At 49.7% G+C, this 57,671-nt stretch carries 53 protein-coding genes, 1 tRNA gene and 2 pseudogenes (1 of these 56 running past the window's edge); 28 read left to right on the forward strand and 28 right to left on the reverse strand.

From position 1 onward, the window contains the following. Positions 1–503: 503 nt before the first annotated feature. From ACM9J1_RS11950 to ACM9J1_RS11960, 3 genes and pseudogenes are all read right to left on the reverse strand, one after another. Positions 504–1,424: a PorP/SprF family type IX secretion system membrane protein gene (locus tag ACM9J1_RS11950; RefSeq protein ID WP_415582285.1), complete on the reverse strand. Its 921-nt coding sequence runs from the start codon at positions 1,422–1,424 to the stop codon at positions 504–506. 63 nt (positions 1,425–1,487) lie between these two features. Next, a partial coding sequence (locus tag ACM9J1_RS11955) for a gliding motility-associated C-terminal domain-containing protein (RefSeq protein ID WP_415582286.1) occupies positions 1,488–2,087 on the reverse strand: 600 nt, incomplete at its 5' end. A gap of 202 nt (positions 2,088–2,289) precedes the next feature. Then, positions 2,290–8,975 (reverse strand): annotated as a pseudogene (locus ACM9J1_RS11960) (fibronectin type III domain-containing protein); the annotation flags it as partial. 182 nt (positions 8,976–9,157) lie between these two features. Here ACM9J1_RS11960 and ACM9J1_RS11965 point away from each other — a divergent pair. Next, the gene (locus ACM9J1_RS11965; RefSeq protein ID WP_415582287.1) at positions 9,158–9,916 is read left to right on the forward strand and encodes a UDP-2,3-diacylglucosamine diphosphatase; all 759 of its coding nucleotides are present in this window, start codon (positions 9,158–9,160) and stop codon (positions 9,914–9,916) included. A 115-nt stretch (positions 9,917–10,031) separates the two neighbouring features. On the opposite strand, the gene recJ is transcribed toward ACM9J1_RS11965, so the two are convergent. Further along, on the reverse strand, positions 10,032–11,729 hold the full coding sequence (gene recJ / locus ACM9J1_RS11970; protein WP_415582288.1) for a single-stranded-DNA-specific exonuclease RecJ: 1,698 nt from the start codon (positions 11,727–11,729) through the stop codon (positions 10,032–10,034). Between the two features lie 100 nt (positions 11,730–11,829). Here recJ and ade point away from each other — a divergent pair, with 100 nt between their 5' ends. Continuing rightward, complete coding sequence (gene ade / locus ACM9J1_RS11975) at positions 11,830–13,449, forward strand: adenine deaminase (RefSeq protein ID WP_415582289.1); 1,620 nt, start codon at positions 11,830–11,832, stop codon at positions 13,447–13,449. Here ade and ACM9J1_RS11980 read toward each other — a convergent pair. The 4 genes from ACM9J1_RS11980 to ACM9J1_RS11995 are packed head-to-tail and all read right to left on the reverse strand — an operon-like array spanning position 13,446 to position 16,069. After that, positions 13,446–13,877, reverse strand: coding sequence for a nuclear transport factor 2 family protein (locus ACM9J1_RS11980; protein ID WP_415582290.1), 432 nt, complete (start codon positions 13,875–13,877; stop codon positions 13,446–13,448). The two genes, ade and ACM9J1_RS11980, sit on opposite strands and share 4 nt — an antisense overlap. 7 nt (positions 13,878–13,884) lie before the next feature. Then, positions 13,885–14,559 carry a 16S rRNA (cytidine(1402)-2'-O)-methyltransferase gene (gene rsmI / locus ACM9J1_RS11985; RefSeq protein WP_415582291.1) on the reverse strand — a complete coding sequence of 225 codons (675 nt, stop codon included), beginning with the start codon at positions 14,557–14,559 and terminating at the stop codon, positions 13,885–13,887. Then, positions 14,559–15,005, reverse strand: a complete 447-nt coding sequence (locus tag ACM9J1_RS11990) for a hypothetical protein (RefSeq protein ID WP_415582292.1) — start codon at positions 15,003–15,005, stop codon at positions 14,559–14,561. Before ACM9J1_RS11990 ends, rsmI begins: the two co-directional genes overlap by 1 nt. Next, the gene (locus ACM9J1_RS11995; RefSeq protein ID WP_415582293.1) at positions 15,005–16,069 is read right to left on the reverse strand and encodes a hypothetical protein; all 1,065 of its coding nucleotides are present in this window, start codon (positions 16,067–16,069) and stop codon (positions 15,005–15,007) included. Before ACM9J1_RS11995 ends, ACM9J1_RS11990 begins: the two co-directional genes overlap by 1 nt. A gap of 140 nt (positions 16,070–16,209) precedes the next feature. On the opposite strand from ACM9J1_RS11995, the gene ACM9J1_RS12000 reads away from it, so the two are divergent. From ACM9J1_RS12000 to ACM9J1_RS12015, 4 genes are all read left to right on the forward strand, one after another. Beyond that, positions 16,210–16,848 carry a thymidine kinase gene (locus ACM9J1_RS12000; RefSeq protein WP_415582294.1) on the forward strand — a complete coding sequence of 213 codons (639 nt, stop codon included), beginning with the start codon at positions 16,210–16,212 and terminating at the stop codon, positions 16,846–16,848. Further along, positions 16,805–19,288 carry a bifunctional UDP-N-acetylmuramoyl-tripeptide:D-alanyl-D-alanine ligase/alanine racemase gene (locus tag ACM9J1_RS12005; RefSeq protein WP_415582295.1) on the forward strand — a complete coding sequence of 828 codons (2,484 nt, stop codon included), beginning with the start codon at positions 16,805–16,807 and terminating at the stop codon, positions 19,286–19,288. The genes ACM9J1_RS12000 and ACM9J1_RS12005 overlap by 44 nt, the downstream gene beginning before the upstream one ends. A 72-nt stretch (positions 19,289–19,360) precedes the next feature. After that, a complete protein-coding gene (mscL, locus tag ACM9J1_RS12010) occupies positions 19,361–19,744 on the forward strand; it encodes a large-conductance mechanosensitive channel protein MscL (protein ID WP_415582296.1) in 384 nt (127 codons plus the stop codon). A gap of 122 nt (positions 19,745–19,866) precedes the next feature. Then, entirely contained in the window at positions 19,867–20,856 is a 990-nt protein-coding gene (locus ACM9J1_RS12015) for an aspartate-semialdehyde dehydrogenase (protein ID WP_415582297.1), read from the forward strand. 27 nt (positions 20,857–20,883) lie between these two features. Here ACM9J1_RS12015 and ACM9J1_RS12020 read toward each other — a convergent pair whose 3' ends face one another. Next, entirely contained in the window at positions 20,884–21,501 is a 618-nt protein-coding gene (locus ACM9J1_RS12020; protein ID WP_415582299.1) for a hypothetical protein, read from the reverse strand. 87 nt (positions 21,502–21,588) lie between these two features. Between ACM9J1_RS12020 and ACM9J1_RS12025 the strand changes: the two genes are divergently transcribed. From ACM9J1_RS12025 to ACM9J1_RS12035, 3 genes are read left to right on the forward strand one after another with little or no spacing between them, the layout of a single operon-like run. Next, positions 21,589–21,945, forward strand: a complete 357-nt coding sequence (locus ACM9J1_RS12025) for a hypothetical protein (protein WP_415582300.1) — start codon at positions 21,589–21,591, stop codon at positions 21,943–21,945. Positions 21,946–21,987: 42 nt separating this feature from the next. Then, a complete protein-coding gene (locus ACM9J1_RS12030) occupies positions 21,988–24,372 on the forward strand; it encodes a TonB-dependent receptor (RefSeq protein ID WP_415582301.1) in 2,385 nt (794 codons plus the stop codon). 29 nt (positions 24,373–24,401) lie between these two features. After that, positions 24,402–24,950, forward strand: a complete 549-nt coding sequence (locus ACM9J1_RS12035; protein WP_415582302.1) for a type 1 periplasmic binding fold superfamily protein — start codon at positions 24,402–24,404, stop codon at positions 24,948–24,950. A gap of 69 nt (positions 24,951–25,019) precedes the next feature. On the opposite strand, the gene ACM9J1_RS12040 is transcribed toward ACM9J1_RS12035, so the two are convergent. From ACM9J1_RS12040 to ACM9J1_RS12055, 4 genes are all read right to left on the reverse strand, one after another. Continuing rightward, complete coding sequence (locus ACM9J1_RS12040) at positions 25,020–25,448, reverse strand: lipocalin family protein (RefSeq protein WP_415582303.1); 429 nt, start codon at positions 25,446–25,448, stop codon at positions 25,020–25,022. A gap of 67 nt (positions 25,449–25,515) precedes the next feature. Next, positions 25,516–26,316 carry a TIGR00266 family protein gene (locus ACM9J1_RS12045; protein WP_415582304.1) on the reverse strand — a complete coding sequence of 267 codons (801 nt, stop codon included), beginning with the start codon at positions 26,314–26,316 and terminating at the stop codon, positions 25,516–25,518. Positions 26,317–26,370: 54 nt separating this feature from the next. After that, positions 26,371–27,057 (reverse strand): monofunctional biosynthetic peptidoglycan transglycosylase, encoded by a 687-nt coding sequence (gene mtgA / locus ACM9J1_RS12050; RefSeq protein WP_415582305.1) that lies wholly within the window; start codon positions 27,055–27,057, stop codon positions 26,371–26,373. A gap of 1 nt (position 27,058) precedes the next feature. Next, a complete protein-coding gene (locus ACM9J1_RS12055) occupies positions 27,059–28,171 on the reverse strand; it encodes an NAD(P)/FAD-dependent oxidoreductase (RefSeq protein ID WP_415582306.1) in 1,113 nt (370 codons plus the stop codon). 215 nt (positions 28,172–28,386) lie between these two features. On the opposite strand from ACM9J1_RS12055, the gene ACM9J1_RS12060 reads away from it, so the two are divergent. The 4 genes and pseudogenes from ACM9J1_RS12060 (at position 28,387) to ACM9J1_RS12075 (ending at position 34,276) form a co-directional block, all read left to right on the forward strand. Further along, a complete protein-coding gene (locus ACM9J1_RS12060) occupies positions 28,387–31,572 on the forward strand; it encodes a reprolysin-like metallopeptidase (RefSeq protein WP_415582307.1) in 3,186 nt (1,061 codons plus the stop codon). A 100-nt stretch (positions 31,573–31,672) separates the two neighbouring features. Continuing rightward, positions 31,673–33,576 (forward strand): annotated as a pseudogene (locus ACM9J1_RS12065) (alpha/beta hydrolase family protein). Beyond that, positions 33,555–33,884: a hypothetical protein gene (locus ACM9J1_RS12070; RefSeq protein WP_415582308.1), complete on the forward strand. Its 330-nt coding sequence runs from the start codon at positions 33,555–33,557 to the stop codon at positions 33,882–33,884. Before ACM9J1_RS12065 ends, ACM9J1_RS12070 begins: the two are co-directional and overlap by 22 nt. Beyond that, positions 33,881–34,276: a DUF1801 domain-containing protein gene (locus tag ACM9J1_RS12075; RefSeq protein WP_415582309.1), complete on the forward strand. Its 396-nt coding sequence runs from the start codon at positions 33,881–33,883 to the stop codon at positions 34,274–34,276. The genes ACM9J1_RS12070 and ACM9J1_RS12075 overlap by 4 nt, the downstream gene beginning before the upstream one ends. Positions 34,277–34,309: 33 nt before the next feature. On the opposite strand, the gene accC is transcribed toward ACM9J1_RS12075, so the two are convergent. The 6 genes from accC to pdxA all read right to left on the reverse strand — a co-directional run bounded on the left by accC (position 34,310) and on the right by pdxA (position 39,280). Then, positions 34,310–35,659: an acetyl-CoA carboxylase biotin carboxylase subunit gene (gene accC / locus ACM9J1_RS12080; protein WP_415582310.1), complete on the reverse strand. Its 1,350-nt coding sequence runs from the start codon at positions 35,657–35,659 to the stop codon at positions 34,310–34,312. Positions 35,660–35,733: 74 nt separating this feature from the next. Next, positions 35,734–36,219 (reverse strand): acetyl-CoA carboxylase biotin carboxyl carrier protein, encoded by a 486-nt coding sequence (gene accB, locus ACM9J1_RS12085; protein WP_415582311.1) that lies wholly within the window; start codon positions 36,217–36,219, stop codon positions 35,734–35,736. Between the two features lie 27 nt (positions 36,220–36,246). Beyond that, positions 36,247–37,245: a beta-ketoacyl-ACP synthase III gene (locus tag ACM9J1_RS12090; RefSeq protein WP_415582312.1), complete on the reverse strand. Its 999-nt coding sequence runs from the start codon at positions 37,243–37,245 to the stop codon at positions 36,247–36,249. Between the two features lie 168 nt (positions 37,246–37,413). Continuing rightward, complete coding sequence (gene rpmF, locus ACM9J1_RS12095; protein WP_415582313.1) at positions 37,414–37,608, reverse strand: 50S ribosomal protein L32; 195 nt, start codon at positions 37,606–37,608, stop codon at positions 37,414–37,416. Positions 37,609–37,617: 9 nt separating this feature from the next. Continuing rightward, positions 37,618–38,160 carry a YceD family protein gene (locus ACM9J1_RS12100; RefSeq protein ID WP_415582314.1) on the reverse strand — a complete coding sequence of 181 codons (543 nt, stop codon included), beginning with the start codon at positions 38,158–38,160 and terminating at the stop codon, positions 37,618–37,620. 61 nt (positions 38,161–38,221) lie between these two features. After that, complete coding sequence (gene pdxA, locus ACM9J1_RS12105) at positions 38,222–39,280, reverse strand: 4-hydroxythreonine-4-phosphate dehydrogenase PdxA (protein ID WP_415582315.1); 1,059 nt, start codon at positions 39,278–39,280, stop codon at positions 38,222–38,224. A gap of 49 nt (positions 39,281–39,329) precedes the next feature. On the opposite strand from pdxA, the gene ACM9J1_RS12110 reads away from it, so the two are divergent. Continuing rightward, a complete protein-coding gene (locus ACM9J1_RS12110) occupies positions 39,330–39,926 on the forward strand; it encodes a riboflavin synthase (RefSeq protein ID WP_415582316.1) in 597 nt (198 codons plus the stop codon). A 16-nt stretch (positions 39,927–39,942) separates the two neighbouring features. On the opposite strand, the gene ACM9J1_RS12115 is transcribed toward ACM9J1_RS12110, so the two are convergent. Then, positions 39,943–40,038 (reverse strand): PID-CTERM protein-sorting domain-containing protein, encoded by a 96-nt coding sequence (locus ACM9J1_RS12115; protein ID WP_415582444.1) that lies wholly within the window; start codon positions 40,036–40,038, stop codon positions 39,943–39,945. Positions 40,039–40,476: 438 nt separating this feature from the next. On the opposite strand from ACM9J1_RS12115, the gene ACM9J1_RS12120 reads away from it, so the two are divergent. The 4 genes from ACM9J1_RS12120 to ACM9J1_RS12135 all read left to right on the forward strand — a co-directional run bounded on the left by ACM9J1_RS12120 (position 40,477) and on the right by ACM9J1_RS12135 (position 43,772). Continuing rightward, positions 40,477–41,733, forward strand: a complete 1,257-nt coding sequence (locus tag ACM9J1_RS12120; protein WP_415582317.1) for a putative DNA modification/repair radical SAM protein — start codon at positions 40,477–40,479, stop codon at positions 41,731–41,733. 133 nt (positions 41,734–41,866) lie between these two features. Further along, entirely contained in the window at positions 41,867–43,180 is a 1,314-nt protein-coding gene (locus tag ACM9J1_RS12125) for a TIGR03915 family putative DNA repair protein (protein ID WP_415582318.1), read from the forward strand. A 51-nt stretch (positions 43,181–43,231) separates the two neighbouring features. After that, a complete protein-coding gene (locus ACM9J1_RS12130) occupies positions 43,232–43,603 on the forward strand; it encodes a hypothetical protein (RefSeq protein WP_415582319.1) in 372 nt (123 codons plus the stop codon). A 1-nt stretch (position 43,604) separates the two neighbouring features. Next, positions 43,605–43,772, forward strand: a complete 168-nt coding sequence (locus tag ACM9J1_RS12135) for a hypothetical protein (protein WP_415582320.1) — start codon at positions 43,605–43,607, stop codon at positions 43,770–43,772. A 27-nt stretch (positions 43,773–43,799) separates the two neighbouring features. Here ACM9J1_RS12135 and ACM9J1_RS12140 read toward each other — a convergent pair. Beyond that, positions 43,800–43,873, reverse strand: a tRNA-Ile gene (locus tag ACM9J1_RS12140). Positions 43,874–43,945: 72 nt separating this feature from the next. Next, on the reverse strand, positions 43,946–44,347 hold the full coding sequence (mce, locus tag ACM9J1_RS12145; RefSeq protein WP_415582321.1) for a methylmalonyl-CoA epimerase: 402 nt from the start codon (positions 44,345–44,347) through the stop codon (positions 43,946–43,948). A 184-nt stretch (positions 44,348–44,531) separates the two neighbouring features. On the opposite strand from mce, the gene rbfA reads away from it, so the two are divergent. Together rbfA and ACM9J1_RS12155 are read left to right on the forward strand one after the other, a co-directional pair. Next, complete coding sequence (gene rbfA / locus ACM9J1_RS12150) at positions 44,532–44,924, forward strand: 30S ribosome-binding factor RbfA (protein ID WP_415582322.1); 393 nt, start codon at positions 44,532–44,534, stop codon at positions 44,922–44,924. A gap of 1 nt (position 44,925) precedes the next feature. Beyond that, positions 44,926–46,122, forward strand: coding sequence for an ABC transporter permease (locus ACM9J1_RS12155; protein WP_415582323.1), 1,197 nt, complete (start codon positions 44,926–44,928; stop codon positions 46,120–46,122). Here ACM9J1_RS12155 and ACM9J1_RS12160 read toward each other — a convergent pair. Together ACM9J1_RS12160 and dusB are read right to left on the reverse strand one after the other, a co-directional pair. Then, positions 46,119–46,511, reverse strand: coding sequence for a DUF1398 domain-containing protein (locus ACM9J1_RS12160; RefSeq protein ID WP_415582324.1), 393 nt, complete (start codon positions 46,509–46,511; stop codon positions 46,119–46,121). The genes ACM9J1_RS12155 and ACM9J1_RS12160 overlap by 4 nt on opposite strands. Before the next feature lie 32 nt (positions 46,512–46,543). Then, positions 46,544–47,536: a tRNA dihydrouridine synthase DusB gene (dusB, locus tag ACM9J1_RS12165; protein ID WP_415582325.1), complete on the reverse strand. Its 993-nt coding sequence runs from the start codon at positions 47,534–47,536 to the stop codon at positions 46,544–46,546. Positions 47,537–47,626: 90 nt separating this feature from the next. On the opposite strand from dusB, the gene ACM9J1_RS12170 reads away from it, so the two are divergent. The 7 genes from ACM9J1_RS12170 to ACM9J1_RS12200 all read left to right on the forward strand — a co-directional run bounded on the left by ACM9J1_RS12170 (position 47,627) and on the right by ACM9J1_RS12200 (position 53,821). After that, positions 47,627–48,826 (forward strand): helix-turn-helix domain-containing protein, encoded by a 1,200-nt coding sequence (locus tag ACM9J1_RS12170; RefSeq protein ID WP_415582326.1) that lies wholly within the window; start codon positions 47,627–47,629, stop codon positions 48,824–48,826. 83 nt (positions 48,827–48,909) lie between these two features. Continuing rightward, positions 48,910–49,263, forward strand: coding sequence for a hypothetical protein (locus ACM9J1_RS12175; RefSeq protein WP_415582327.1), 354 nt, complete (start codon positions 48,910–48,912; stop codon positions 49,261–49,263). A 63-nt stretch (positions 49,264–49,326) separates the two neighbouring features. Further along, a complete protein-coding gene (locus ACM9J1_RS12180; RefSeq protein WP_415582328.1) occupies positions 49,327–49,986 on the forward strand; it encodes a GIN domain-containing protein in 660 nt (219 codons plus the stop codon). A gap of 8 nt (positions 49,987–49,994) precedes the next feature. After that, on the forward strand, positions 49,995–50,474 hold the full coding sequence (locus tag ACM9J1_RS12185) for a DoxX family protein (RefSeq protein WP_415582329.1): 480 nt from the start codon (positions 49,995–49,997) through the stop codon (positions 50,472–50,474). Between the two features lie 4 nt (positions 50,475–50,478). Then, positions 50,479–50,838, forward strand: coding sequence for a hypothetical protein (locus ACM9J1_RS12190; protein WP_415582330.1), 360 nt, complete (start codon positions 50,479–50,481; stop codon positions 50,836–50,838). Between the two features lie 157 nt (positions 50,839–50,995). Then, positions 50,996–52,792 carry a translation elongation factor 4 gene (gene lepA / locus ACM9J1_RS12195; protein ID WP_415582331.1) on the forward strand — a complete coding sequence of 599 codons (1,797 nt, stop codon included), beginning with the start codon at positions 50,996–50,998 and terminating at the stop codon, positions 52,790–52,792. Between the two features lie 66 nt (positions 52,793–52,858). Then, on the forward strand, positions 52,859–53,821 hold the full coding sequence (locus tag ACM9J1_RS12200) for a helix-turn-helix transcriptional regulator (RefSeq protein WP_415582332.1): 963 nt from the start codon (positions 52,859–52,861) through the stop codon (positions 53,819–53,821). A 23-nt stretch (positions 53,822–53,844) separates the two neighbouring features. On the opposite strand, the gene ACM9J1_RS12205 is transcribed toward ACM9J1_RS12200, so the two are convergent. Further along, positions 53,845–54,330 (reverse strand): DinB family protein, encoded by a 486-nt coding sequence (locus tag ACM9J1_RS12205; protein ID WP_415582333.1) that lies wholly within the window; start codon positions 54,328–54,330, stop codon positions 53,845–53,847. 141 nt (positions 54,331–54,471) lie between these two features. Between ACM9J1_RS12205 and thiL the strand changes: the two genes are divergently transcribed. Further along, positions 54,472–55,524, forward strand: coding sequence for a thiamine-phosphate kinase (gene thiL / locus ACM9J1_RS12210; RefSeq protein ID WP_415582334.1), 1,053 nt, complete (start codon positions 54,472–54,474; stop codon positions 55,522–55,524). 229 nt (positions 55,525–55,753) lie between these two features. Here the strand turns inward: thiL and ACM9J1_RS12215 are convergent, their stop codons facing one another. From ACM9J1_RS12215 to ACM9J1_RS12225, 3 genes are all read right to left on the reverse strand, one after another. Then, positions 55,754–56,422: a response regulator gene (locus ACM9J1_RS12215; RefSeq protein ID WP_415582335.1), complete on the reverse strand. Its 669-nt coding sequence runs from the start codon at positions 56,420–56,422 to the stop codon at positions 55,754–55,756. Positions 56,423–56,535: 113 nt separating this feature from the next. Beyond that, on the reverse strand, positions 56,536–57,300 hold the full coding sequence (locus tag ACM9J1_RS12220; RefSeq protein ID WP_415582336.1) for a hypothetical protein: 765 nt from the start codon (positions 57,298–57,300) through the stop codon (positions 56,536–56,538). A gap of 217 nt (positions 57,301–57,517) precedes the next feature. Then, on the reverse strand, positions 57,518–57,671 hold the final stretch of the coding sequence (locus ACM9J1_RS12225; protein ID WP_415582337.1) for a tetratricopeptide repeat-containing sensor histidine kinase. The gene runs 1,883 nt beyond the window's last position; the window shows 154 of its 2,037 coding nt (coding positions 1,884–2,037); its start codon lies off the right edge, out of view; the stop codon is at positions 57,518–57,520.

Raw genomic sequence — 57,671 nt, forward strand, 5'->3', positions numbered from 1 at the left:
GAGAGCACCGCCCCGAAGTCCGCCTTGTCGCTGTTGAGCTCCATCGGCTTGGCGTCGAAGAGCTTGGCCTGGGAACGCAGGCGCGGAAGGTAATCCGGGTCCTTGAGGAAGATCGCCGCCCGCTCGTCNCCCGGGGCCTTGGCCGCGAACTTGCGCATCTGCACATTGGCAGCCTCGTACTGCCCCTCGGCCTTGAGCATCTGGGCATAGCGGTAATACGTCTCGGCATCCTGATCGGTCTCGGTCGCCTTGGCGTACCAGCGCACGGCCTCCTTGGAGTTGAACACGTTGTAGTGGCTCTCGGCCAGCTGGCGGTAGACGTACGGGTCCTGCTTGCCGTCCTCCACCAATCTCTGGTACTCGGCCGCCGCATCGAGGTACTCGAAGCGGTTGAAGAGCTTGTCGGCCCTCTCGGTATCCTTGTTCTGGGCCGTCAGGGCAAAGCTGCCAAGGGCCAGGGAGAATATGATATATAGTCTTTTCATCCTTGCGTTTGTTTTATGTTAGAAATACCTTGGTGAGCGCGACACCTTCTTGGAGAGGTTCACATCGAAGAGCAGCATCACCTCGTGCGAGGCCGGGGTAACCACGTCAAGGTCCGAGATGATGTGGTCGTAGGCATAGCCGATGCGAAGCTGGGGGGTGATGGCGAAGGTCGCCATCGCACCGAAGGAATCCTCACGGCGCCAGGTCGCACCCAGCTCGAAGCGGTCGTTGTACATCGCGTTGAGCGAAAGGTCCACGGAGGCAGGAGCCCCGAAGGAGGTCTTGACCATGGCGAAGGGCTTGAGCTTCCATACCGGGGAGAGGTCGAAGACATAACCACCCGTGAGGAAATAATGCAGCTCCTCACCGCCGTAGCTCACCCCGTTGTAGTCCAGGTACTTCGCCTTGAGCATGTTCGGGACCGAGAAGGCCACGTAGTATTTATCCGTATAATAGAACATCCCCGCGCCAAGGTTCATGAACGTCTCGCTCGGGTTGGATCCGCCGAAGACGCCGTCACCCACATCGGGGAGCGTCGGGTAGATCGTCGCGAAGTCCACCTTGTGCATCGTCGCACCGCCCTTCATGCCGAAGGCCAGGCGGTGCTCCCCGCCCAACTGCAGCGTGTAGGAGAAGTCGGCGTAGATGTTGGTCTCCTCAACAGGGCCGATCCTGTCGTTGATCAGCGAGAGCCCAAGCCCAACGTTGCGCCCAACGGGGCTGTGCAAAAAGAACGTGCCGGTGGTCGGGGCGTCCTCGATCTCGACCCACTGCTTGCGGTAGAGAAGACCCCCCGAGATGCTTTCCTTCGAACCCGCATAGGCCGGGTTCATAACGCTCATGTTGTACATGTACTGCGTATAGTGCGGGTCCTGCTGCGCATGGCCTCCCGTAAGGGCGAACAGCGCAAGGACGGCCGTGATGTATAATCTCTTCATGTGTATGTGTTTTATGTAAGGCCCCGGGAGGCGGTCGGCTTCCCGGGGACCCCTTTTGCTAGTTTAGTTTCTCTCGCGGTTAATGTATATCCAGCCCGTCCTGGACTCGCCCTGGGCACGGTCGATCACGTAGTAATACGTACCGTCCGGAAGCTCGTCGCCCGAATCGTCCTGGCCCTGCCACTGGTTGGTGTAGTTCCCCTTGCTGTAGACCACCATGCCGTAGCGGTTGAAGATCTGAAGCCTGGTCACGTTCTGGCCCTCAAGGTCGAAGTAGTCGTTCTGCCCGTCGCCGTTAGGGGAAATACCCTTCTGGATCAGACAGCCCGTGCCGTCGACAACCACAGGGAAGGTGGCATCGCACTCACCCACCTTCACGTTCACGCTGTAGGTGTCCGCGCCGGATACCGAAACGCTCTGGCCCGAACCGGTGATCACACCGCCCGCGGCCGAGGACCATGTGTACTGCGCCGCGGCAGGGTCGAAGCCGTTGGCCGGCACCACCGTAAGCACGTACTGGGAGCCCTGGCAGCCCGCATCCACCGTGAAGGAAGGCGTCGTGCCCACCGTCACATCGAAGCTGCTCTCATCAGAGCAGAGACCGTTGCTCGCCCAGATGTAGACCGTCTGGCTCGAGGTGATCGGACCCGTGATCGGGCCCACNCCGCCCGGCTGGCTGTAGTAGGAGCCCACCGTAAGGGCAGGCAGGGTGTAGCTGTCGCACGCATCGGTCACGTCCGCAAGGACATCCACAACCGGGCTCGCGTTGATCGTCACGGCAAAACTCGCCTCGGCGAAGCAGTTCGGGGTGGTGCCCGTCTGGGCATACACATACACCGTCTGGCTCGAAGTGATCGGACCCGTNATCGGGTCAACACCGCCCGGCTGGCCGTAATATGAACCCACCGTAAGGGCCGGAAGGCTGTAGCTGTCGCATGCCGTCACCGCCTGGAACGTGCCCAGGACAGGGGTCTGGTTGACCGTCACCACGAAGTCGCTCTGGTCACTGCACGCGCCAAGGCTCGCCCAGATATAGATCGTCTGGCTCGAAGTGACCGAACCACCAGGGAACAACTGCGTACCCGTACCGTTCGATCCCGTCCAATAAGCGTTGCCCGCAGACAACGCAGGCAATACGTACGAATCGCATACCGTAACGTCGTTCAAAATGTCGGCGGTAGGTTGTGGTGTAACCGTAACGATAACACTCTCTGTGGCTGAGCATCCGAAACGACTCACCGTCACTTCATAAACACCACTGGTAGATACTGTAATACTGCTTGATGTGTCCGGCAGCGGATTGGTATCTTGCGTCCAGCTGTATGTTGCATCGGCCAAATCAAAATTAATCGGCGTTACTGATATCGTCTGTGAATTACCCTGGCACAAACTAAACGAGGCCGGGAGGGTAAAATTAGGCGTGAGATCTTCCAGCCTCAAATCGAAATTCACTACGCCGAAACATCCCGACAGGTTATTTTCAACCCTGACATAAATAGTCTGAGGATTTGAAATATTCACATACGCGGATGGTGTTGCTATTGCATTGGTATTGTTTTCAGCATCGGCTTGCGTCAGGAAATAAGTGACGGTCCAGCCTGTACCCAAAGTCGCGAGTACCACAGGCGTATTTTGAGTCAAATCAAAAGTTCCCGTTTGCGCAGAAGAACAAATAAACAAGTCGTTTGGTTCGGCTGGCGTCACAGGATTGTAGAATTCCACGATTATCTCATCGGTTCCTTCGCACGTCGTTCCTGTAAAATTAACATGCAACGTATATGTTCCCTCGACAGAGACCGTCAAAGTTGGGTCTGTCGCGCCGACAATCGGACCAGAAGCATCAAACCACTGGAAATCATACAACTCCGGATCCAAGTCTGTAGAGAGCGTAGCGGTTCCGCCCGCACAAATCGCACTTCCTGTCGATTCCAAAAGGTTGTCACCCAGACCAATGTTTCCGATACCAAAACTGCCACCTTGCAGGAATACAGCCGAATCAAAAGCCGTATCCCGATAATCCGCAATCGCCATTTTGATATGATATTGATGTCCTGGTATTACTGCGGATGAAGCAGTCAATGGCACTATCGTTCCGTTGAAATTGATAGGCGCGCCAAGTTCGAGGCCCGGTGCATCGTAGAAATTGCCGAAATATTCCGGATTTGCCGATTCACAGGCATCGTTATACTGATTATCGCGTATGGTGGTCACCGATATTGGTACCGTCGTACTAGGCAGCACCGCGAGGTTAGTAGTAATCCCTGTATCCAAATCAGTTAGCAAAAATGCGAAAACATCAGAGAATGAACACTGGAATACTCCATACTCCTCAGACGCAAAAAGGAAATTGAAACTCATTTGGTTAACCAATGGAACAAAGTCAAATTCAAGTACGGATGCGTTATTCGTTCCATCAAATTGCCCCTGGGCTTCTACAATGTCCTCAAGGTCGGCATCACCCGGCCAATTATCAGCAGTAAAACTCTGTGTCGTTTCATTAGGGCCGGCCGCACCGCGAATGGCGATTTCATCAGGATTGGTCTGATAAAAAAGATTGGCCGCAGATCCGGTACTGAGGATTACGCCGTCGGCAAATGGAAAGGAAGAGCCATTTTGCTCAAAGTAACCTATACCGCTACTCGGTGTTACGAATTGCCCACCGAAATCTTCGGTAGCCGTGCCTGTGGACCAAGTAACATTACTTACTGTGGCACAAGTTTCACTCAACAACACCTCGGTAACCAATTCAGGCACCGTATACTGTGTCGTATTCACTAAAATCGGCGGCGGAATGGTTCCGATACACACATTAAAGGTCGATGTCTGACCCGGTTGCCCAGTCCAAGAATATACCCTAATAAAATAGGTCTGACCCGGAATCAAATCTGTTGCGATGCTTTGGTTGTCATCTGAACAATACACTTGGGTCAAATTGCCGCAGCTGTCGCCCTGATACAAGACATGGAATAAATCTGCGGTCGAGCCTTGGATGTTCGTCAAATCAATTGAAGCCGCAGTAGAAGTCGCGGTAAACGTATACCAAACATCGTCATCGGCGGTGCCGCCACAGTCATTCGCTAACGCAGAAGCGGTGGCACCAACCAAAGTTCCCGACGCAGTCTGCGCGCACGATTGGTCTGGGTTTACCGGAACAACGGTTGCTGTGTCGCATTCGTCATTGGTGATAAGTGTCGCGAAAGGCCGCGGCCCGGCCCAGTTGCTTACATCGGTGTCTGAACAAATTGCCCTGACATAGAATACGTATGAAGTTCCTGACGTGAGGCCAGTAGCCAGATACGGATTGTCTGTGGTCACGGTTCCAGTTGAACTTGCGCCCGGCGCGGGCGAACCAGCCGGTAAGATGATGACTTCCCACTGCGTGGCGGTATTTGCTTCCGTCCAACTCAGTAACGCGGATGTTTCAGTAACGTTATTTGCCGCAAGTTGCACCGGTTTAGGACAAGTCGGCGGGATACAAGTAACTGTTCCAGAGAAAAGTTCCGTACCCTGCAGGTTGGTTCCAGGCGCGTGGGTGAATATGGTTGTTCCCGTAGCATTGACGATGGAAACCCCAACTTCGGTCGCGAAGGAACCGCCAGTATTCCAGAACAATTCAACCGGCACATCATTACACAAGGAAAGTGTAAGTGAAACCGGGTTTGTGCCATCGGAAAAAATTGGACCCGTTAAAGTCGCTACGATGATACCATTCTGGGTGACGTTCATGGTATTGCCGTTCCAGCCATCGCCGAAACTGTCTACCATCACAAAAGTATAGTCGCAAAGGTTGTTCGGCAGACAAGCCAAGGTGTTGAAATCTGTCCCGAGGCTCCAGAAACTGCTGTCGGTATCCGAACAAACCGCACGGACATAAACCGTGTATTGCGTCGCCGGATCCAAGCCCGTCAAGGTGTATGGATTCGTCGTCACTACCGTGCCGGTATCTGTTGGTGCCGGAGCTGGTGCCGAAATTGGCAACACCAATATCTGCCACTGGGTGGCCGACGGTGTGTTGTTGTCCGTCCACGTTACCACTGCCGAATCGAGCAAAATGTTCGAGACAATGACATTGGTCGGCTTCAAACATGTTGGCGGGATACACTCGCCCATGCCTTCATAAAGCGTCGTGCCTTGGAGATTTTCCCCAGGCGCATGGGTAAAGATTGCTTCACCTAAGAAAGAGGTAATGGAAACACCTACTTCATTGGCAAAGTTGCCGCCGGTATTCCAGAACAACTCGAATGGAATGCCATTACAAAGCGGTACTTGTACTGTTACCGGACCATTGCCCGTTGTAAATGTTGACCCTATTGTGGCCACGGTGAGTCCGTTTTGGATAACCGCCATGGTATTGCCATTCCAGCCGTCACCGAAGGTATCGGTCATCGTAAACGTATACAAACATTGGTTGGCCGCCAAACAGACCAGTGTGCTGAATGCCCCGCCGTTGCTCCAGAAACTGCTGTCGGTATCCGAACAAACCGCCCTGACATAAGCCACATAATTGGTGCCCGATGTCAATCCCGTTGCGGTGTATGGATTGGTGCTTACCAGTGTTCCGCTATCTGTAGGCAACGGTGGCGGTGCGTTGGCCGGAAGTATGATTACTTCCCACTGCGTAGCAGCCGGTGTATTGTTGTCTGTCCAGGAAATGACCGCCGAGTCCAGGTCTGGCGTCACGGTCACCCCTGTAGGTTTCAAGCATGTTGGGGCAACACACTCACCCGTTCCGTTGAATAATGTAGTACCCTGTAAATTGGAGCCTGGGTCGTGTGAAAAGATTTCTTCGCCGAGGAATGATGTGATGGTAACACCAACTTCATTCGCGAATGCGCCGCCATTGTTCCAGAAAAGTTGGAAGGCCACACCGTTACAAATTGGCACCTGAACGTTTATTGGGCCGTTGCCAGTCGTGAAGGTCTCGCCGAGCGTGGCTACGGTAATCCCGTTCTGAATGACCGCCATCGTATTGCCGTTCCAGCCGTCGCCGAAGGTATCGGTCAATACAAACGTGTATAAACACTGGTCTGCAGCAGGACAAATACTGGTATTAAAGGTAAGCGGACCAGCAGCGGTACTGATATCGTCCACGCTACAAACCGCCCTGACATAAACGTCGTAAGATGTTCCCGATGTCAAACCGGTCAAGGTCGTCGGATTGGTCGCGTCTGTCCAGCCTGGGTTGTCCGCAGCCGGTGGCGCCGAACCTGCCGGCAAATAAATAATCTGCCATTGGGTTTCCGAACCACCAGGCGTCCAACTGATGTTGGCTTGCGTCATATCGATGCCGCTCACTTGAAGGTTCGTTGGTTTCGGACAAGTCGGCAACGTCAGGAATTCACCGGTGTCAGTAGACCATTCGCTGTTCTCGGTATCTGAACAAACTGCGCGAACCCAGAACGTATATTCTGTATCAGGATCAAGTCCTGTAATGTTATAAGGATTGTCGGTGGTTACCGCCGTTGGCACCGTAGCAGCCGTTGGTGCCGCACCGCCCGTAGGAACTGCATAAATATGCCAAGCAGTCGGCGTTGGGCCGTTCGCGATCCAGGTCAAAGTGGCGCCTCCCGTAACAGGGCTGCTCGCCGAAAGGTTTGTCGGTGGCAAACAAAGCGGATCAACGCAATTTGCATTTCCGGTGTACACCAATTGGCCTTGCTCGTTGTTGCCCGGTCCATAGGTAAAAATGGTTTGTCCGAACGAGTTGACGATGCTGAATCCTACTTCGGTCGGGAAGTTTCCTCCAGCATTCCAAGTCACCGTAAAACCGCCCTCGCACAATGTCACCGATTCGGTTACCGGTCCGGCGCCATTGGTAAACGTATCGCCGATAACGGTCGCCGTAGCATCTTGCGTGACTGTAAACGTATTGCCATTCCAGCCGTCACCGAATGTGTCGGTCATGACAAACGTGTAATTACATCCAGACGAACAATTTGTTGTACAAAACGGATACGGTCCTTCCCAAGGGCTGAATGTGCCGTCGCCGCAGTCGGCACGCACCCAATACTGATAACATCCGAGCGTGAGTGGTGTACCGGTAGCGAGTGCCGTTACAGGCACCGAAGTGTTGGCGTTTACCGTCAATCCAGAAGACGCCGGGATGGTTTCACCCGGCAACTGCACGAACACTTCCCATGAAGTCGCGCCGCCCGGATTGCCCCAGGAAAGCGCTGCGCTCGTTGGGCCTGTGCTCACTGCGCTCAAATTGGTGGGCGGCAAACAATTCAACTCTTGGATCAAAAGTGTATAGCCCACGGTTTGCGGCGCTGAATTGGTCGAAATCACAATCACATAGTTGTGCCCGGCGGTAACGGCCAAAGACTCAATCTCGCGGACGTTTGAGGTGTTGTTGGCGACACTCGCCACACAATTCACGCCTACGTTCGCGCATCCATCGTATACAAAAATGCCCGACCAGTTGCCTTGTGGCGTCATCGCAATGCTGATTGTCGTGTCCTCGGTTGGCGTGTAAGAATAAAACACGTCGTTTCCAGTCATGAAGTTATTCGGCGTGCCGGCGCAGTTGCCTTGCGGCGCATCGGTACTGTCTGAATAATTCGACGTATTGTCCGTCGTGAGGTAAGGTAAGGTCGAGACCACAATAGGGGAATCGCACGTTAAGCCCGGCGACGACGTGGTGAAGGCAAACGGCCCGACCCAGTCGCTGGTAAACGTCGAAGGGCAAACCGCCCGTACCCAATACTTATATTGTGTCGTCGGCGTGAAATTGATTCCAGCCGGCGTCGTGGTTTGCGTTGCCGTGTAAGGATTTGAATTGATGATGATGCCACTGGTAGGCTGTGCATCAGCAAAAGGCACAATGGCAATTTCCCACTGGGTCTGCCCTGCCGGCGCCGTCCAGTTCAAATTGGCCGAAACCTGCGTAATGGTTCCCGCCGCCAATGCCGATGGGTTGCCGCACTGCTGGTCAATCCTGACATCGTCTACGAGCCAACGGTCACCGTTGAGTCCGGCATCGGGCTGGGAATACTCGCGTACAAAGGCAATGTAACCTTGCTCGCCGGCATGTGCTGCCAAACTCACCGCTTTCTCCTCACAAACGTTGAATATCGCAGTAAGATTCACCTCTGTGAATTCCTGCACCAGCGTATAAGCTGCTGGGTTGTTCTGGGCTGCCGAAGCGGGCGCCCACATGATTTTGTACTTGGTCAATTGATCGCCGGAAATCGTCGTCCGGGTCACGAACCGAAGTTGCGCATTCGCCGGAAGCGTAATGAGCGGTGTGGCCAAAAAGTCTTGGCCCACGTTGCCTGCCCCGATATTTTCGCGGTTAATGTAGGCCGATTGCACGCCGGCGCACACGGTTGGCGGCGTAGTGACCGCGGTATTGATTGTCCAGCTTTGGTTCAAACCGACGCCATTGTCGAAAATGGCCCAAAGGCCATTTGAACCCAAGCCCGTCGTGCCCAAATCCCAACTTGAGCCTGGCGGGTTTGCGCTCTCAAAACCTTCCTGAAACGCGGGCTGTGCAAAGCCGACTAAGGAAAGTAGGAGAAACAATACCAATAGAGTAGTCTTTTTCATCATAAATGAAATTTTTTTGGTTGTTGGTAATAAAGCTAATTGCTGTAGGGAAAGTATAGGGAACCCAAATTTAACAAAATATCTGTAAGAATTTCAAAAAAGTTTAACTCTTGTTGAGATTAACATTTTCCGGCAATCCAAAACCCAAAAACAATTTGATTATCTTTGGCTTTTTAATGCACCGGATGTCGTTTTCCAACCCTAAAAAAATCTATTTCGCCTCAGACCAGCACCTTGGCGCGCCCACGCCCGAAGCGAGTTTCCCGCGCGAAAAAAGGTTTGTCGCCTGGCTTGAAGAAATCCGGCATGACGCCGAAGCCATTTTCCTCTTGGGCGACCTTTTCGATTTTTGGTTCGAGTACAAAACAGTCGTTCCAAAAGGATTTGTAAGAGTACTCGGCAAGTTGGCCGAAATCCGCGACAGCGGCATTCCCATTTACTTCTTTGTCGGCAACCATGACCTTTGGATGTCGGGCTATTTCGAGAAAGAACTCAACATTCCCGTATATCACGACAACCAGGAATACACCTTTAACGGCAAGACTTTTTTGATTGGCCACGGCGACGGAAAAGGCCCGGGCGACAAGGGCTACAAACGCATGAAGAAAGTCTTCACGAACCCGTTTTCCAAATGGCTCTATCGTTGGGTGCATCCGGATTGGGGCGTAAAACTCGCGCAATATCTTTCGGTAAAAAACAAACTGATTTCTGGTGAAGCCGATGTAAAATTCCTGGGCGAAGACAACGAATGGCTCGTGAGTTATGCCAAACGCAAGCTCGAAACCAAGCATTATGACTACTTCGTCTTCGGGCACCGTCATTTGCCGCTGGTCATCAAACTTAAGGAAAACGCTACGTACATCAACCTCGGCGACTGGATTGGCTACTTCACCTACGGTGTTTTCGACGGTGAACATTTCGAATTGAAAGAATATAAGCAGTAGGGCGTTGCCTCCGGCCCGGGCTGTCCGCACTCGCTTTGCAAACCCCACAGGTTTAGAAAAAACCTTTTGGGTTTAGCAAGAGCTCAAACAATCGCTTCCATCCCTAACGCAACCACTACTCTGCCGCACGCAAATCCTTCAACCGCAACTGGATACTCACCGCGCCATTCCACTCATTTTCTTCCAGCGCGTACGCAATATCAATCGGCTTTTTTGACGTCGCCAGTTCCAACTTGCTTCCCAACCCAAAACCAATCGCCGCAAAACCTTCCGAATTTCCTTGCTTAACAAAGAGCCGCAAGTGTTTTCCGTCTTCTCCTATGGTTTTTCCGTAGCCAAAATCGTTCACCTTTTTGGTAAGAAACACCGGTGTCATGTTCTCCGGCCCAAACGGTTCAAACCGCTTCAGGATACGCAACAGTTTGTCATCTATTTTCGTTAAGTCTATTTCCGCATCGATGACGGTTTCCGGAATGCGCAATTCGTCAGGAATCGTCTCGCGTACCGTGGTTTCAAACGCATCCTTGAATGTTAAGAAATTCTCCTCAGAAATCGTCATACCTGCCGCATACATATGCCCGCCGAATTGTTCGAGATGGCCCGCACACGCTTCAAGCGCATTGTAAATATCGAAATCCCTTACAGAACGAGCCGATGCCGCCAGTTTCCCGTTGCTTTTCGTGAATACAATCGTTGGGCGGTAATGTGTCTCGATTAACCGTGAGGCCACGATTCCAATCACACCTTTGTGCCAGCTTTCATCGTAAACTACAGTCGTAAACCGATCCTGCTCGCCGTTTTCCGCTATTTGCCGCAATGCCTCAGTGGTAATTTGCTTGTCGAGTCCTTTCCGCTCAGCGTTGTATTTTTCGATTTCCGACGCAAATTGCGCCGCTTGTTCCAGGTTGAATTCGGTCAGCAATTTTACGGCTTCGTTGCCATGCTTGATGCGTCCGGCCGCGTTGATGCGCGGCGCCAGGATAAAGACCACATCGGTAATGCTGAAGGCTGATTTCTTTTGTTGCTGCATCAGCGCCGCAATCCCCGGACGCGGGCTTGAATTGATGATTTCCAGTCCAAATTTCGCCAGGATGCGGTTCTCGCCCGTCATCGGGACAATGTCGGCGGCAATCGCGGTGGCCACCAAATCCAGGTAGGGCATCAGGTCGTCTATCGTGTGGCCGAACGTTCCGCCCAGCGCCTGAACCAACTTGAAACCCACGCCGCAGCCGCACAGTTCATCGTAAGGGTAATCGCAGTCGTCGCGTTTCGGATCAAGCACCGCCACTGCACTGGGCAGTTCATCGCCCGGCCGGTGGTGGTCGCAAATGATGAAATCGATGCCCTTGGATTTTGCGTACGCCACCAAATCCACAGACTTGATGCCGCAATCCAACGCGATGATCAATTTGCAGTCATTGTCATCGGCGTAATCGATGCCTTGCCTAGACACGCCGTAACCTTCGTTGTAGCGGTCCGGAATGTACGTATCCACATTCGCGTAAATGGTTTTTAGGTAGGAAGACACCAAAGCCACCGCCGTTGTGCCGTCCACGTCATAATCGCCGAACACGAGTATGTTCTCGCCGTTTTCCATCGCCCGTTGGATACGCGCCACGGCTTTGTCCATGTCTTTCATCAGGTACGGGTCGTGCAAATCATCCAGTGTCGGGCTGAAAAACAGCCGCGCCTGCTCGTACGTCTCGATGCCGCGTTGGGCCAGCAATGAGGCCACGATTTCGCTTACGTTCAGCGATTGCATCAATTCAGAAACGGTCTTGGGATTGGGTTGTGGTTTTAACGTCCAGCGCATGGTTCAAAATTAATTCAATTTCCGCCACGAATTCACGAATATTCAATTCTTGATCCTGAATTCGCGGCGCTTGCCTATTTTTGCTTCTCAACTTCCTCACATGAAAATCAGCGGCCAAATCGTCGACATCCAGAATCGGCGCATCTTTTCGGGCGAAATCACCGTCGCCAACGGCAAAATTACGTCCATCGAACCAAAAGAAATTACGGGAAAACAGTACATTTTGCCCGGTTTCGTCGATGCACACATCCACATTGAAAGCTCCATGCTCACGCCGTCCGAATTTGCGCGGCTCGCGGTCATCCACGGCACGGTCGCGACGATATCCGACCCGCACGAAATCGCGAACGTACTCGGCATTCCAGGCGTACAATACATGATCGACAACGGCAAAAAAGTTCCGCTGAAGTTTCATTTCGGTGCGCCGTCATGCGTTCCGGCCACGTCGTTTGAAACCGCCGGTGCGGTCATCGACGCCGAAGGAATCAAGCAATTGATGGCTTCCGACGACATTTATTACCTGGCCGAAATGATGAATTACCCCGGTGTGATTTACGACGATGCCGAAGTCCTGAAAAAACTCGAATACGCCAAAGCGTCCGGAAAACCCATCGACGGACACGCCCCGGGATTGCGCGGCGAACCGCTACAGAAATACGTAGCCGCCGGCATTTCTACAGACCACGAGTGTTTCGCCGAAGCCGAAGCCGCCGAAAAATTGTCGCTGGGCATGAAAGTGCTCATCCGCGAAGGCAGCGCCGCCAAGAATTTCGACGCGCTCATCGGGCTGCTCCCGGAGCATTTTGAAAACATGATGTTCTGTTCCGACGACAAACATCCCGACGATTTAATCGTGAGCCACATCAACGCGTTGTGCGCCCGCGCCGTTGCCAAAGGCGTCGACGTTTTCAAGGTGTTGCAAGCGGCGTGTGTCAATCCAGTGAACCACTACAATATGCAAGTGGGTTTGCTACGCGAAAACGATCCGGCCGACTTCGTTGTCGTGGAAGATTTGACGCATTTCAAGGTTGTTCAAACCTACATCAACGGTGAATTGGTCGCCGAAAACGGGAAATCGTTCATTGCGCCGGTCACATTCGAAAAACCCAATAATTTTAACATCGGCAAAAAGCGGATGGAAGACTTTGCGATTGCCGGCTCCGGAAATAAGATCCGGGTCATCGAAGCGCTCGAAGGCCAGCTCATCACCAATGAAATCCATGCGAAACCTAAAATAGAACACGGGCATTTGGTTTCCGATACCGAAAACGACATCCTGAAAATGGCGGTCGTGAACCGCTATCAGGACGCGCCGGTGGCCATCGGATTCATCAAGAATTTCGGGCTGAAAAAAGGCGCGATTGCCAGTTCGGTGGCGCACGATTGCCACAACATTGTCGCCGTGGGCACTTCCGACGAAGAAATCTGCAACGCCGTAAACCTCATCATCGAGCACTCAGGCGGTGTTTGCGCCGTTGATGGCGACACCAAAAAAGTATTGGGATTACCCGTGGCCGGCATCATTTCAGAGAAAGACGGCTGGGAAACCGGGCGGTTGTATCAGGAAATCGACGTCATGGCCAAGTCGCTCGGCAGCACGTTGCACGCGCCGTTTATGACCTTATCGTTTATGGCATTGCTCGTCATTCCGGATTTGAAGTTGTCCGACAAAGGATTGTTCAGCGGGAAAGATTTCAGGTTTGTGGATTTGGAAATTTAGGTCAACTCCAAATTGCCGTTCATGTACTTCAGGTTGTACCGAAACTGATCGATGCGCCAGCCGTTTTCCTGCAACACCAAATGAATGTCATACGTCCCAACGAATTCCCGCACGCCATTTACTGCCGCTTTTTTGTAATGGGTCGCAGTCGCATAAGCAGACACGTCGGCTTGGTTGGCGGTAATCGTTACAAGATAATTGCCCGCCAGATGGTTGATCTGATCAATCCCTTCAAAACCCTTCTGCCACATTTCGCAAATTTCGCGGGCTGGCATGGTTCGCTTTTCACCGCCAAGCGAAGACATGTCGAAAAGCACATCGGCGGCAAAAACTTCGTCTTGTAGCTTGGTCCAATCCTGCCTGTCGGTATAGACAAACAGTTTGTTTACGGTTTCGACAATAATGTCGCGGGTGGAGAAGTGTTCCATAATACTGTTATTTCGATTTGCCGGCGACTACCACAACGATTTCGCCTTTTACCCCTTTCTTCTCAAAATGCGCCAGCACTTCCTTGGCCGTGCCGCGGGCATTTTCCTCGTGGAGTTTCGAGAGTTCGCGCGACACACAAACCGGTCGGTCTTCTCCGAAATACTGTACGAACTCTGACAGCGTCTTGACCAACTTGTGCGGCGACACGTAAAAAATCATGGTACGGGTTTCCTCGGCCAGTTGCAGAAAACGGGTTTGGCGGCCTTTTTTTTCGGGCAAAAACCCTTCAAAGACGAAGCGGTCATTGGGCAGGCCGGAATTGACCAGCGCCGGAACAAATGCCGTGGCACCGGGCAAACATTCCACTTCGATGCCGTTTTCAAGTGCTGCACGGGTGAGCAAAAATCCGGGGTCGGAAATCGCGGGTGTGCCGGCATCAGAAATCAACGCGATGTTGTCGCCTGCTTTCAATCGGGAAACCACATGGTCAACGGTTTTGTGTTCATTGTGCATGTGGTGCGATTGCATATGCGTGGCAATCTCGAAATGCTTGAGGAGTTTGCCGCTGGTGCGCGTGTCTTCGGCCAAAATCAAATCAACCTCTTTCAAGACGCGAATGGCGCGGAAGGTCATGTCTTCCAAATTGCCGATTGGCGTCGGGACGAGGTATAATTTGCCCATTATTCGATGATGAGTTTGCCTTGGTATTCAAACCTGATTTTCGGGTCGAATACAAAATCATGGTATGCCGCCTGTCCTTTTTTCTGGGAAACCTTTAGTGATGTGCGGCCCATTTCCACGCCTTTCTTGTCGAAGAGCTTTAACGACAAGTCTTTGCTGAAGTCTTTATCGGTAATCAAATACAGGCTGAGGATGTTTTCGTGGCCTTCTTTGTCGTGGCTGAAATAATACTTCCCGAAAGACAAGCCGTCTTTTTTCAGGTCGTCCGACAATTCAATGTTGAGCGCGGCACTTTCCGAAATGCCCTTGTCGATGTTGTTCACGACGTCCGAAGCCGTACGGCCAACCGCCTGCGCGCCAGAGTCTATTGCGCCGCTTGCCTTTTCCTTGACACGTTCGCAGGAAAAAACCAGGCCGAGTATCCCGACAAAAACGACCTTTTTCATCAGGAGAATTTTTTCTCGATGACTTCCATGAACCGCTGCTCGAATTCTTCCTTGCCATCCCAATTGTTGTAATCGGGCTTTACCATGTGCGCAATGAAATCCTGCGCCTCGGCGTATGAATTGAACGTGATGAGTTGTGACAACACGCGGTTGTAGTCTTCGTTGCTGTTGTTGAACAAGTTTTTCACGAATGCGATGCGGTCGTTCAAGCCCACGGTGATGCCTTTAGACATCCGGTCGCCCAAAGCCGTTTCCGGATTCATTTTAAAAACAGGCACTTTGTCCTCGCGGCTCGTAATCGGGATAACGTTTGGCTTTGGTTCCGAAAACGCAGGTTCTACGCGGTTGTCTTCGGCCGGCGTGTCGGTTTCGGCAGTTTCGTCTTCCGGCTTCACAAATACCGAATCTTTATAACCTTCGCCTAACAAGTCTTCGAAGGCAACCGCACTGGTTTGTGTCTCGTTTTCGGCCCGCTTTTCGGTAGTTTCTTCAGTTTTATTGTCGAACGTCCATTCAAAACTCGGCTTGAACAAATCTTCCTGCTTGACTTCGGGCATGGCGGCCGCGATTTCTTGCTTGGTTTCCGGCTCCTGGAAATCGATGCCGACTTCCACTACGGGCGTGTCATCGGTTTCCATCGCTGGCGCGGCTTCCGGCTCTTCTGTTGGTGCTTCCGCAATTTCTTCGGCTTCGGCAACCACTTCGTCGACTTCCTGCTCATTTGGCGTCGCATCCGAAGCCAATTTTTCTTCTTCTGGCGTCGTTGGTTCCTGGATTTTTTCTTCTTCCTTTTCTTGGTCTTTATCCTCTTCAGGCTTTGGCTTATCCTCGGCCGTTTCAGCACTCTCTTTTTCTTCGAAAGCAGTAGCTAAGATGTCTTCGGCTTCCGTGCGGCCAATGGTAGGCTGCAAGTCGCTGAAATTTTCCTCGACAAACTTCAGGACAGCCAGTTTCTCATACAATTTTTGGGTTTCGAGGTAAAGCTGATCCAATTCCGATTTATTCTTGAGTTTCAGGATGCGGTGTGCAATCGAGATGAGTTCGGCTTCGAGCTTTTTTTTCATGGTTTTAGGCTTGTGGGCGATTAAGGCGTGGTAAATTTTCCTATTTTTGGTTCGGTGCTAAAAATAATGATTTTCGGCATCAAAAATACTGTTACAAAGTAAAGAAAACAATTCCTTTTTTAAGGACTGAAAACCGAAAAATGTTTCTCGAAAATACCGTCAACCACAAAGAGCAATTCGGCTGGATCGAGGTCATCTGCGGCTCCATGTTTTCGGGCAAGACCGAAGAATTGATCCGTCGTTTGAAGCGGGCACAATTCGCCAGGCAGAAGGTGGAAATCTTCAAGCCGGCCATTGACACGCGCTACCATGACGAAATGGTCGTGTCGCACGATGCCAACGAAATCCGCTCGACGCCCGTGCCTGCCGCGGCCAATATCCGCATCCTGGCGCAAGGTTGCCAAGTCGTTGGGATTGATGAGGCGCAATTTTTCGACGACGAAATCGTGGCGGTATGCAATGACCTGGCGAATTCCGGTATCCGCGTCATCGTGGCCGGACTGGACATGGATTTCAAGGGCAACCCGTTCGGACCGATGCCTGCACTTATGGCCACAGCCGAATACGTGACGAAAGTCCATGCGGTTTGCACCCGGACCGGAAACCTGGCCAACTATAGTTTCAGGAAATCATCCAGCGACAACTTGGTCTTGCTGGGCGAAACCGAGGAATACGAACCGCTCAGCCGCGCGGCTTACTTCAATGCGATGTGGACCAATTCGGCCAAGGAAATCGATGTGGAGAAGGAACCGGTTGCCACGAAAAAATCCAAATCCTGAGTTGGCGTTTCCGGTAAAAAATATCATTCCAATCCTGGGCGCGACTTGGTTGGGCGACGACATCGAGGCCACCATCGACAACATATCGATAGACAGTCGTTCTTTGCAGAACAATGCGCACACGCTGTTTTTTGCGCTGTCTGGCCCCAACAACAACGCGCATCATTTCATTCCTGACCTCATTTCCAAGGGCGTCCGTTTTTTCGTCGTTTCAGACATTCCAACATCGGTAAAAAATGACGCCAACTTTATCTTGGTGGGCAACACACTGTTGGCGTTGCAACAATTTGCGGCCTGGCACCGAAGCCAATTCTCGTTTCCGGTCATCGGGATTACGGGCAGCAACGGAAAAACCATCGTCAAGGAATGGCTGAATTTCCTGCTGTCGCCGGACTACAACGTCATCCGAAGCCCGAAAAGCTACAATTCGCAGGTTGGCGTGCCGTTGTCTGTGTTGGGCATCAATGAGAAACACAACCTCGGCATTTTCGAATGCGGGATTTCGCAAACCGGCGAGATGGAGAAACTGGCGCAAATCGTTTCACCAACCATCGGGATTCTGACCAATGTTGGAACGGCGCACGACGAAGGTTTTAAGTCTGAAGAAGAAAAAATTGTCGAAAAACTCAAGCTGTTCGAAAACGCAGACGTATTGATTTACCAAAAGGATCCAGCGGTTGACGCGCACGTTTCCACCAGGACTTTTTCTTGGAGTTTTACCGATGCGCGGGCCGATGTGCTCATTTCCAAAACCGTTTCGGCCGCCAAAACCCGACTAGAAGTCAGTCGCGGCAACCAGAACCTATCCGTGGAAATTCCGCTGGCTGATTCGGCTTCCATCGAAAACGCCATTTCCAGCCTGATGGTTTTGCTCTGGATGAACTACGATGCCGATACCATTGGCCGCCGGATGCAACAACTTTATCCGGTAGAAATGCGGCTCGTGGTCAAGAACGGTATCCACAACACGACGGTCATCGACGACAGTTACAGCTCGGATTTCCAGTCGCTTAAGATTGCGCTCGATTTCTTGGAAAGCCAGAAACACCATGCGAAGAAAACCGTTATCCTGTCGGACATTTTCCAAAGCGGACTAGCCAACGAACAGCTCTATAAAAAGGTGTCGCAACTCGTGGAATCCAACAAGATCGGGCGCGTGATCGGCATCGGGCAAACCATTTCGCAGTTTAAGAATACCTTCGAAAATATTATTGTTTTTGCATCGACGCAGGAATTCTTAGCGCAATTCGACACGCTCGATTTTGGCAACGAAACCATTTTGGTGAAAGGCGCGCGGCAGTTTGAATTCGAGAAAATCGTGGCGCTGCTGGAAGAGAAAACGCACGAAACCGTACTGGAAATCAACCTCAACGCCATTGGCCACAACCTGAATTATTACCGCTCGAAACTGCGTCCGGAAACCAAACTCATGGTCATGGTGAAAGCCTTCGGGTACGGCAACGGCGGGTTTGAAATCGCGAAACTGCTCGAACACCACAAAACCGATTACTTGGGCGTGGCGTTCGCCGACGAAGGCATTTCGCTTAAAAATGCCGGCATCAAATTGCCTATTATGGTGCTGAATCCCGAATCGACGAGTTTTCCGCAGATCATACAATACGGGTTGGAACCGGAAATCTACAGTATCAAAGGCTTAAAGGCTTTTATCGCCCTGGCAGACGAACGCAGGCTGGAGCATTTCCCGATCCATATTAAAATAGATACCGGGATGCACCGATTGGGTTTTGAGGCCGAACACATGGCGGAATTAATCGCAATCCTATCGAAAACGGAATCGGTGAACGTGAAAAGCATCCTCTCGCACATGGCCACAAGCGATGATTTGGCGCATGATGATTTTGCCCGCGCACAGATTGATTTGTTCGAAAAGCTGTCGCTACAGCTGATGCAAGCGCTCAACATCCGTCCGATACGGCACATCCTAAACACTTCGGGTATCGAACATTATCCGCAGGCGCAATATGACATGGTGCGACTCGGCATTGGCTTGTACGGAATCTCAAACGACGCCACCGAACAGAAACACTTGGAAATAGTGGGCACGCTCAAATCGGTCATTTCGCAATTGCGGACCATCCAAAAAGGCGAAAGCGTGGGTTACGGACGCCGGTTCATGGCCGATGGCGACACGAAAATTGCCACGATTCCTATCGGTTATGCCGATGGGATTTCGCGCCACTGGGGCAACCTCAACGGCTATGTCACGATTTCCGGAAAAAGGGCGCCAATCGTAGGCAGCGTTTGTATGGACATGCTCATGGCTGACTGCACCGGAATTGACTGCCGCGAAGGCGATGCGGTCATTATTTTCGGGGAAAGCCCGAGCGTGACTGAGATGGCAGAGAAACTACGCACAATTCCGTATGAAATCCTGACGTCGATTTCGCAGCGGGTGAAAAGGGTTTTTTATCGGGAATAGTGAAATGTTAAAAATTTTAACTACATTCGATTTACTGTAGCACAAAAATTTTAACCCTAAAAACATTTTACTATGGGCATGATGTCAGAATTTAAAGAGTTTGTTGCCAAAGGCAATGTCATGGATTTGGCCGTCGGTGTCATCATCGGCGCTGCTTTTGGAAAAATCGTCACTTCGTTGGTGGAAGATGTAATTACACCGGCGCTTCTTACACCGGCACTGAAGGCCGCACAACTGGAAAATATCGAACAGCTCAAGACCGACGGCGGCATCCTTTACGGAAAGTTCCTCGGCGCTGTGATAGGCTTCATCGTCATCGCATTCGTTATCTTCCTGTTGGTGAAAGGCGTCAACAGCATGAGAAAGAAACAGGAGGCTGCACCAGCTGCACCACCAGCGCCGAGCAACGAAGAAAAGTTGCTGATGGAAATCCGCGATGCGCTAAAAAACAGATAATCCGCTACATTACATATTCTAACCAAACCGCCCGAACCCTTGGGCGGTTTTCTTTTTTGGGCTTGTTTGCCCATTTATAATTAAATTTCTGCCTAATTTTGTGCTCGTCTAAAACCTCTTTTATGAAAGTTGCTGTCGTTGGCGCTACCGGAATGGTCGGCGAAATCATGTTGAAAGTCTTGGCCGAGCGAAATTTCCCGGTGACGGAGTTGATTCCCGTAGCATCGGAGAAATCCGTCGGAAAGGAAATCGAATTCAAAGGAACCAAATACAAAGTCGTCGGGCTGCAGACTGCCGTTGACATGAAGCCTGAAATCGCGCTGTTTTCTGCGGGCGGCGACACATCTAAGGAATGGGCGCCGAAATTCGCCGCGGCGGGCACAACGGTCATCGACAATTCATCTGCCTGGCGCATGGATGCCACCAAGAAGCTCGTCGTGCCGGAAATCAACGCTTCGGAGCTGACGGCTTCTGATAAGATTATCGCGAACCCGAACTGTTCTACGATACAAATGGTCTTGGTGCTCGCGCCGTTGCATAAAAAATATGGTGTCAAGCGTGTTGTGGTGTCTACTTACCAATCGGTAACGGGAACGGGCGTGAAAGCCGTGAAGCAACTCGAGAACGAATACGCTGGCATCCAAGGCGAAATGGCGTATAAATATCCGATCCATCGCAATGTCATTCCACAAATCGACGTGTTCGAAGAAAATCATTACACGAAGGAAGAGATGAAAATGATCCGCGAGACCAAGAAAATTCTGGGCGACAACGCCATAGCGGTTACTTCTACGACCGTCAGGATTCCGGTCGTTGGCGGGCATTCGGAATCGGTGAACATCGAATTTGCCAAAGATTTTGACGTGGCCGACGTCCGCAAAATGATGCACGAAACCCCGGGCGTAACGGTCCAGGACAACCCAGACACGTTCACTTACCCGATGCCGATTTACGCCGAAGGAAAAGACGATGTTTTCGTGGGCCGAATCCGCCGCGATGAAAGCCAGCCCAACACGCTCAACATGTGGATCGTGTCTGACAATCTGCGCAAAGGCGCCGCCACCAATGCCGTACAGATTGCCGAATACCTCGTCGCAAACAAACTCGTATAAAAAAAGAGCGCCGCGCGCTCTTTTCTTTTAGTTATACTCCTGAAGAATCAGTTTGAACTTGCCGTCGGTAATGGTCTTGAAATCTGTCGGGTCTTCCGAGTTGTACACTTTACAACTGAACGTTCCCTTTACGGTTACGGCCTGAAGCAATCCGTCCGGATCAGTATCTTCGGTGACGCTGCTTACCGTAAATGTACTACCTGCCTGGCTGCCATAGGACGTGTTGTAAAACGTGCCGTTGTCTTCGTATTGCACGTCCACGCCGCGCAGATTTGCATCCAGTTGCGCCTGTGTGAGATAATTGGTCGGGGTGTCGGCGAATGCATCGTAAAACGTCGCTGTTTCCACGCTTTCATCGTCGGTAAAGACCATATTGTCCCAAGCGATGGAAATGGCCGGAGACAATGATGCCGTATACATGGTTCCGCCGTAGTAGTACCAGCGGTCAAAGCCTTCGCCATCGAAACCGGTCAAAAAGCTGTAGAAATATTCGTCTGATTCGTTGTTGTTGAATTTGTAATTGAACGACGTGCCGTCAAGTTTTCCGGAGATGTACACCAATCCTCCGGATGAACTTGATGAATCGCTGTCTGAACTACAAGAGAACAGGATAAATGGCAACGCCAAAAGAAATAGTTTTTTCATGTAGGGTGATTTTGTTTAGGCTGCAAATCTAAATTTTTATTTAATTTATCCAAATAAGGGGTGTAATTCCTTTACTTTTGTTTCGGTTTGAAAAATAAACTGACCATATGGCAATTTTTCCTGACGGGCGCGTTCCTGTTTGCGGTGCTGTATCCGTCATTGGACGGTTTGCATCACTTGGAAAAGGAAATGTCGGTCAAACACTGCGAACACCAGTACGCCGTCGGGAAGACCGAAGTGAACCACAGCCATCACGGCGTGGAGAAATGCTACTCGTGTGAATTTACTTTCAGCCAATTCCTGTCTGCGCCAATTTTATCGTTTTCGCATAAGATCCCGTTTGTCCACTCGGCGTATGCGGCGACTTATACGAAAGACGTAAATCCCGCATTCCGCGGCAGCCTTTTTGCCCATCGCGGCCCGCCTTCATTAATGATGAACTGACCCAATCGCTTTCGGGAATATTCTCATTAATTTCATTTACCCATGCGTTACAATTTAGCGCTTGCTTTCCTATTATTTTGGGGAGGCAATCATGTATCATTTGCACAGTTTACCGTGTCGGGCCGCGTCAGCACCGATAAAGAGTCTGGTTTGGCCGGATGCCACATCCACGCAGGCACGACTTACGTGAACACAGACGAAAACGGCTATTTTTCCTTGACGTTGCCGAAAGGAAAACACGTCATATCCGCATCATTTGTGGGTTACCGAACCGTAACAAAGACCATCGAGGTGTTCGCCGATTTGACGGTTGACTTTTTCATGGACGTGGACATTTCGGCATTAGGCGACGTAGTCATTTCTTCGACTGGCAAGCAGACCACTGTGCAACCCAAGCAAACACTCAGGACGCGCGACATTGAAAAATACAGCAGTGCTTCTTTGGGCGACTTGGTCCGCGAAGTCAGCGGCGTTTCGTCATTAAAAACGGGCAGTACAGTCGTGAAACCAGTCATCAACGGGTTGCACAGCAGCCGCGTCGTAGTACTCAATAACAACGTCAGGCTCGAAGACCAGCAATGGGGTTTAGAGCACGCGCCCAATCTGGATATCAATACGGCTGGATCTGTAACGGTAATCAAAGGTGCGGCCGGCCTGCAATATGGCGGCGATGCCATTGGCGGTGTCATCTTGGTTGATCCGGCGAAAATTCCCGTGAAAGACACCTTGTACGGACGCGCCATCTTGAATTCGGCAGCCAATGGGCGCGGCGGTAGCGCCTCGGCGTCTGTTTTTAAAGGATACACGTCCGGCTGGAACTGGACCGCACAGGGCACGTTTAAATACCTTGGCGACTTGGAAGCACCAGATTATGTCTTGTCGAACACGGGCATTCGCGAAAAAAATGGCTCTTTTGGCCTGGGTAAGCGCGGCGAACATGAGGGTTTTGGCTTCTTCTACAGTTACTACAACGCCGAAATCGGCATCCTTCGCGCCTCGCACATTGGCAACATAACCGATTTGGTAAATGCCATCAACAGCGGGCAGCCTGCCATCATCAATGACTTCACCTACAACGTCAGTGCGCCCAAACAAGCAGTGCAACATCATCTGGCCAAAGTCAACTATTACCATGACTGGCATTTGGGACGATTGGATGTGCAGTATGCCTTCCAATTCAACAACCGGTTGGAGTATGATGTCAGGCGTGGCGAGAATGCCAACCGCCCGGCGCTCGACCTGGATTTGGCTACACACGCCGTACTGGTTGACTTCAGCACCGACAAGACCAAGGCATTCCGACTGAAAACCGGACTGAGCGGCGCGTATCAGAACAATGCTGCCAGTTTTTCCACGGGCGTGAGGCCATTGATCCCGGACTACAACAAAATCGATGTGGGCGGATACGTTACCGCAACCCAAGATTTGTCAAGCAAGTGGCAATTGGAAGCCGGTGTCAGGTATGACTTCAGCCATGTCGACGCGGTGAAATACTACTTGAAATCACGCTGGGACGAGCAAGGCTACAATGACGATTTCAGCCAAATCATCACGGGCGACTTCGGCACCCAATGGAAAACCAACCCCGTTTTTTCGTACCACAATGTCGCGGCGGCCTTGGGATCAAAATTAAGGTTAACCGACGACTTGGACTGGTTCGTCAATGTGGCGCTGAGCCGGAGAAATCCGAACCCGTCGGAACTTTTCAGCGACGGTTTGCACCATTCAAACGGGCAAATCGAGTTGGGCGATTTGCGGCTCAAACAGGAAACCTCGATAAAGATGTCCACGACATTGTCCTATGTGAGAAAGAACCTGACGCTAGACCTGAATCCTTACGTTAACCGTGTTGCCGATTTCATGTATTTGCAACCTACAGGACTGGAATACACCATCAGGGGCGCATTTCCTGTTTGGGAATACAGACAGGCCGATGCCCAACTTTTTGGTTTGGACGTCACCGCGAACTGGAATGTGTCGGAGGCGTTCACCTATCACGGCACATTTGCGTATGTCTATGGGAAGAATCTTGATGCCGACGAGCCGCTTATCGACATGCCGCCGGCCCGATGGGGAAATGAAATCCGGTTCAAGTATCAAAAATGGCACGACCTGAATTTCGGTCTGCGCAACGAATGGGTATTGTTCCAAGACCGGTATCCGGACAACGATTTTTACGCCGACGTGCTCGTAGATGGCGTACCGACGCCGACATTGGTGAACATCAGCCGTCCGCCCGGCGCTTACAACCTGACGCATTTTTCAGCGCAAATGACTCTTGACACATTCCCGAAAGTCAAGACTACACTTGCCTTGGGCATCGAAAACCTTTTCAATACGTCATATCGCGATTACCTCAACAGGATGCGGTATTATGCCGATGACGTCGGCAGGAACTTTACGTTCCAGATTAAACTCAATTTTTAATTAAAATCTATTATTCTATTATGAAATCAATGAAATTTTTACCGGTTTTCTTTTTGGCTTTACTCACCTCATGCAGCAATGATGACAACGGTCCGGTCAATGAAGAAGAAGTAATCACCACGGCAACCATTACGCTTACGCCGCAAGCAGGCGGAACATCGATTGTGATGACCTCACGCGACCTCGATGGCGACGGCCCGGACGCGCCCGTGATTACAGTATCTGGAAACCTGAACGACAACACCGTTTACAACGGATCGATAACCTTGCTCAACGAAACGGTTAGCCCTGCCGAAGACATCACCGAAGAAGTCGAGGAAGAAGCGCAAGATCACCAGTTCTTTTATAGCGCCACCAACAGCATCGGTACGGCAGCCTACGCAGCGCCATTTGATACCGACGGCAATCCGGTTGGCGTGAATTTCACTTTTACGACCACCAATCCGGCTTCGGGGAATTTGACCGTGGTGTTGCGTCACCAGCCGGACAAATCAGCGAGCGGCGTAGCTGGCGGCGACATCACCAACGCGGGTGGGGAAACCGATGTCCAGGTAACGTTCCCGGTAATTGTGGAGTAATAACAAAGTCCATAAATAAAGAAGCGCCTTCCAAACGGAGGCGCTTTTTTAATTGAGCATATCTGCGGGTCAATTGTTTTTGGCTTCAAACTTCGCCACTTCCAATTCCATGCTGTGGTAGGTTTCTTCCAGCACGAAAACGGTTTTCCCTTCGACGGTTTTCACCTTGATTTTCATGGTCGAGAAATTGTCTTTCGCGTCGCCGATCTTGATGGTGTTGGTGTTGGCATCGAATTTCCAGCTTTTACCCTTGGTCATTTTGCGCAGGTTGGCGAATTCCTGCGAATTCTGTTCGCTGCTGATCTCAAAAGTATGGTCGGCCTTGAACTTGAAGACCGACATCTTGAAGCTGTCGATGATGTCGCGATAGTTTGGATTCGACGGTTTCTTGAGCACTTTCTCACTTCGCCAAGTCCCGACAATCAAAGAATCGTTTAATTTTTGGCCGAAAGCACTCGCAGTCAGCAAAAACACAATAACAAAGATTATATTTTTCATGGATCAGAAAATAATGTTGAAGTTATGACAAAATACCCATTGTCAATTATCCACTCTCAATTGTCAATTAAAAACGGTTATCGCCATCCAATAAATTCCCCAATCCGCCGAGCAGGCTGCCTTCTTCCCGCCTGCTGCCGCCTGCCTTTGGTGCAGATGCGATGATGCGGTCGGCCAATCGGGTAAATGGCAACGACTGGATGTACACCGTTCCCGGACCTCGCAAAGTTGCGTAAAAAAGTCCTTCTCCGCCAAAAAGTGAGTTTTTAATGCCGCCGATGAACTCGATGTCATAGTCTACATCCTTAGTAAACCCGACGATACAACCCGTATCAACTTTCAACACTTCGCCCGAAGCGAGTTCGCGTTTGGCCAACGTCCCGCCCGAATGGACGAATGCCATGCCGTCGCCTTCAAGTTTCTGCATGATGAATCCTTCGCCACCGAACAAGCCGCGACCGAGTTTCCTGGAAAATTCAATGCCTACGGCAACGCCTTTGGCCGCGCACAGGAACGCATCTTTCTGGCAGATGAATTTTTCGCCGAATTGGGCCAGGTCAATGGCGATGATTTTCCCTGGATACGGCGATGCAAAACACGCCTTGGCCTTCTTGGTGTTTTCGTTGATATAGGCCGTCATGAACAGGCTTTCGCCGGTAAGGACGCGCTTGCCTGCCGACAGGAGCTTGTTCCAGACGCCGGTTTGCTGCTGCGATCCGTCGCCGAAAATGGTTTCCATCCGGATGCCGTTGTCCATCATCATGAAGCTGCCGGCCTCGGCGATGACGATTTCCTGCGGATCCAATTCTATCTCTACGTACTGCATTTCTTCGCCGTAGATTTCGTAGTCTATTTCGTGTGCTCTCATTGGTTATAGTTTATAGTTGCTAGTTGTTAGTTGCTAGTTGTTGGGGCTAGATGACTATTGTTCCAGATAGTCGAGTTTGACGTAGTTCATCCGTTTCATGATGCGGCCTTTGCGGCGCTCGATAAATCCCGAAGAGTTTTTTGCCTTGAATTTCCGCGGGTTCGGCAAAATCGCTGCAATACCGGCGGCTTGTAGCTTGGTCAAATCGGCGGCTGTATTTTGGTACCAATGGTGCGCGGCGGCCTGTGCGCCATAGACGTTGTTGCCCATTTCGATGCTGTTGAGATAGACCTCCATGATGCGCTCTTTCGGCCAGAACAATTCGATCAACACCGTAAAGTAAGCTTCAAAGGCTTTGCGGATGTAACTCCTGCCTTGCCACAGGAACACGTTCTTTGCTGTTTGCTGCGAAATCGTGCTGCCACCTTTGATTCGCTTGCCTCTGGCGTTGTTCTGATAGGCCTTTTTCATGGCCGAAAAGTCGAATCCGTAGTGGTTCAGGAAATTCGCATCTTCACTGGCGATAACGGCCTTTTGCAAATTGGGCGAAATCTCGTCGATGCATACCCAATCATGACTGAACTCCAATTCTTTGTCGTTCCCGATGTTTTCGATGGCGCGCGCGGCCATCAATGGCGTGAACGGCACCGGGACGAATCTGTAAATGATGACCAGTAAGACCGAAAGCACCAGAAACCAAGCGCACAATCTTTTTATAATCCCAAATATTTTCCTTAGCATATCAATCGATTAAATCGGCCAATTCTGTCCCAACAAGACTGCCGATGGCCACACCCATGCCGCCCAAACGAACGCCACAATACACATTTTCTGAGTGTTGCCGCACAATCGGGCTTTTTTGCGCACCCATACCCATGATGCCGCTCCAGCGGTGTGCGATCTTCACTTCACGGTCGGGTAAAATTACGGTTTTTAGCATTTCTTCCAACCTGTTCTGGATGATTTCGGTTTGGCCGAACTCGGTGGTCGTTTCGCCTTCAAAATCCAAGTTTCGCCCGCCGCCGAACAAAATCCGATCTTCCACATTCCTGAAATAATAGTAGCCTTTGTCAATATGGAATGTGCCTTTGATGTGCAAATCCGGAATCGGTTCGGTGATGAAGACCTGTGCCCGTGCCGGCTTTACCTCTGCCGGAAGCAACTGCGTCGCAAAGCCATTGGTCGTGAAAAGGAGTTTTTGGGTATGGAAACTGAAATCGCCCAAGGCCACTTGCACGCCATCGGCCCGATCGTGGAACGCCGTGACGGTTTGTTGGTTCAAAATCAGAATATTTTCGCAAACCGCTTGTTTGAGTAAGGCTTGCATCATGTTTCCCGTGTCGATCTGCGCCTCGAATGGGTTGAAAATCATCGGCTCGTTGATGTGGCCGAAGCCAAATCGGTTATGTTCAGTCGAGAACACGTCGGCTTTAAATAGTGGGCGAAGCAAATCGTTGACGAAAGTCATCCGTGACAGGCAATAATCCAGCGTAGTGTCGTCGGTGAGAAACAACTCGTAACCGCCGTAGGGTTTGAAATCAATGGTTTGGTCGCCTAGACGTTTGCGCAAGAGTTGTAGCCCTTTCCAGCGTTTTTCGATGAGTTGCAAGACTTCTTCCTCAGTGTGCGCGTTCAAATCGTCGATGATTTCGGACAAACTCCCGAAGCAGGCAAAACCCGCGTTCTTCGTGCTCGCGCCCTGCGGCAACATCCCTTTTTCCAACACTAGGATTTTCGCGGCAGGAAATCGTTCCCGCAACCGCAACGCCGTGTGCAATCCTACGATGCCGCTTCCTACTACCGTATAGTCAACAGCCGTGAACCAATTCTTGATTTCCCAATAGCTTAACTCCATGCGATAAAATTAACTTTTTTCGGTAACGTGTCCATGACTAAATGGTGCAAGTTTATTATATAATGTTCAGAAAAATAACACATTTTTTAATGTATGTGTATTATCTCGACGTGCAGTTTGTCGATTTGTTAATTAAAATCTTTATTCGTTTCGATGTTTGCATATCGAAATTTATATATTTGGCGCAACTATAGAACTTAATCCAGTTTTAATTTATGAAAAAATCTCTACTGTCGCTCGCAATGTTGGCCGTTACCGGCTTTTCATTTGCGCAAGACGCCTGGAAACCTGCGGCCAAAAAAAGGGACGCAGTTGTGGTAGCCAACAAAGTGGCGCTAACCCAGCCGCGTCTTTTTGAACTTGATCTGAACGCCCTGAAACAAGACCTCGCTGCTTCACCGGCACGCTTTTCAGGGAAATCGAATGTCGTTGTAGCGTTTCCGGACGCCGACGGCAAAATCGCACACTTCCGCGTACAGACCAACTCCAACATGGATCCTGAGTTGGCGGCCCGTTATCCTGAAATCCAATCGTATATCGGGCAAGGCGTAGAAGATCCGTCGGCCACGATTTATTTCAGCGTTTCGCCGCTCGGATTGCAAACCATGACACTTTATGCGGACCGTTCTGCGGTTTTCATCGAACCGTATACAACCGACGCCAGCACTTATGCCGTTTACCGTAAGGAAGACCGCACGGCTTCGTTCAATAAATTCGAATGCCAGGTGGTTGACCAGGCCAACGCAGCCATCAGCGCAGACGCTTCAGCCGCACGTCCAAACGCGGATGACGGTCTGTTGCGTACGTTCCGTTTGGCGATGTCCGTGACCGGAGAATACACTGCTTATTTCGGCGGCACGAAGGCCCTGGCTTTGGCGGCCATCAACAATACGATGACCCGTTGCAACGGTGTTTTTGAAAAAGACTTTTCGGCCCGATTGGTATTGATTGCCAATACGGACGCCGTGATCTACACCAGCGCTTCAACCGATCCGTATTCGGCGGCATCAACCGGTGCAAGCGGCGCTTGGAACAATGAACTGCAAACCACACTTACGTCTGTAATCGGCGAAGCAAATTATGACATCGGCCACTTATTTGGTGCCACCGGCGGCGGCGGAAACGCGGGCTGTATCGGCTGTATTTGTACGAACAACCAAAAAGGAAAAGGATATACTTCACCTGCCGACGGCATCCCTATGGGCGACAATTTCGACATTGACTACGTCGCGCACGAACTCGGGCACCAAATGGGCGCAAACCATACCTTTACCCATAGCAATGAAGGCACCGGCGTGCAAATGGAGCCAGGGTCAGGTTCAACTATTATGGGTTACGCAGGCATCACCGCCAAAGACGTCCAGCCACATTCTGACGCCTATTTCCATGCCGTGAGCATCCAGCAAGTCACCAATAACATCAAGGCTAAAACCTGTTCGACCAATACATCGACAGGAAACGCCATTCCGACCGCAGGCGCGGGTGCTGACTTTACCATTCCGAAGAGCACGCCGTTCATGCTGACCGGTACGGCTACCGATGCCAACGGCGACGCGCTTACCTATTGCTGGGAGCAAATGGATTCGCAAACGGCGACTACCAACCCAAGCGCCACAAAAACGACCGGTGTGATGTTCCGTTCTTATACGCCCACAACTTCACCAACACGCTATTTCCCGCGTATGGCTTCAGTATTGACTGGGGCAACGACGACTTCAGGGTCTGAACTCGTCGTTGAGGCTTTACCGTCTGTAGCACGTACCATGAACTTCCGTTTCACCGTTCGTGACAACCGCGCCGGCGGCTCGGCCAACAACAGCGACGATATGGTCGTTACCGTGAACGCAACGGCCGGCCCATTCTCGGTTACCGCGCCGAACACTGCTGTTTCATACGTAGGCGGATCAACGCAAACCGTCACTTGGGCTGTGGCAGGCACCACAGCAAACGGCGTGAACTGCGCCAATGTGGACATCATGATTTCACACGACGCCGGCAACACTTGGAATATGCTTTTGGCTTCTACACCGAATGACGGCACGCAAGCCGTTTCAATACCGAACGTAGCCGGAACGCAAAACCGCATCATGGTAAAAGGCACCAACCACATCTTCTTCGACGTGTCTAACGCTAACTTCACTATCACGGCTGGTTCTACCGATACCGTTGCGCCATCGGCAGCCACAAACCTCGCGGCTTCTGGCACAACGCAAACCACGACCAGCCTGTCTTGGACTGCTGCTACTGACAACGTCGGCGTGACCGGTTATGATGTATACCAAAATGGTGTGTTCAAAGCCAACACAGCATCAACAACCTATAATGTTACAGGATTGACCGCATCAACGGCCTACACGTTCTATGTAATTGCGCGTGACGCCGCCGGAAACGCATCGGCTCAAAGCAACACCGTAAATGTGACAACGTTGGCTCCGGTTCCTGATACCACAGCGCCATCGGCTCCGACAAACTTAGCAGCGTCGGGAACAACCACCACCACGACAAACCTTTCTTGGACTGCTGCTACTGACAACGTTGGCGTCACCGGTTACGACGTATACCAAAACGGTGTGTTCAAAGCAAGCACCGCGTCAACAACCTACAATGTTACCGGATTAACGGCTGCAACGGCTTACAGCTTCTATGTGATTGCTAAGGACGCAGCCGGAAACGCATCGGCGCAAAGCAACACGGTGAACGTGACCACCTTGACCAATACCGTTACGTATTGTACATCACAAGCCACGAACACCAACGACGAAAGAATTGGTCGTGTGCAATTCGGCACCATCAACAATCCTTCAACAGGAACGGCGGGTTACGAAAACTTTACGGCTGTTTCCACCAACGTAAACCGCGGTTCAGCGTATACTATTACCGTTACGCCAACCTGGACCGGCACCGTTTACGCTGAGGGTTACGCCGTTTTCATCGATTACAACCAAGATGGAGACTTTACCGACAGCGGTGAAACCGTTTGGTCACGCACGGCGACTACGGCTACACCGGTAAGTGGTACGGCTACGATTCCGGCTACCGCGGCATTGGGCACGACCAGGATGCGCGTCTCGATGCGTTACAACGCTGTTCCAACCTCTTGCGGATCGTTCACTTACGGCCAAGTTGAAGACTACACTGTTGTGATTGGTTCAACGGCAAGGCCAACAACCGAGGAAGCCTTGGCCCTGACGGTTTACCCGAACCCGGTAAAAGGCGATGTGTTGAACATCTCAATCGCCGAGAAATCATCGTTCAGGATCATGAACATGGTTGGACAAGTATTGGCCAGCGGCGAAACTGCCGACGGTACGGTTCCTGTATCGAACATCACCGCGGGCACTTACTTGCTTGAAGTAACTTCCGAAGGCAAAACGGCCGTGAAGCGCTTCATCAAACAATAAGCTAACGTATTTCCATTAAAGCCGCCCTCGAGGCGGCTTTTTTATGGCACTTCATTTCCTTTTTTTATTGCTATTTTTACGCCGGATAAATTAAAACCCGATGAAAAAATTATTATTCCTAACGATTGCGATAATGGCTGCAAACACAATCAGCGCACAAGATGTCATGACACCTGAAACCCTTTGGAAACTCGGTCGCGTGACTGGGCTCGGGTTGTCAAAAGACGGAAAAAATGTTGTCTACAAAGTAGTGACACCGTCGGTAGAGGAAAACAAATCAAACACGAAATATTACACGGTAGCCTTGACCGGCGGCAATCCGGTTGAAGTAGCCGATTACAAATCGTTGATGACAGACCGAAACGTATCGCCCGACGGCAAACATATCGTCTATCACGAAGAGGTAAAACTGGCTAGTGTCCACGGAAAAGACTTCTACCCGGAACTCAAAAAATCTGACGTACAAGTGTACAACAGCCTTGATTATCGGCATTGGGATACGTGGAACGAAGGCAAATACAACCACGTCTTCTTCCGCGAAAACAAAGACAAGTCGCGTGGCACCGACATCATGAAAGATGAATTATTCGATTCGCCTACCAAGCCATTCGGCGATGAAGAGGATTACTTGTGGTCGCCCGACGGGAAAAGCATTCTTTATGTCTGCAAGAAAAAGTCCGGCACCGAATACGCCATCAGCACCAATACCGACATCTATGAATACGATATCGCTAGCGGGAAAACAATTAATCGTACCGAAGGCAATTTGGGCTACGATACGCATCCGGCATTTTCACCACAAGGCCATTTGACTTGGCTACAGATGGAAAACGACGGCTACGAGTCAGACAAAAACGACATTATTGTGGCGTTCCAGAACATGAAGATGAATCTGACCTCTGCGTGGGACGGCACCGTTGATAGCTTTATGTGGAGCAAAGACGGCAAGAAAGTCTATTTCATCGCAGCCGTAGACGGCACCAAACAACTGTTCGAAGTGAATTTCCCCGGATTGACACGCATTGCCATAACCGTTCGGCAGTTAACCAATGGCAATTTCGACGTGTCAGACTTGGTGGCCGTGACCGATACGCATATCGTCGTGGCGCGCAATGACATGAACCACGCCGCCGAATTGTACACCTTCGACTTCAAGAAAAAAACTGGAAACAACTCACCAATACCAATAAAGCGATTTACGACAACATCGCTATGGGCAAAACCGAAAAGCGTTATGTGACGACGACCGACGGCAAAAAAATGTTGGTTTGGATGGTTTATCCGCCGAATTTCGACCCGAACAAAAAGTACCCGACGTTGCTATACTGCCAAGGCGGACCACAATCGCCGCTGACGCAATATTATTCTTTCCGTTGGAACTTCCAGTTGATGGCCGCCAACGGGTATATTGTCGTGGCGCCCAATCGTCGCGGCATGCCAGGCCACGGCGTAAAATGGAATGCTGACATCAGCAAGGATTGGGGCGGACAAGTGATGAAAGATTACCTATCGGCCATTGACGACGTCGCCAAAGAAAAGTACGTGGACAACGCCCGATTGGGCTGCGTGGGCGCAAGTTTCGGCGGCTATTCGGTATTCTATCTGGCTGGCATTCACAACAAGCGTTTCAAGACGTTCATTTCGCACGACGGCGTATTCAATATGCAAAGTATGTACGGCACCACCGAAGAAGTGTTCTTCAACAACTGGGACCACGGCGGGCCGTATTGGGACAAAAATAATGCGGTTGCCCAAAAGGCCTACAACGAATTCAACCCTATGAATATGGTCGATAAGTGGGATATGCCCATTCTGATCATTCAGGGCGGCAAGGATTTTCGCGTCCCGATCGGGCAGGCTCAGGAAGCATTCCAAGCGGCACAATTGCGTGGTGTCAAAAGCCGTTTCCTCTATTTCCCAGAGGAAAATCATTGGGTGTTGAAACCACAGAACGCCATGGTTTGGCAGCGCGAATTCTTTAAATGGCTGAAGGAGACTTTGTAATGGAAAACCAACCTACGTTGCGCGAACAATTTGACGACGAACTTGCATCGGCATCAAGTCATCCGGTATTAAGGCCGGGTTATCAGAAACGAAAACTGTTGATGTGGTTTGTCCGGGTGGTTATTCTGGCTTTGATGTACGCCATTTTCTGGGAACACCGCTGGGTTCCGAAAACCCTTTATGTGGTTGTTCCGCTCAACGTACTGAGCCTGTTGGCCATCATGGTCATTCCCTACATGATCAAAAGAAAAATCGAGAAAACAAAGGCCCATCTGGAATCCGTTGACCAATCTTACGACGACGAATGACCATCCACCAAGACATCATCGATTACCATGCAACTCAAATACCCGGGGATCGCGTGATTTGCGAAGCATTGGCCAAAGAGATTGCACATGTTCTTCCGGAAGCCGAAAATAAGATTTGGCACCGTCATCCGGTCTGGTTCTTAGACGGAAACCCTGTGGTCGGTTACAGCAAACTTAAGGATTCCGTGCGCCTGTTGTTTTGGAGTGGCCAGTCGTTTGACGAACCCAATCTCAAACCCGAAGGCTCGTTCAAGGCGGCGGAAGCGCGGTACACGGAAGCCGACCAAATCAATCTCGCCGAGTTGCGCCAATGGCTGGAAAAAGCCCGCGACATCCAGTGGGATTACAAAAACATCGTGAAGCGGAAAGGAAAGCTTGAGCGGTTGAAGTAAAATAAAAATCCCGCCATTAAAGCGGGATTTTTTCTATTCTTTTGGGTCGTTCATGACGAACGTTTCCATGAATTTCGTGGTATAGTTTCCTTCCACATACGCCGGATCGTCCATGAGCTGGCGGTGGAACGGAATGGTTGTCTTTACCCCTTCGATGTAAAATTCGTCGAGCGCGCGCTTCATCTTGTTGATGGCTTCCTCGCGGGTTTGGGCCGTCGTGATGAGCTTGGCGATCATCGAATCATAATTCGGTGGAATGGTGTAACCAGCATAAACGTGCGTATCCAAACGGACGCCGTGGCCGCCCGGCGCATGCAACACCGTAATCTTGCCCGGTGACGGACGGAAATCATTGTACGGATCTTCAGCGTTGATACGACACTCGATGGAATGCAATTGCGGCAGGTAGTTCTTGCCCGAAATCGGCACGCCTGCAGCCACCAAAATCTGTTCGCGGATCAAGTCGTAATCAATCACCTGCTCGGTAATCGGGTGTTCCACCTGGATGCGCGTGTTCATTTCCATGAAATAGAAATTGCGGTGTTTGTCCACCAAAAATTCTACGGTTCCGGCGCCTTCGTACTTGATGAACTCTGCCGCCTTAACCGCAGCCTTGCCCATTTTTTCACGAAGCTCGTCGGTCATGAATGGCGATGGCGTTTCCTCGGTCAATTTCTGGTGACGACGTTGCACGGAGCAATCGCGCTCAGACAAGTGACAGGCTTTCCCGTAGGAATCGCCCACGACTTGGATTTCAATGTGCCGCGGTTCTTCGATAAGTTTTTCCATGTACATGCCGTCGTTCCCGAAAGCAGCACCGGCTTCTTGGCGCGCACTTTCCCAAGCCTTTTGCAAATCTTCTGGTTTCCAGACCGCGCGCATGCCTTTTCCGCCGCCGCCGGCCGTAGCCTTGAGCATGACCGGATAGCCCATGTCTTTCGCGATTTTCTTGGCTTCTTCAAAAGATTCCAGAATACCGTCAGAACCTGGAACGCATGGCACGCCCGCAGCTTTCATCGTGGCTTTGGCCGTAGCCTTGTCGCCCATTTTATCGATCATTTCGGGAGAAGCGCCAATGAATTTGATGCCATGCTCCTGGCAGATTTTAGAGAACTTCGCATTTTCCGACAAAAAGCCGTAACCCGGATGGATCGCATCTGCGTTGGTAATTTCGGCAGCAGCGATGATGTTGGACATTTTCAGGTAAGACAGGTTGCTCGGCGGCGGACCGATACAAACCGCTTCGTCGGCAAACTTCACGTGAAGGCTTTCCGCATCGGCAGTAGAATAAACCGCAACCGTCTTGATGCCCATTTCGCGGCAAGTCCGGATGACACGGAGCGCAATTTCGCCGCGGTTGGCTATGAGGATTTTCTTAAACATAATTTGAGAATTTGAAAATTTGAAAATTTGAAAATGGCTGAAGATTCAGCGTGATAGATTCAAACTTCCCTAAATTATGACGGGTCAACAAGGAACAATGGTTGATCAAATTCCACCGGAGACATATCGTCAACGAGGATTTTTACGATTTTACCCGAGTATTCAGACTCGATTTCGTTGAAGAGTTTCATCGCCTCGATCACGCAAAGTACATCGCCTTTTCCGATTGATGCACCAACCTCAACAAACGGCGCCTTGTCTGGAGACGGTTTGCGGTAGAATGTACCGATGATTGGCGATTTGATGGTGATGTATTTCGAATTGTCGTCCGCGGCCGGAGCAGCAGCTGGCGCAGCGGCCGGAGCAGCTGGCGCGGCAGCCGGAGCTGCTTGAACTTGCGGCATGGCCATCGGTGCTTGTTGCACGTAAGTGATTTCCGGTGCGCTCTCGCCTGTTGTGGTTTTGATGGTGATCTTGAAATCGTCCATTTCCAGCTTCACTTCGGTAGCGCCCGATTTTGCCACAAACTTGATTAGGTTTTGAATTTCTCTAATATCCATGATATCGAATTTTGGTTTGTTTCTTTTTTATTTTTTATCGTAAGCCCATTTCAGGTAAATCGCGCCCCAGGTAAATCCGCCGCCGAACGCCGCGAAAATCAGGTTGTCGCCTTTCTTGAATTTGTCTTCAAAATCGCTCATGAGCAACGGCAATGTCGCCGATGTCGTGTTGCCGTAACGGTGTATGTTCACCAATACTTTTGATTCGTCCAAGCCCATGCGCTCGGCCGTGGCGTCGATGATGCGCTTGTTGGCCTGGTGTGCGAGCAGCCAATCCACGGAATCCTTGGTCAGGCCGTTGCGTTCCATGATTTTCTCGCTCACATCGGCCATGCCGGTGACCGCGTATTTAAACACGGTTTTGCCATCTTGGAACACGTAATGCTGCCCGTTCTCGACGGTTTCTTTCGAGGCGGGTAAAATCGATCCGCCCGCGTCAATCTTCAAGTATTCGCGACCGATACCATCCGAACGCAGGAATTCGTCCTGCAACCCAAGTCCTTCGGTATTTGGTTCAAAAAGAATCGCGCCTCCGCCATCTCCGAAGATGATGCACGTGGCGCGGTCTGTATAATCAATGATGGAAGACATTTTATCGGCTCCGATCAGCAGGACTTTTTTGTATCGGCCAGACTGGATGTAAGCCGCTGCCGTGGACATGCCGTAGAGGAAACTCGAACACGCTGCCTGCAAATCAAATGCGAAGGCGTTCACTGCCCCGATTTGCGTCGCGACAAAAACTGCTGTTGACGCTACCGGCATATCCGGCGTGGCCGTAGCAACGATGACCATATCGATTTCCGCTGGATTAAGGCCACTTTTCTGCATCAGGTTTTCGGCGGCTTTGATGGCCAAATAGGAACTGCCTTTGCCTTTTTCCTTGAGGATGCGCCTTTCTTTGATTCCGGTGCGCGTGGTAATCCATTCATCGTTGGTGTCAACCATTGTCTCCAGGACTTTGTTCGAGAGTACAAAATCGGGAACATAGGCACCTACTGCCGTGATAGCAGCTGTTATTGTATTCATAGAATCGAGCTTATTTTCTTATGGAATACGTTGATTCAATAAGGGGTGGAAATTACAAAAAAAAACTATAATCGCACCTTTTGCTTACTGTAATTTTAGGCAAAGTTTGCCCCAATAAAAAAAACTCCCACAACGTGAGAGTTTATATCAAAAAGGCGCTTGCCGCTATTAGGCAACAGCAATTTGTTTGTCGATCACTACTTGTCCGCGGTAGTACATCTTACCTTCATGCCAGTAAGCCCTGTGGTACAAGTGAGCCTCGCCGGTTACCGGACAAGTTGCAATCTGGGCGGCTTCTGCCTTGTAGTGCGTTCTTCTTTTGTCCCTTCTCGTTTTCGAGGTTTTTCTCTTAGGATGTGCCATTTTTATGTATTATTTATCCGTTAATAGTTGTTTTAGTTTGTCCCAACGCGGGTCTGTTTCATTTTTTTGCTCGGCGTCAAGATTCACTTGTTGTACCGATATTTCATCGAGCTTTTTCAGCGCTTCAGATTTCATCGTGCCGTCTTTCACACCCGGATGGATGCGCTTTTGCGGCACCGACAACACAATCATCTCATAGATGTATTGCGATACATCCATTTGGTGTTCGCCGTGCGGCAAGATCAGCAATTCATCGTTGTCGTTGTTGAACGCTTCACCAAACTGTACTACGAGTTTGAACTTGCCCTTAATGCGAAGATCGAATGATTCTCCGGTCAAGTCACACGGAACGCGGACCGAACCGGCATGTTTGAAAGCCAATTCCAACATCGTGGATTTCTTTTCAAACGCCAGGCTGACTTTTACGTCAACGGCTTCATACTCGTCGTATTCAAAGTGATCAAAGAACGTCTTGTCAATCTGGTACTCAAACTGGTGCTTGCCTAATTTTAACCCGATGAACGGAATTAAAAACTCATTTAGCTTCTTCATCTCCATAATTTGAGCGCGCAAAGATATAAATAAAATGCATCGCACAAAAGCGATGTGGGAATTATTTTTCGTAGCCGGTTTTTTCTTTGATTTTCAAAGGCTTCCGGCTGATTTCGGCGTATTCGGCGCGAGAATGGAAAATATCTATAGCCAAGTAAACGGCTTCCTTGAATGAATTGTGGTCTGCGATGCCTTTCCCCGCGATATCATAGGCGGTGCCGTGATCGGGCGATGTCCGGATCTTATTGAGTCCGGCGGTGTAATTCACGCCTTTCCCGAAAGCCAATGTCTTGAACGGAATCAATCCTTGATCGTGATACGCCGCAATGACCGCATCGAATTTCTCATATTGTCCGCTGCCGAAAAACCCATCGGCCGGATATGGTCCAAAAACCAGCGTGCCGCTTTCAAACATTTTTTTGATGACCGGCAGCAGGATTTCTTTATCTTCCCTGCCGATGACGCCGCCGTCGCCCGCATGCGGATTGAGCCCAAGCACGGCGATTTTTGGTTTGTTGATGCTGAAATCCTGGATCAACGTCTGGCGGATGGTTTCGATCTTCTGGCGAACGAGCGCTTCGGTCAGGTGCGACGCGACTTCGTTCACCGGCACATGGTCGGTTAACAAGCCCACACGAAGATTGTCCTGCACCATCAGCATGAGTGCGTTGCCATCCAATTCCTGGGCGAGATAATCGGTATGGCCCGGAAATTTGAACTCGTCAGACTGAATATTGTATTTGTTGATGGGCGCCGTAACCAACACATCGATATCGTTGTTCTTCAACGCCTGTGTGGCGGCAACAAAAGATTTGATGGCGTACTTCCCGGCATTTTCGTCGCTTTCGCCCGGTTTCAATTCTATCTGGTCGCGCCAAACATTCAAGACATTGATGCGTCCGGGGATGATTTGGTCGATTTGGTCGATGCCATGCAGATTCGATGTAGATTCAAAACTTTTCTTGGCGAATGACAACACTTTCGTATTGGCAAAAATTACTGGTGTACACAATTCAAGCATCCGTGCATCCTCGAAAGTCTTCAATATGATTTCGCCGCCGATCCCATTTAGATCGCCAATGGAAATCCCTACAATGATGTGCTCTGCTTTCTTGACCATGTGTACCGAATTAGCTACTTTTACGGCGCAAATGTAGCAAATTAAAACCATGTTTACCGGAATAATCGAAACCCTGGGCACCATCGCGCGTGTGCAACAAGAAAACGACAACTTGCACCTTACCGTTGCGTGTTCGTTTACCCATGAACTGAAAGTGGATCAAAGTGTGTCGCACAATGGGATTTGTCTTACCGTGGTTGACATCCAGGGCAGTCATTACACTGTTACCGCAATTCGGGAAACCATCGAGAAGACCACTATCGGCGCTTGGCGCGCCGGCGATGTAGTGAATTTGGAGCGCGGCATGCAACTTGGCGCACGACTCGATGGGCACATCGTTCAGGGCCATGTTGACCAAACCGCTCTTTGCACCGGCATCGAGGAAGCCAACGGCAGTTGGTATTTTACTTTTGAATACGACAAAAATCCCGGAAACGTGACCATCGAAAAAGGATCGATTACCGTAAACGGCGTGAGCTTGACAGTTGTAGATTCCGGGGCAAACTTCTTTAGTGTCGCGATCATCCCATACACGTACACACACACCAATTTCAACACTTTTAATGTTGGGACAAAAGTCAACCTGGAATTCGACGTCATCGGGAAATACGTGTCCCGATTGTACGGCCTTCGAAATCAGGCGTAAAACAAAAAACCCGGCTCTAGAGCTGGGTTTTTTTATTGTAGTTGAATTTGTATACTTTGTAGATTCCGTAGCCTAATGATGCGATGAGCAGCGCTACAATACCACCGTCCACTGGCAATCCCGGCGGTGGCGGCGGGGTTNGCGGTGGCGGGTCGTTGGGTGCTGCAAGGCAGGCTACCACTGGGAATATGATGAATGCCAGAAGCGTCAAAAACCTCATTGGGACAATTTTCATAGGGTGTAAAAGTAAATAAAAATTCTTTTGGACAAAATTTTTTCGCAATTAAAATAGATTTTTGAACAATCGACAAAAAACCTTTTAAAAAGCTTGATTTCATTGACGAATCTGAAATAATGCCCTCTGAATCAGCTTGATGCTTCTGCGGTGCAAAAGTACGAATTCATCTTAAAAAAATACGGTCTTTTCCGGTTATTAACGTAAATTTCATGTAAATAGTTTTTTCGGTCGTTGAAATCCTTTCGGTTTTTAACTTTTGTTGAGGTCAAACCGCCTGCTCGATACCGTATCTTTACGGTGAAAATTTCCCCCATGTCAGACCGTATCCGAGAAAAGCTATCCATACTGGCCGACGCCGCCAAATATGATGTTTCGTGTTCGTCCAGCGGCAGCAACCGCAAGAACACCACAAAGGGTTTGGGCGACGCGAGCGCGTCAGGTATTTGCCACACCTATACCGAAGATGGCCGTTGCGTTTCGCTGTTGAAAATCCTGCTCACCAACCATTGCATTTACGATTGTGCGTTTTGTGTGTCGCGCAAAAGCAACGATGTAAAGCGCGCGGCATTCACCGTAGAAGAAGTCGTGGAACTCACCATGAATTTTTACCGCCGCAACTATATTGAAGGTTTATTCCTGAGTTCCGGCATTTTCAAGAACGCCGACTATACGATGGAACGCTTGGTGCGCATCGTGAAGAAATTGCGGCTGGAAAACAATTTCAACGGCTACATCCATTTAAAAACCATTCCCGGTGCCAGCCCGGAACTGCTCACAGAAGCCGGTTTGTACGCAGACCGCATGAGCATCAACCTGGAAATGCCCACGGAAGCCGGATTGAAATTGCTCGCGCCTGAAAAGTCGCATGAAGAAGTCAAGAAACCGCTGGGCTTTATCAAGGACAGCATCGTCGCTTTAAAAGACGAAAAGAAAATCATAAAGCATACGCCGAAGTTCGTTCCGGCGGGGCAAAGTACCCAAATGGTCATTGGCGCCACGCCCGAAACCGACATGGAAATCATGTACAGTGCAGACCAATATTACAAGTCGTTTGACCTCAAGCGCGTATATTATTCGGGTTACGTGCCGATCAGTTTTGACACCAGGATGCCGGCCATTGGCACCCAGCCGCCGCTGCTGCGCGAAAACCGTTTGTACCAGACCGATTGGCTGATGCGTTTTTACGGGTTCAACGTCAAGGAAATCCTGAACGAGCGGAACCCGCATTTGGACACCGACATTGACCCAAAGCTGAGTTGGGCGTTGCGCAACATGCAACACTTCCCGGTTGATGTAAATACCGCCGACTATAATATGCTTTTGCGGATACCGGGCGTTGGCGTAGGTTCGGCAAAGAAAATCTGGCAGGCGCGGAAATTCGGGAGATTGCGGTCCGACCAATTGCGGAAAATGGGCATTGCCTGGAACCGCGCGAAACATTTCATCAGGTGTGCCGACAGTGTTTTCGTGCTGAACGAGCCGGACGCGATCAAGGTGAAAGGATTGATTTTGTCTGAAACCAATAGCAAATATTTGACAGTGCCGCAGCAACAACTGAGTTTGTTTTGATTGGCGCGTTTGCGCGAGGGATGGCAGCGGCTATCCTTTTTGTGCAACAAAAAGATAATAGCGTACAGCCCGACGGCGGACAATTAGGCCGACTTGGACGAGAATGTTCATCCGCCGGCGCGCCCCAATAATTATGGTAACTTTTGTATTCGACGGCACTTTTGAAGGTTTGCTCACCGCGATTTTTGACTTTTACGAGCAGAAGCCGGGCAAGGTGCAATTGATAGACGCTGCGCGTTTCCAGCCGACGATATTGGGCGATGAAACCGATATCACCAGCGATGAAACCAAGGCGAATCGCGTCTGGAATGGCTTGAAGAAGAAATTGTCGCCCGATTGGCAGCAGCGTTTCTACAAGGCTTTTTTGGCCGAAACCCCGGAGATTTTCCAGCATTTGTTCGATTTTGCATGCTATGTATTCGACAATGCGAAAGGCGTTGAAGACAATTACGGCCATGCCTCGGTGATAGCGATTGCACAGGCAGACCGCAGCGTGAACCGCGAGCGGCACCGTATGAAAGCGTTCATAAGATTTCAGGAAACCAAGGACGGCATTTTCTATGCGCCGATTGAACCTGATTTCAACGTTTTGCCTTTGATTGCTGGGTTTTTTAAAAATCGATATGCCGACCAAAAGTGGATTATTTACGATTTGAAGCGCCATTACGGGCTGTATTACGACTTGGAAAAAGTCACGGCGATACAGCTTGACCACACGCCAGAACTAAAAGACGGCAAGACATTTCTGGCCGACGACCTGACGCACGACAAAGAGCATCTTTACGGCTTACTGTGGAACGACTATTTTAAAAGCACGAACATTCCGGCGCGCAAGAACATGAAATTGCACATCAGGCACGTGCCCAAGCGTTACTGGAAATACTTGACCGAAAAACAGGACATGGAGAAATTATTTTTTATCGCGATTGTTCCGCCCAAGAACGTTTCGGACGAAATAACTGCCATAAAACAGGATTTCGCCGACCGGTTCTCGAGCAGCCGTGCCTTGAAAGTCTTGCCGCACATTACCCTGAAAGCGCCGTTTAAAATGCCGGAAAGCAAACGCGCCGGATTGCTGCAATGGTTCGGGAAACTGGATTTGAAGTCTCCGACATTTGAAATTGAGTTGAATGGCTTCGGCGCTTTTGATAATCCGGAAAATCCGGTCATTTTCGTTCGGCCGACACCTTCCGCGGCTTTGGAAAAATTACAGGCCGTATTGTTGGATAAAGTGTCGAACCTGTTGCCGAAATCCGTTGGACGAACCGATACCTATTTCCACCCGCACATGACGGTCGCCTACCGCGATTTGACACGGGAAAATTTCGAAAAAGCGTGGGCGGAATACCAACATCGGGCATTCTCGGCGTCTTTTCTGGCCGACGCGATTTATTTACTGGAACACGATGGGACGAAATGGAATATTGTCGCGACACTGCCGCTTTGAGCCGACGGTTCATTTATTTTGGTATGTTTGCGCAGACCAAAACGGACAATTATGGCGGCAAGCGAAGAAATGTATCGAATCCCGGCGCGGTTCCGGCGCATCGAAAACCTGCACATCGTATTCTGGCTTTTGAAAGACCTTTGCTGGGTGATGCTGTGGCGGCCGCTGGGCATTGCGATGATCGTCCCAACGATGGGCGCGGCGTTGCTCATTACCTGGCAAACCCGGAACATCAAAAGTGAACTGCTCCACAACTTGGCCGTGGTATTCTGGATTACCGCCAATGCCTATTGGATGATTACCGAATTTTTCTCTGACGACGACAGTCTGCGGTATTATGCCGTCATTCCGTTTTCGCTGGGCATCATCGTGATTGCATACTATTATATTGGCGAATTTTGGCAACGCCTGAAAAAAAACTGACATGGATCGAAACAAAATCATTGGCGCGTTGCTGCTGTTCGTGGGCGCATTTATGGCGACACGGCAACTGCTTTCCAAATCCACGGACTTCATTATCGTAGGCTGCGGCGTCATCCTGGCGCTGGCGGGTGCTATCATGGCCATGCAGAAAAGTAAGCCGAAGGCATAAAAAAACCGCGACGGGAAGTCGCGGTTGTGGTCCCACTTGGGCTCGAACCAAGGACCACCTGATTATGAGTCAGGTGCTCTAACCAACTGAGCTATAGGACCGGTTTAGGGCTGCAATATTACCACATTTTTTCGGGCGTTGCAAGTGTTTTTCGGAGATTGTTACCTGCAGACTTACCTGATTTCCTGACACAATTCTATCAAAACGCCGTTGGTGGTTTTGGGATGCAGGAACGCGACGAGCTTTTTGTCGGCGCCTTTTTTCGGCGTCTCGTTGAGGACCGTAAATCCTTCGGCCTTTAACCGAGCGATTTCCGACACGATATCATCTACATCAAACGCAATGTGATGAATGCCTTCGCCTTTCTTTTCCAAAAATTTAGCGATCGGGCTGTCGGGATTCGTGGCTTCAAGCAACTCGATCTTGTTTGGGCCGTTCCTAAAAAATGACGTGCTCACGCCTTCGGACTCGACGACTTCGGTTTTGTAGGGCGGCGCGCCGAAGATTTTTTCGAAAATGACATTGGACGTTTCCAAGTTGTTTACGGCGATGCCGATGTGTTCGATTTTATTCATGGGGAAGATTCAAAGTTCAAAGTTCAAAGTTCAAAGTTCAAAGTTCAAAGTTCAAAGTTCAAAGTTCAAAGTTACGGCGACGACAGGTCCGCGAAGTGAAAGTGGCAAAATTTTATCCTCTTTTTCTCAACACGTTGCACCAACGCCGGATTGCATGCTGAACCAATTTGCCTATCTTTGCCGCATGGAAACGAACCGACAGAAAAAAATTGGCGCGCTGCTCCAAAAAGACCTTGTGGATATTTTACAGGGCGAAATCCGGAAGAATGCCATCGCGAATTTAGTGATTTCGGTGTCAAAAGTGTACGTGACGTCAGACTTGTCTATGGCGACGGTACATTTGAGTATTTTCCCGCAAGAGAAGGCCGCAGAAACGTTGGCTGCCATCAAGACCAACACGCCGCTCATCAAACACGACTTGGCGCAACGGGTGAAATTGCAACTCCGCAAAGTCCCGAACCTGAGTTTCCGCATCGACGATTCTTTGGATTACATCGAAAAAATTGACCGCGCACTTTCGGGCGAAGAAAACCCAATCGCGAACCCTGACCTGCTCGAAAGACGCAAAAAGTCCTAGCTTGAACTTCCCGTTTTACATCGCCAGACGCTACCTGTTCAGCTTTAGTAAAAGCAACGCCATCAATATCATTACGTTTATTGCCGCCGCCGGCATTGTGGTCACGGCCGCCGCGATGTTCATTGCGTTATCGGTATTCAGTGGGTTGCGCGAGTTTTCGCTTTCATTCAGCAACGATTTCGATCCGGACTTGAAAATCACGACCGTCAAAGGCAAATCTTTTTTCGTTTCGGAACAACAGCACGCACAAATCTTGCAAACACCGGGCGTAGCCGCCTACAGCAAAGTCATTGAGGAGCGCGTTTTGTTCCATTATGACGGAAAGGACAAAGTGGCTTACTTGAAAGGAACCGACAGTTTGTTCGGCCATGTGAACGACGTGGCGCAATCGCTATACAACGGCACGTGGGTGAAGCCCGATACATATCAGGCAGTCATCGGCTACGGTATTGCGAACGATTTGTCTATGGGTTTGTTCGATTTTACGAACGTTCTGGAAGCATACGTCCCGAAACCGGGCAAGGGCGCAATCGACAATCCGGCCGAAGCATTTTCCAAGACCAACTTGATTCCCGTAGGGATTTATGCGATTAACGAAGACCTCGACAACAAATATGTTTTTGCGGATTTGGGCCTCGTTCAGGAATTGTTGCGCTACCAACCCAATCAGGTTTCGGCCTTGGAAATCCGGCTGAAACCCGGCGCAGACGAAACCGCGGCCATCGCTTCTCTACAAAAAATTCTTCCGGCCACGGAAATCAGGACGCGCGCCCAGCAAAATGATTCGCTATACCGGATGTTGAATACCGAGAACATCGCGGTTTATATGGTATTCACGCTGTTCATCATCATGGCGCTTTTCACCTTGATCGGCGCTTTGATCATGACCATTCTCGAAAAACGGAACAATCTCAAAACGCTCTTGAATCTCGGCGCATCGGTATCTTCGTTGCGGAAAATTTTCCTGTGGCAAGGCAGCTCACTTACCATTCTCGGCGGTGTAGTTGGGCTCATGATTGGAATCGCGGTGGTGGTTGTACAGCAGCGGTTCCAACTCGTGATGATTACTGAATCACTGGCATATCCGGTCCGGTTTACCTTCGGAAATGTACTTGCCGTACTTGTGACGATCGCAGCCGTGGGCATGTTGGCTTCGTGGTTTGCGGCGTGGCGCGTAAATCGAAAATTCTTGGATTAAGCTTCTGGAATGGCTTCCGAAAACATCAAATTTCCTACTTTGTCAAAATAGCTGCAAGTCATCGCCTCCATATCAACACACCACTTTTTCACGCCATTTTCGGCCGACTGGGCGCAAAACGTACGATAATCTGTTCGGCCTTGCTGATGCAGTCTGAGCGCAACCAAAAAATTTGCGTTATTGGTGTCGTCAGCTACTTCCATGCTTTCATACTTTGGCATTCCGGAAATTCTATATCCATCTTTACCATAAAAATCAGTATGCCCGTCGGCCACGAAAGTTTCATAGGATTGCACACCTAAATGCTTGAGTTCGGCGATATACGCGGGAAAGTCGGCGCCAGATTTGACTTTGGCGTGTGCGGCTTTGATCTGTTCAGCTGTAAACATAACTGGATTGGTTTATTATAATCCCGATACCGTCAGGCAAACTGATATCCGGAATAGGAATCAATGATTTCATCGAGTACGCCAAATAGTTCTTCCGGGAAATCCAGTGTCACGAGCTTGGTCCGGAACTCCTTGAAGTTCGCAATCCCCTTAAAATAATTCGTGTAGTGACGGCGCATTTCCACGATACCTAGCCGCTCGCCTTTCCATTCCATAGACCATTTCAGGTGGTTTCTGGCGGCCTCGACGCGGTCTGACACCGAGGGCTTCGGCAGATGTTCACCCGTTTTCATGTAGTGTTTGACTTCATCGAAAATCCAGGGATAACCGATGGCGGCGCGCCCAATCATAATGCCGTCGACACCGTACTTGTCCTTGTATTCCAGGGCTTTTTCGGGTGAATCCACATCGCCATTCCCGAAAATCGGTATCGTGATGCGCGGGTTGTTTTTAACCCGGGCGATATGCGACCAATCGGCTTCGCCTTTGTACAACTGCGCCCGCGTACGACCGTGAATGGACAAGGCTTGCACCCCGATGTCCTGCAGTCTTTCGGCAACCTCATCGATGTTGATCATGTCGTGATCCCAGCCCAGACGCGTCTTCACCGTTACCGGAAGGCTCGTGCTTTTGATGACGGCTTTGGTCAGGCGAACCATCAAATCGACATCTTTCAATACTGCTGCGCCCGCACCTTTACAGACCACTTTCTTTACGGGACAGCCGAAGTTGATATCAATCAAATCCGGGTTTACCGCATCGACAATCCGGGCTGACATGGCCATCGCTTCTTCGTCGCCACCGAAAATCTGGATGCCGACCGGGCGTTCGTAGTCAAAAATATCCAGTTTCTGACGGCTTTTAATGGCATCGCGAATCAGGCCTTCGGAAGAAATAAATTCGGAAAACATCAAATCGGCGCCGTGCTGTTTGCACAGACGGCGGAATGGCGGATCGCTCACGTCTTCCATAGGCGCGAGCAAAAGCGGAAAATCCGGAAGTTCAATGTTGCCGATTTTTACCATCAGATTTTTTCGCAAAAATACAGTTTTTATCGGAAGCGTCCGCAGGTGTTGGTGTGACGGCAAATTTGTTATCTTTCGCTAAATTCTCGTATGCTTTTCGAATTCGGTTTTTATTCGTCTCTGCTGCTCATTCCGTTCTTCCACGGAATGCTGTTCGCGGTCTTGCTGTTTCGGAAGGCAATGGTGTCCTCAGCCAAGGAGAACTTTTTCCTGTCGGCATTTCTGGTCATCTGCTCGTTGTACATTGCGCCTTGGATGTTGGGGTTTGCCGGCTGGTACGACAACCAGCCGTATCGCGACATTTTATTTTACGTGCCGTTCCAACAATTGCTGTTTATGGGGCCTTTGCTTTATTTTTACACGCAGCGGTTGCTAAATCCGGCGTTCCGGATCGGGCGCAATACGTTGATTCATTTCCTACCGGGCGTGCTCTACCTCGCCTACATGGCCTATTTGTGGGTGTATGATTATTTTATTTATAACGGCTATTACTTTTACGCCGACCAGTCAGACAAGGATTTTGATGCCTGGTACCAATATTTGGGATTGGTGTCAATGGTATACTACCTGATTTTGAGCCTTCGGTATTATAACACGTACAAAAAATTGATTTTCCAATATACGAGTTACGCCGAAAGCATCCTGTTCCGTTGGATCAAAAACTACCTGATTGCTTTCCTGTTGATGTTGTTGTTGCCTGTGGTATTCGATGTGATTGGGCTGGTTTATCCGGAAGTGAAAACTTACACCGGCAGTTGGTGGTTTTTCCTGTGCTTTTCGCTGATCACGTTTTACATCGCACTCTCCGGTTATTCGAATTCGGTGCAAACGGCAATTCCGTTTAAGTTACCGGCAACGGGCGAACATTCCATCTTGGTTCTGAGCGAGGATACCGACGATGCACCCACGGAAATCCAGACCGAAATCGCAGCGGAGAAAAAGAACAACTTCGAAGCAGACGCTTGGAAAGCGAAGATTGAAAAACTACTGGCCGAAGAAAAACTCTATGAGAACCCTGACCTGACACTTTCAGATTTGGCGCAACGGCTCCAAACCAACGCTTCGGTTATTTCCAAGGCTATTAATCAGGGCTTTGAAATGAACTTCAACGACTTAATCAACCATTATCGTGTGGAAGCGGTCAAAAGAATGCTGGCGCAAGGCGCTCAAAAAAAGTCTACGCTTTTAGGGATTGCGTATGACTGCGGCTTCAACTCCAAGGCCACATTTAACCGCGCGTTCAAGAAAAACACTGGTGTTTCCCCGAAGGAATACGGTACGGATTCCTAAAAATAAGGTCTCATATTATAATCTGAAACGCTTCATTGCCTGAGCTGATGCACTTTTGCTTCATCAACCACAAAATTTAAGCGATGAAGAAAAGTGTATTATTTGCCTCTTTAGGTTTCAGCATTATTTCCTGCGGGATTACCGGCTCACTGAATTCGAATACATCCATCAAGCCGCATGAAACCTTCATCCTGGGTAAAAACCAGCATGGTGTTTTCCGTACACAACTCAAAAACGAAGGCACTACTGCGCTCAAAGTCTATCAGTCATTAGATGGCAATTCACACCATTCTGTTTTGGTGCTACCTCATGAAAAGGTGTTTGTGAAAACTCCTAAAAACACAGCGTTGGTGATCGAGAATACAGGAGATCAATACGCTTCCGTGACCTTGAAAGTCAAAGGCGACCTAAACTTAGGCATGACCTATAACCCCTAGAACGAGTTTCAATCATCAACCGATTGCCTTCGTGTCTTGAAGGCCAATCTAAAATCAATCAACATGAAAAAAATCAATTTTACCCTGCTGTTGTTGCTGATTTCGGCAACCATTTATTCACAAACCCGCGGTTCCGGGCAATTAATAGAACGTTCCTATCCCTACGCCGGATTCGACAAAATTGCCATTGAAGATTTGGCCGGCCAAGTAGACATCGAAATTGGCAACACTTGGTCTATATCGGTAACTATAGACAACAACCTGCTTCCGCTGCTGGCTTTTAAGGAGAATCCGGGGGAATACCAGTTGACCGTTTTTTTCAAGGGCAACCGAAACAACAACATGTATCTCGAAAACACCAACGTGCGCATCAAGATCACCATGCCTGAGGCGTCGGTAATCAAAAACGATTCGAACGCTCAGGTGTCTGTGAAAAATGTCAAAGGACGATACCTCAAATTGGTCAACGCGGAAAATGGCGACATCCAAGCTTCGGGCACCGTAGACGTCCTCGATGTAATCAGCGAAGGAAATGGCAATGTCAAAGCGGCATCGCTTACGGCGAAAACCATCGAAGTTAGTGCAACAGGCAACGGTGACATCACTGTGCGGTCCACAGAAAAAATCACCGCGAAGACCAGTGGCAACGGCGACGTGCGCAATGTGGGCAAGGCAAAATACTCGACAAATTCTGTTGCGACCGGAAATGGCAATCTCTTATAACCAATACCATGAAAAAGATTCTCTTAGTACTCACAAGTCCTTGCCTGCAAAAAAACTGGTTTCAAGAAATACTTCTCTTAATCCCGAGGCTGGTCTGCGGCTATCTGTTGACCGCCGATTTTGGTGCTGCAAAATTCGGACTGCCTTCGTCGCCGGAAGAAAAAAACCTGGGGTTCTTTGAAGTGGCCTTTTGGTTCCCAAGCGATGTGTCGGCCTACGGCGGCCTATTCGCCCTATTCCCGGCGTTCTTTGCTTGGATGGGTGCATTTAGCGAAGCTATCGGCGGAATTGCGCTGCTGCTCGGATTCCAAACCCGGATTTTTTCATTCCTGATTGTACTCACGATGTTGGTGGCCATATTTGCGCAACAATTCCAAGCCGGTTTGTGGAATATGCTGCCGGCTATGGGTTTCCTATGGGTCGGGCTTACCCACATGGCGTTAGGTTCCGGTCGCTTCGGGATTGACTATTTAATCACGAAAAACTAAAATCATGAAATATAATGCTGCCTTATTTTTGTTGCTGTCCACTGTGCTGTGGACTGGCTGCGTCCAAAAGACCAAATTAAATAAAGTCAAGTACTTGGTAAATGTTTATGGACTTAAAAACATCGAAAAAGTTGGTGTTCGCGGAAGCGACAATCCGCTATCTTGGGACGCCGACCTGGATTTGAAGCCTATCGTTAAAGACAGTATGTATGCTGTAGAAGTGATCTACAATACGGGCTACAACGTAACGGAAGTCAAATTTACGGTCAATGGAATTTTCGAGTTGCAAAACCAAGACAACCGCATCATTCGGTTCAGCGAATCTGGCCGCACGGAAGCGCGTTTTGTTTTCGATAGGCCGTAAGCCGTCAAATGTATTCCTCCGCCCTGATAATTGTAAACTTTCGGTTATATTTGCAGATTAATTGGGAGTTGGATGCCCGCGTTAGGGATAGAGGCAAGCACCGCGTGCAGCCGAAAGCCCGGGCCGCAGGCAACGCCCAAAAATTTGACGAAAGAACATGAAGCACATCCGGAATTTTTGCATCATTGCACACATCGACCACGGCAAAAGTACGCTGGCAGACCGCCTTTTAGGTGCGACACAAACGGTCAGCGCGCGTGAAGAGAAGGCGCAATTGCTCGATAATATGGATTTGGAACGTGAACGTGGCATTACCATCAAAAGCCACGCGATCCAGATGGAATACACCTACAAGGGCGAAAAATACATCCTGAATCTGATTGATACGCCCGGGCACGTTGACTTTTCCTATGAGGTGTCGCGCTCAATCGCGGCTTGCGAAGGCGCGTTGTTGATTGTTGATGCTGCACAAAGCATTCAGGCGCAGACCATTTCGAATTTGTATCTGGCCTTGGAAAACGACCTGGAAATCATTCCGGTGCTCAATAAAGTGGATTTACCGAGTGCGAATCCGGAAGAAGTCAGCGATGACATTGTGGACTTGCTTGGCTGCAAAATAGAAGAAATCATTCACGCATCCGGAAAAACAGGCTTTGGCGTAGAGAACATCCTCGCGGCAATCATTGAAAGGATTCCGGCGCCAAAAGGCAACCCGGAGGAACCGCTGCAAGCCTTGATTTTTGATTCGGTCTATAACCCATTCCGCGGGATTGAGGTTATTTTCCGGGTGAAGAACGGCGAGATCAAGAAAGGCCAGAAAATCAAGTTCATGGCTACCGACAATGAATATTTCGCGGACGAAATCGGGACGTTGAAGCTCAACCAAGTCCCGAAAGACAAGATTTCTACCGGCGACGTGGGCTATTTGATTTCCGGCATCAAGGAAGCGAAAGAGGTGAAAGTGGGCGACACCATTACCGACGCGAAAAACCCTACGACGAATATGATCCATGGTTTCGAGGATGTGAAACCGATGGTTTTTGCCGGAATCTATCCGGTAGATACCGAAGATTATGAGGAATTGCGGGCGTCAATGGAAAAACTCCAGTTGAACGATGCGTCGCTGGTGTTCCAGGCCGAAAGTTCTGCGGCGTTGGGCTTTGGTTTCCGTTGCGGATTCCTCGGAATGCTGCACATGGAAATCATCCAGGAACGTTTGGAGCGCGAGTTCGACATGACCGTTATTACCACCGTCCCGAACGTATCATATCTGGCCTACACCAAGAAAGATCCGGACGTGCCGATTGTGGTGAACAACCCGTCAGATTTGCCCGAGCCGTCAAAACTCGACCGTGTGGAAGAACCGTTCATCAAGGCGACGATCATCACCAAGTCGGATTTCGTGGGCAACGTCATGTCTTTGTGTATCGAAAAACGCGGGCAAATCACCAACCAGACATACCTTACGACCGAGCGTGTAGAATTGAATTTCGACATGCCGCTGGCCGAAATCGTATTTGATTTTTACGATCGTTTGAAGACCGTTTCAAAAGGCTACGCATCGTTTGATTATCACCCAATCGGGATGCGCACGTCGAACTTGGTGAAAGTGGATGTGCTCTTGAACGCCAACACCGTAGACGCCTTATCGGCGCTGATCCATGCCGACAACGCCTACAACATCGGTAAGAAAATGACCGAGAAGCTAAAGGAGCTGATCCCTCGCCAGCAGTTTGATATCCCGATCCAGGCGGCCATCGGTGCGAAAATCATTGCCCGTGAAACCGTGAAGGCACTCCGTAAGGACGTGACCGCAAAATGTTACGGCGGCGATATCTCGCGTAAACGGAAACTCCTGGAAAAACAGAAAAAAGGAAAAAAACGCATGCGCCAGGTAGGTAACGTGGAAATTCCGCAGGAAGCATTTATGGCAGTACTGAAACTCAACGACTAGATTTTACTTTTTGAAAGATAAATTTTAAATTACTCCGGCATTGTTCGGAGTTTTTTATTCCCCAGTATGTACGACGAATCTCCCAAACGTTTTGACCGCATCGTAGCGATATTAATCCAGTTGCAATCGAAAAAGATTGTGCGCGCTCAGGATTTGGCCGATCGTTTCGAGGTAAGCCTGCGAACGATTTACCGCGATATCCGGACGCTTGAGGTTTCGGGCGTACCCATTTACAGCGAGGCCGGTGTGGGATACTCGCTCATGGACGGCTATCGGTTGCCGCCGGTGATGTTCACGCGTGAAGAAGCCTCGAGTTTCATCGCCGCCGAAAAATTGATGCAGCAGTTTCCCGACAAAGAGCTGGGCGAACACTACCAATCGGCGATGTTCAAGCTCAAAGCCGTGCTGAAAAGCACCGACAAGGACTTGGTGTCGGACATCGGCGCAAAAGTGCTGGTGCGCAACAATGCCGATGTGTTCAACGAAAAAGCACCCAATGCGTTGGCCCAGGTGTTCCGAAGCATCGGCGAAAGGAAGCAAATCATTTTATCGTATGAAGCTATCGCAGCCAGCGAACCGAGCCTTCGCACAATTGAGCCTGTCGGTGTGTTCCAAGAAAACCAAAACTGGTACATTCTCGGGTTTTGCCACTTGCGCAAAGACTACCGACAGTTTCGCACGGACCGCATCCACGACATCAAATTGACCAATCAGGACTTTGAACAATCGCACGACGAACTGGAAAAACACCTCGCAAATAACACAAACGAAAACCTTACTGAAATTGTGATTCTCGTAGAAAATTATGTCGCAAAATACCTTAAATACGACCGCAAACATTATGGTTTCGTGTCCGAGAAAAAGCTAGGTGATAAAACGGAAATGACTTTCCGGACGCGCGATGTGGAAAATGGATTCGCACGGTGGTTCATGATGTTTCCGGACTACGCCAAAATCGTCAAACCGGAAAGCCTGAAAACCCGGGTCGCAGCATTACTGCAAGCCGGGTTGGAAAAATTACGGGAATAAAATCCGATGCTTCCGCATCATTTTTATCGTTCCCAGAAAAACGGCGGTTCGGTGTTCAGCGCCCGCAAGTAAACATACATTTGCCCACGATGGTGGATTTCGTTGTCGATGAAATAAAAGATGTTTTCAATAATCGGGAATTCATATTGCCCGAATAAATTAAAGGTCTGGTCAAAATCGTCGACCGTCAATTCCTGCCAAAATTCGTTGATGCTTTCCGTCTCTTCGTCCCATTTTGCCAGGAAATCGGCTTTGGTTTTCAGGTCCAATCCGGCTTCGGAGTAAGGCTGATCGTTACGTTCGACAATCGCTTTGAGCGCAGGGCCGCCAATGGCCAGCAACTCTGTGGTCAATTGCGCGGGCGTGCGCATACCGGCGAGCGAGAATTCAAAAAAATCTCTCTCAGTAAATTTGTCGATGACACGGCGCGTCAAGGCACGATGGCCTTGCCAATGTTTGAGTAGATTGCGCGGGCTGATGACTTGTGAATGTGTTGCGATAGTATTCATAATTATGGAATAAATTGGTTTACGGTTCAAAGCTAGGACGGCCGAGTGACAACAGTTTGTCAGTAGGTTTTTGACCCGTAATTTTTTTTTGCTTCCCCAAACTGCCGCTTTCCGTACCTTTGCAACCTTACCATCTAGAATATGTTTGACGACAAAACCCCTCAGCGCACTTCGATTGCGCAACTTGGCGAATTTGGCCTCATTGACCATTTGACTAAAAATTTCCAGATTGGCCAGCCATCGACCCTGAAAGGCATTGGCGACGACGCGGCCGTGCTCGATTTCAAAGACAAGAAAGTCGTCGTATCCACTGATTTATTAATCGAAGGCGTTCACTTCGACCTCGCGTATATGCCGCTCAAACATTTGGGTTACAAGGCTGTCATCGTGAATCTCTCGGACATTTGTGCGATGAACGCCGTGCCCACGCACATCACCGTTTCGATTGCGGTTTCGAACCGATTCCCGTTGGAAGCGCTCGAGGAATTCTACCAAGGGATTGCCCTGGCGGCCAAGCAATATGACGTCGATGTGATTGGCGGCGACACGACTTCCTCTCAAAAGGGTTTAATCATCAGCATCACTGCCATGGGCGAAGCGGACCATGACGACATTGTGTACAGAAACGGAGCAAACGACAACGACTTGCTGGTGGTAACCGGCGATGTTGGCGCGGCCTACATGGGTTTGCAGGTGTTGGAACGCGAGAAGCAAGTGTTCCAAGTGAATCCGAACGCCCAGCCGGATTTGGAACAATACACTTATCTCGTCGAGAGGCAACTCAAGCCCGAAGCGCGGAAAGACATCAAGCCTTTGCTGGCCGCTCTGGGCGTGAAACCTACGGCGATGATTGATATTTCCGACGGGCTGTCATCGGAGATTATGCATTTGTGTAAACAGTCTGGCACCGGATGCAATGTTTTCGAGGAAAAATTACCGCTCGATCCGCAACTCATCAATGTTTGTGAGGAATTCAATATCGACGCGACGACCGTAGCCATCAACGGCGGCGAAGATTACGAACTCTTGTTTGCGATTGCGTTATCGGATTTCGACAAAATTAAAGGAAACCCAAACCTTACGGTAATTGGACACATGACCAAGGAAAGCGAAGGTTTGCACCTCATTACGCGGGCAAATATGAAAATTCCTTTGAAGGCGCGCGGCTGGAATGCGCTGGGTGAAGAAAAATAAAAAAGGCGGTGTTTAGCGCACCGCCTTTTTTATTTGAGTCAAAGTAGTCCGGATTTACTTTGGGGGTAGCAGCTCCGGTTTAACCAATCCACTTCAACTTGTAGTCCTGAAATGCCCATTCAGTATCACATTGCTAAAGTACATCGGCTGCCTCGAACCGTTGTTGTGGCTTCCCTCATTTTTTGGTGCGGTTTCCCGTAAATTTTGATGCGGGTTTCCGTAATGACTACTAAATCAAGCCTTTATTCTTGGCCTCGGTGATGAGTTCGATATCGCTACTGCCTTTCACATCAAGCATTTCCTTGAGATTCAGCTTGCGCTTCTCGACCGCACTCAAAGACAACGGCACGTATTGCGGAATGTCTTTGGTCTTGATGCCTTTTGACAAATGATAGAGGATTTGTTTGTCAAACGGGTCGATCTCCATCTTTTCGTGTTGCGACTGGCTGATGAGTTTGACCACAGTTTGGCTGTAATAGTTCTCGTTTTTGAGGATTTTGTCGAACGCAATCAAGAGTTCATCAAATGTCAAATCATTTTTGATGATCAAACCGTTCGGGCTGATGGATTTGAGGATGGAATTGATTTTCAGCAATTCGGTGTGCATGGTCAGCAAAATCACTTTGCAATCGGCCATCACCTCTTTGATCAGTTTGGCCAAGTCTTCGCCGGAATGGATGCCTTTTTCCTCATATGCCGGCATGCTGATGTCAAAAAAGGCGATGTCGAACGGCGCAGTCTGAGGGTTGGTAATGATGTCGTAGGCGGATTTGCAATCGTTGGCCTGGGTAATGGTGAATTCGTAGCCCGAGCCGCCGTAACTGTGGATGGCGTTTTTGTAACCTTCGATGATAAACGGGTGGTCATCGACGATAATGATGTTCATTTTTTTAGACATTGTGGTTGGTTTGGTTGGTTTTGGTTGTTGGGTCTCAAATTTACAATAATTGTAATACCATTCTCGCCGCGCCTAAAAAATTGTCCTGTTTTGCGTCAATAAATGTCCGCCGCCTACTTGCTGATTTGTGTTTCGGTTTGAATATCAACCCTATCCCAATTGGCCTTCCCGTTGAGCATTTGCTTCATTTCGCAAATATTTTCTGACGTAACCGACACCCCATTTACTTTAGTAACGATGTCGCCCAATGAAATTTGGCGGGAAGTTTTGATTTTCGATGTAATGACCAGTCCGGATTGGGTTACGTCCACTTGGAATAACGGAAAAGTGTTTTCGGCATCCAGCCCCAATGTGTTTTTTTGGATATACACCTCGTGTTTATCAAAGTCGAAAATCCAATTGAACCCTTTCATGATACCGACGCCCAATCGCGAAACATCCTCATTCGCTACCACGATAGCTGTATTGTAGTAATTGTTGCCAATCGTAAACCATTTATTTGGAAATACAGCGAACTCGCCTGTTTTATTTTCATAGCGGTGGCAACGATCTTTTTCAAATGGCTTGGCATCGATGGCGGACATAGCGATGCCGCCCGTGAAACCGGTATCCAATTTCAGTTCGTACTTCTTGCGCCGCAACAATATCGTAACGTAAATGCCGTCTGCCCGAAAGTTTGAACTGATTTTCTGGCAACCGTTTGCCGCGTAACTGTCGACCTCGTCTCGTTTAACGGCACAAATCTCCAGTTTGTCGAAATTGACGTGACAGCGTGGAAACCTTCTACGGAATTCCTCAAAGCCGACAATGCCTTGCTCAGCTCCGGTGTCAGCGCAAAAATCAATGTTTGCGATACTTGCATTTTCTTTGTGATACAAAACTGATTTTCTGCAATCTAGGTCAAGTAATCGCAACGCGTTCATTCCCTCAGAATGGTCAGAAACTAAAATTCGGTTTTGGAACAGCTGAAATGAGCTACAATTTGATTGATTGGTTGTAGCTTTTGTAAGGCATCCAACAACAGAAAGTACAAAGATGGATAATGGTTTCATGGCGTGTGTTTTCGCCAAGGTTGCGCTTTCTTGCTATATCATCTTACGGTTTTCCCTTATTAATTATTAAATCTTGCTTGGTCAATGGCAGTAGGATGTTGAGGATTGTTCCTTCCGGACCGCCCGAAATGATCTTAAATTCGCCATGCAAAGTTTTTGCCCGATCGGCGATATTCTGTAGGCCTATTCCTTTCTTT

The organism is Flavobacterium longum (assembly GCF_965137575.1).
Lineage (GTDB): Bacteria > Bacteroidota > Bacteroidia > Flavobacteriales > Flavobacteriaceae > Flavobacterium > Flavobacterium longum.

What these genes read in the sequence shown, in the direction of transcription:
- ACM9J1_RS11950 (WP_415582285.1), bottom strand. Translation starts at nt 1,424, where the DNA reads ATGAAGAGATTATACATCACGGCCGTCCTTGCGCTGTTCGCCCTTACG.
- ACM9J1_RS11965 (WP_415582287.1), top strand. Translation starts at nt 9,158, where the DNA reads ATGTCGTTTTCCAACCCTAAAAAAATCTATTTCGCCTCAGACCAGCAC.
- recJ (WP_415582288.1), bottom strand. Translation starts at nt 11,729, where the DNA reads ATGCGCTGGACGTTAAAACCACAACCCAATCCCAAGACCGTTTCTGAA.
- ade (WP_415582289.1), top strand. Translation starts at nt 11,830, where the DNA reads ATGAAAATCAGCGGCCAAATCGTCGACATCCAGAATCGGCGCATCTTT.
- ACM9J1_RS11980 (WP_415582290.1), bottom strand. Translation starts at nt 13,877, where the DNA reads ATGGAACACTTCTCCACCCGCGACATTATTGTCGAAACCGTAAACAAA.
- rsmI (WP_415582291.1), bottom strand. Translation starts at nt 14,559, where the DNA reads ATGGGCAAATTATACCTCGTCCCGACGCCAATCGGCAATTTGGAAGAC.
- ACM9J1_RS11990 (WP_415582292.1), bottom strand. Translation starts at nt 15,005, where the DNA reads ATGAAAAAGGTCGTTTTTGTCGGGATACTCGGCCTGGTTTTTTCCTGC.
- ACM9J1_RS11995 (WP_415582293.1), bottom strand. Translation starts at nt 16,069, where the DNA reads ATGAAAAAAAAGCTCGAAGCCGAACTCATCTCGATTGCACACCGCATC.
- ACM9J1_RS12000 (WP_415582294.1), top strand. Translation starts at nt 16,210, where the DNA reads ATGTTTCTCGAAAATACCGTCAACCACAAAGAGCAATTCGGCTGGATC.
- ACM9J1_RS12005 (WP_415582295.1), top strand. Translation starts at nt 16,805, where the DNA reads ATGTGGAGAAGGAACCGGTTGCCACGAAAAAATCCAAATCCTGAGTTG.
- mscL (WP_415582296.1), top strand. Translation starts at nt 19,361, where the DNA reads ATGGGCATGATGTCAGAATTTAAAGAGTTTGTTGCCAAAGGCAATGTC.
- ACM9J1_RS12015 (WP_415582297.1), top strand. Translation starts at nt 19,867, where the DNA reads ATGAAAGTTGCTGTCGTTGGCGCTACCGGAATGGTCGGCGAAATCATG.
- ACM9J1_RS12020 (WP_415582299.1), bottom strand. Translation starts at nt 21,501, where the DNA reads ATGAAAAAACTATTTCTTTTGGCGTTGCCATTTATCCTGTTCTCTTGT.
- ACM9J1_RS12030 (WP_415582301.1), top strand. Translation starts at nt 21,988, where the DNA reads ATGCGTTACAATTTAGCGCTTGCTTTCCTATTATTTTGGGGAGGCAAT.
- ACM9J1_RS12035 (WP_415582302.1), top strand. Translation starts at nt 24,402, where the DNA reads ATGAAATTTTTACCGGTTTTCTTTTTGGCTTTACTCACCTCATGCAGC.
- ACM9J1_RS12040 (WP_415582303.1), bottom strand. Translation starts at nt 25,448, where the DNA reads ATGAAAAATATAATCTTTGTTATTGTGTTTTTGCTGACTGCGAGTGCT.
- ACM9J1_RS12045 (WP_415582304.1), bottom strand. Translation starts at nt 26,316, where the DNA reads ATGAGAGCACACGAAATAGACTACGAAATCTACGGCGAAGAAATGCAG.
- mtgA (WP_415582305.1), bottom strand. Translation starts at nt 27,057, where the DNA reads ATGCTAAGGAAAATATTTGGGATTATAAAAAGATTGTGCGCTTGGTTT.
- ACM9J1_RS12055 (WP_415582306.1), bottom strand. Translation starts at nt 28,171, where the DNA reads ATGGAGTTAAGCTATTGGGAAATCAAGAATTGGTTCACGGCTGTTGAC.
- ACM9J1_RS12060 (WP_415582307.1), top strand. Translation starts at nt 28,387, where the DNA reads ATGAAAAAATCTCTACTGTCGCTCGCAATGTTGGCCGTTACCGGCTTT.
- ACM9J1_RS12070 (WP_415582308.1), top strand. Translation starts at nt 33,555, where the DNA reads ATGGCTGAAGGAGACTTTGTAATGGAAAACCAACCTACGTTGCGCGAA.
- ACM9J1_RS12075 (WP_415582309.1), top strand. Translation starts at nt 33,881, where the DNA reads ATGACCATCCACCAAGACATCATCGATTACCATGCAACTCAAATACCC.
- accC (WP_415582310.1), bottom strand. Translation starts at nt 35,659, where the DNA reads ATGTTTAAGAAAATCCTCATAGCCAACCGCGGCGAAATTGCGCTCCGT.
- accB (WP_415582311.1), bottom strand. Translation starts at nt 36,219, where the DNA reads ATGGATATTAGAGAAATTCAAAACCTAATCAAGTTTGTGGCAAAATCG.
- ACM9J1_RS12090 (WP_415582312.1), bottom strand. Translation starts at nt 37,245, where the DNA reads ATGAATACAATAACAGCTGCTATCACGGCAGTAGGTGCCTATGTTCCC.
- rpmF (WP_415582313.1), bottom strand. Translation starts at nt 37,608, where the DNA reads ATGGCACATCCTAAGAGAAAAACCTCGAAAACGAGAAGGGACAAAAGA.
- ACM9J1_RS12100 (WP_415582314.1), bottom strand. Translation starts at nt 38,160, where the DNA reads ATGAAGAAGCTAAATGAGTTTTTAATTCCGTTCATCGGGTTAAAATTA.
- pdxA (WP_415582315.1), bottom strand. Translation starts at nt 39,280, where the DNA reads ATGGTCAAGAAAGCAGAGCACATCATTGTAGGGATTTCCATTGGCGAT.
- ACM9J1_RS12110 (WP_415582316.1), top strand. Translation starts at nt 39,330, where the DNA reads ATGTTTACCGGAATAATCGAAACCCTGGGCACCATCGCGCGTGTGCAA.
- ACM9J1_RS12120 (WP_415582317.1), top strand. Translation starts at nt 40,477, where the DNA reads ATGTCAGACCGTATCCGAGAAAAGCTATCCATACTGGCCGACGCCGCC.
- ACM9J1_RS12125 (WP_415582318.1), top strand. Translation starts at nt 41,867, where the DNA reads ATGGTAACTTTTGTATTCGACGGCACTTTTGAAGGTTTGCTCACCGCG.
- ACM9J1_RS12130 (WP_415582319.1), top strand. Translation starts at nt 43,232, where the DNA reads ATGGCGGCAAGCGAAGAAATGTATCGAATCCCGGCGCGGTTCCGGCGC.
- ACM9J1_RS12135 (WP_415582320.1), top strand. Translation starts at nt 43,605, where the DNA reads ATGGATCGAAACAAAATCATTGGCGCGTTGCTGCTGTTCGTGGGCGCA.
- mce (WP_415582321.1), bottom strand. Translation starts at nt 44,347, where the DNA reads ATGAATAAAATCGAACACATCGGCATCGCCGTAAACAACTTGGAAACG.
- rbfA (WP_415582322.1), top strand. Translation starts at nt 44,532, where the DNA reads ATGGAAACGAACCGACAGAAAAAAATTGGCGCGCTGCTCCAAAAAGAC.
- ACM9J1_RS12160 (WP_415582324.1), bottom strand. Translation starts at nt 46,511, where the DNA reads ATGTTTACAGCTGAACAGATCAAAGCCGCACACGCCAAAGTCAAATCT.
- dusB (WP_415582325.1), bottom strand. Translation starts at nt 47,536, where the DNA reads ATGGTAAAAATCGGCAACATTGAACTTCCGGATTTTCCGCTTTTGCTC.
- ACM9J1_RS12170 (WP_415582326.1), top strand. Translation starts at nt 47,627, where the DNA reads ATGCTTTTCGAATTCGGTTTTTATTCGTCTCTGCTGCTCATTCCGTTC.
- ACM9J1_RS12175 (WP_415582327.1), top strand. Translation starts at nt 48,910, where the DNA reads ATGAAGAAAAGTGTATTATTTGCCTCTTTAGGTTTCAGCATTATTTCC.
- ACM9J1_RS12180 (WP_415582328.1), top strand. Translation starts at nt 49,327, where the DNA reads ATGAAAAAAATCAATTTTACCCTGCTGTTGTTGCTGATTTCGGCAACC.
- ACM9J1_RS12185 (WP_415582329.1), top strand. Translation starts at nt 49,995, where the DNA reads ATGAAAAAGATTCTCTTAGTACTCACAAGTCCTTGCCTGCAAAAAAAC.
- ACM9J1_RS12190 (WP_415582330.1), top strand. Translation starts at nt 50,479, where the DNA reads ATGAAATATAATGCTGCCTTATTTTTGTTGCTGTCCACTGTGCTGTGG.
- lepA (WP_415582331.1), top strand. Translation starts at nt 50,996, where the DNA reads ATGAAGCACATCCGGAATTTTTGCATCATTGCACACATCGACCACGGC.
- ACM9J1_RS12200 (WP_415582332.1), top strand. Translation starts at nt 52,859, where the DNA reads ATGTACGACGAATCTCCCAAACGTTTTGACCGCATCGTAGCGATATTA.
- ACM9J1_RS12205 (WP_415582333.1), bottom strand. Translation starts at nt 54,330, where the DNA reads ATGAATACTATCGCAACACATTCACAAGTCATCAGCCCGCGCAATCTA.
- thiL (WP_415582334.1), top strand. Translation starts at nt 54,472, where the DNA reads ATGTTTGACGACAAAACCCCTCAGCGCACTTCGATTGCGCAACTTGGC.
- ACM9J1_RS12215 (WP_415582335.1), bottom strand. Translation starts at nt 56,422, where the DNA reads ATGTCTAAAAAAATGAACATCATTATCGTCGATGACCACCCGTTTATC.